This is a genomic window from Spiroplasma endosymbiont of Nebria brevicollis, assembly GCF_964030895.1.
In the GTDB taxonomy this organism is placed as follows: domain Bacteria; phylum Bacillota_I; class Bacilli_A; order Mycoplasmatales; family VBWQ01; genus Spiroplasma_E.
Genome location: NZ_OZ034986.1, coordinates 115,343 through 173,013, shown reverse-complemented (window position 1 = coordinate 173,013; position 57,671 = coordinate 115,343). Strand labels below are relative to the sequence as shown.

Annotated in this window: 49 protein-coding genes, 11 tRNA genes, 3 rRNA genes, 1 other RNA gene and 1 pseudogene (1 of these 65 cut by a window edge); 7 read left to right on the top strand and 58 right to left on the bottom strand. The window is 29.0% G+C overall.

The genetic code is table 4. The annotated features are described in order from the left end of the window. The 3 genes and pseudogenes from AAHM98_RS00975 to AAHM98_RS00965 all read right to left on the bottom strand — a co-directional run. Positions 1-127 (bottom strand): annotated as a pseudogene (locus tag AAHM98_RS00975) (ComEC/Rec2 family competence protein) (it extends 1,336 nt beyond the left edge of the window). Positions 128-567: 440 nt separating this feature from the next. After that, entirely contained in the window at positions 568-825 is a 258-nt protein-coding gene (locus tag AAHM98_RS00970) for a hypothetical protein (protein ID WP_342276647.1), read from the bottom strand. 28 nt (positions 826-853) lie between these two features. Then, positions 854-1,111 (bottom strand): hypothetical protein, encoded by a 258-nt coding sequence (locus tag AAHM98_RS00965; RefSeq protein WP_342276646.1) that lies wholly within the window; start codon positions 1,109-1,111, stop codon positions 854-856. A 232-nt stretch (positions 1,112-1,343) separates the two neighbouring features. On the opposite strand from AAHM98_RS00965, the gene AAHM98_RS00960 reads away from it, so the two are divergent. Both AAHM98_RS00960 and AAHM98_RS00955 read left to right on the top strand, forming a co-directional pair. Then, a complete protein-coding gene (locus tag AAHM98_RS00960) occupies positions 1,344-1,715 on the top strand; it encodes a hypothetical protein (RefSeq protein ID WP_342276645.1) in 372 nt (123 codons plus the stop codon). 38 nt (positions 1,716-1,753) lie between these two features. Further along, the gene (locus AAHM98_RS00955; RefSeq protein ID WP_342276644.1) at positions 1,754-2,251 is read left to right on the top strand and encodes a hypothetical protein; all 498 of its coding nucleotides are present in this window, start codon (positions 1,754-1,756) and stop codon (positions 2,249-2,251) included. A 1-nt stretch (position 2,252) separates the two neighbouring features. Here the strand turns inward: AAHM98_RS00955 and AAHM98_RS00950 are convergent, their stop codons facing one another. After that, positions 2,253-4,871 carry a valine--tRNA ligase gene (locus AAHM98_RS00950; protein WP_342276643.1) on the bottom strand — a complete coding sequence of 873 codons (2,619 nt, stop codon included), beginning with the start codon at positions 4,869-4,871 and terminating at the stop codon, positions 2,253-2,255. A 436-nt stretch (positions 4,872-5,307) separates the two neighbouring features. Here AAHM98_RS00950 and AAHM98_RS00945 point away from each other — a divergent pair, with 436 nt between their 5' ends. The 3 genes from AAHM98_RS00945 to AAHM98_RS00935 all read left to right on the top strand — a co-directional run bounded on the left by AAHM98_RS00945 (position 5,308) and on the right by AAHM98_RS00935 (position 7,383). Further along, positions 5,308-6,231, top strand: a complete 924-nt coding sequence (locus tag AAHM98_RS00945; RefSeq protein ID WP_342276642.1) for an OTU domain-containing protein — start codon at positions 5,308-5,310, stop codon at positions 6,229-6,231. A 325-nt stretch (positions 6,232-6,556) separates the two neighbouring features. Beyond that, positions 6,557-6,832: a hypothetical protein gene (locus AAHM98_RS00940; protein ID WP_342276641.1), complete on the top strand. Its 276-nt coding sequence runs from the start codon at positions 6,557-6,559 to the stop codon at positions 6,830-6,832. Continuing rightward, on the top strand, positions 6,790-7,383 hold the full coding sequence (locus AAHM98_RS00935) for a hypothetical protein (protein WP_342276640.1): 594 nt from the start codon (positions 6,790-6,792) through the stop codon (positions 7,381-7,383). Before AAHM98_RS00940 ends, AAHM98_RS00935 begins: the two co-directional genes overlap by 43 nt. A 52-nt stretch (positions 7,384-7,435) precedes the next feature. On the opposite strand, the gene AAHM98_RS00930 is transcribed toward AAHM98_RS00935, so the two are convergent. The 46 genes from AAHM98_RS00930 to smpB all read right to left on the bottom strand — a co-directional run bounded on the left by AAHM98_RS00930 (position 7,436) and on the right by smpB (position 50,852). Continuing rightward, complete coding sequence (locus tag AAHM98_RS00930) at positions 7,436-7,759, bottom strand: ABC transporter permease (RefSeq protein WP_342276639.1); 324 nt, start codon at positions 7,757-7,759, stop codon at positions 7,436-7,438. 20 nt (positions 7,760-7,779) lie between these two features. After that, entirely contained in the window at positions 7,780-8,205 is a 426-nt protein-coding gene (locus tag AAHM98_RS00925) for a hypothetical protein (protein ID WP_342276638.1), read from the bottom strand. A 136-nt stretch (positions 8,206-8,341) separates the two neighbouring features. Next, a complete protein-coding gene (locus AAHM98_RS00920) occupies positions 8,342-8,782 on the bottom strand; it encodes an ATP-binding cassette domain-containing protein (RefSeq protein ID WP_342276637.1) in 441 nt (146 codons plus the stop codon). 141 nt (positions 8,783-8,923) lie between these two features. Beyond that, positions 8,924-10,348: an MATE family efflux transporter gene (locus tag AAHM98_RS00915; RefSeq protein WP_342276636.1), complete on the bottom strand. Its 1,425-nt coding sequence runs from the start codon at positions 10,346-10,348 to the stop codon at positions 8,924-8,926. Between the two features lie 178 nt (positions 10,349-10,526). Beyond that, positions 10,527-12,935, bottom strand: a complete 2,409-nt coding sequence (gene pheT / locus AAHM98_RS00910; protein ID WP_342276635.1) for a phenylalanine--tRNA ligase subunit beta — start codon at positions 12,933-12,935, stop codon at positions 10,527-10,529. Positions 12,936-12,950: 15 nt separating this feature from the next. Next, entirely contained in the window at positions 12,951-14,015 is a 1,065-nt protein-coding gene (gene pheS / locus AAHM98_RS00905) for a phenylalanine--tRNA ligase subunit alpha (RefSeq protein WP_342276634.1), read from the bottom strand. Between the two features lie 50 nt (positions 14,016-14,065). Then, positions 14,066-14,845, bottom strand: coding sequence for an RNA methyltransferase (locus AAHM98_RS00900; protein ID WP_342276633.1), 780 nt, complete (start codon positions 14,843-14,845; stop codon positions 14,066-14,068). Beyond that, positions 14,845-15,534 carry a SprT family zinc-dependent metalloprotease gene (locus AAHM98_RS00895; protein ID WP_342276632.1) on the bottom strand — a complete coding sequence of 230 codons (690 nt, stop codon included), beginning with the start codon at positions 15,532-15,534 and terminating at the stop codon, positions 14,845-14,847. Before AAHM98_RS00895 ends, AAHM98_RS00900 begins: the two co-directional genes overlap by 1 nt. A 59-nt stretch (positions 15,535-15,593) precedes the next feature. Beyond that, positions 15,594-16,097: a dUTP diphosphatase gene (locus tag AAHM98_RS00890; RefSeq protein ID WP_342276631.1), complete on the bottom strand. Its 504-nt coding sequence runs from the start codon at positions 16,095-16,097 to the stop codon at positions 15,594-15,596. Positions 16,098-16,129: 32 nt separating this feature from the next. Further along, on the bottom strand, positions 16,130-16,993 hold the full coding sequence (locus tag AAHM98_RS00885) for a hypothetical protein (protein ID WP_342276630.1): 864 nt from the start codon (positions 16,991-16,993) through the stop codon (positions 16,130-16,132). A gap of 228 nt (positions 16,994-17,221) precedes the next feature. Next, entirely contained in the window at positions 17,222-17,578 is a 357-nt protein-coding gene (gene rplT / locus AAHM98_RS00880) for a 50S ribosomal protein L20 (protein WP_342276629.1), read from the bottom strand. 15 nt (positions 17,579-17,593) lie between these two features. Beyond that, positions 17,594-17,788 carry a 50S ribosomal protein L35 gene (gene rpmI, locus AAHM98_RS00875; RefSeq protein ID WP_342276628.1) on the bottom strand — a complete coding sequence of 65 codons (195 nt, stop codon included), beginning with the start codon at positions 17,786-17,788 and terminating at the stop codon, positions 17,594-17,596. A gap of 13 nt (positions 17,789-17,801) precedes the next feature. Beyond that, on the bottom strand, positions 17,802-18,341 hold the full coding sequence (gene infC, locus AAHM98_RS00870) for a translation initiation factor IF-3 (protein ID WP_342276627.1): 540 nt from the start codon (positions 18,339-18,341) through the stop codon (positions 17,802-17,804). Positions 18,342-18,953: 612 nt separating this feature from the next. Next, a 5S ribosomal RNA gene (rrf, locus tag AAHM98_RS00865) occupies positions 18,954-19,060 on the bottom strand. A gap of 81 nt (positions 19,061-19,141) precedes the next feature. Continuing rightward, positions 19,142-22,078, bottom strand: a 23S ribosomal RNA gene (locus AAHM98_RS00860). A 192-nt stretch (positions 22,079-22,270) separates the two neighbouring features. Then, positions 22,271-23,792 (bottom strand): 16S ribosomal RNA (locus tag AAHM98_RS00855). The 16S, 23S and 5S rRNA genes sit together here, the layout of an rRNA operon. Positions 23,793-24,255: 463 nt before the next feature. Beyond that, positions 24,256-26,190, bottom strand: coding sequence for a threonine--tRNA ligase (gene thrS, locus AAHM98_RS00850; protein ID WP_342276626.1), 1,935 nt, complete (start codon positions 26,188-26,190; stop codon positions 24,256-24,258). Positions 26,191-26,269: 79 nt separating this feature from the next. Continuing rightward, positions 26,270-27,640: a pyruvate kinase gene (gene pyk / locus AAHM98_RS00845; protein ID WP_342276625.1), complete on the bottom strand. Its 1,371-nt coding sequence runs from the start codon at positions 27,638-27,640 to the stop codon at positions 26,270-26,272. Positions 27,641-27,656: 16 nt separating this feature from the next. After that, positions 27,657-28,721 carry an ATP-dependent 6-phosphofructokinase gene (locus AAHM98_RS00840; protein ID WP_342276624.1) on the bottom strand — a complete coding sequence of 355 codons (1,065 nt, stop codon included), beginning with the start codon at positions 28,719-28,721 and terminating at the stop codon, positions 27,657-27,659. A 143-nt stretch (positions 28,722-28,864) separates the two neighbouring features. Continuing rightward, entirely contained in the window at positions 28,865-30,175 is a 1,311-nt protein-coding gene (gene eno / locus AAHM98_RS00835; RefSeq protein ID WP_342276623.1) for a phosphopyruvate hydratase, read from the bottom strand. A 170-nt stretch (positions 30,176-30,345) separates the two neighbouring features. Continuing rightward, positions 30,346-33,009, bottom strand: a complete 2,664-nt coding sequence (locus AAHM98_RS00830) for a hypothetical protein (RefSeq protein ID WP_342276622.1) — start codon at positions 33,007-33,009, stop codon at positions 30,346-30,348. A 36-nt stretch (positions 33,010-33,045) separates the two neighbouring features. After that, positions 33,046-33,585, bottom strand: coding sequence for a hypothetical protein (locus tag AAHM98_RS00825; protein WP_342276621.1), 540 nt, complete (start codon positions 33,583-33,585; stop codon positions 33,046-33,048). A 156-nt stretch (positions 33,586-33,741) separates the two neighbouring features. Continuing rightward, the gene (gene gpmI / locus AAHM98_RS00820; RefSeq protein ID WP_342276620.1) at positions 33,742-35,277 is read right to left on the bottom strand and encodes a 2,3-bisphosphoglycerate-independent phosphoglycerate mutase; all 1,536 of its coding nucleotides are present in this window, start codon (positions 35,275-35,277) and stop codon (positions 33,742-33,744) included. A gap of 16 nt (positions 35,278-35,293) precedes the next feature. Continuing rightward, positions 35,294-36,667 (bottom strand): hypothetical protein, encoded by a 1,374-nt coding sequence (locus AAHM98_RS00815; protein WP_342276619.1) that lies wholly within the window; start codon positions 36,665-36,667, stop codon positions 35,294-35,296. Between the two features lie 48 nt (positions 36,668-36,715). Beyond that, positions 36,716-37,465: a triose-phosphate isomerase gene (gene tpiA / locus AAHM98_RS00810; protein ID WP_342276618.1), complete on the bottom strand. Its 750-nt coding sequence runs from the start codon at positions 37,463-37,465 to the stop codon at positions 36,716-36,718. 1 nt (position 37,466) lies between these two features. Beyond that, positions 37,467-38,234, bottom strand: a complete 768-nt coding sequence (gene nagB, locus AAHM98_RS00805; RefSeq protein WP_342276617.1) for a glucosamine-6-phosphate deaminase — start codon at positions 38,232-38,234, stop codon at positions 37,467-37,469. 23 nt (positions 38,235-38,257) lie between these two features. After that, complete coding sequence (gene nagA, locus AAHM98_RS00800) at positions 38,258-39,448, bottom strand: N-acetylglucosamine-6-phosphate deacetylase (protein ID WP_342276616.1); 1,191 nt, start codon at positions 39,446-39,448, stop codon at positions 38,258-38,260. A 145-nt stretch (positions 39,449-39,593) separates the two neighbouring features. After that, a tRNA-Phe gene (locus AAHM98_RS00795) sits at positions 39,594-39,668 on the bottom strand. A gap of 660 nt (positions 39,669-40,328) precedes the next feature. After that, positions 40,329-40,958, bottom strand: coding sequence for a hypothetical protein (locus AAHM98_RS00790; RefSeq protein WP_342276615.1), 630 nt, complete (start codon positions 40,956-40,958; stop codon positions 40,329-40,331). A 205-nt stretch (positions 40,959-41,163) separates the two neighbouring features. Beyond that, a complete protein-coding gene (locus AAHM98_RS00785) occupies positions 41,164-42,648 on the bottom strand; it encodes a VWA domain-containing protein (RefSeq protein ID WP_342276614.1) in 1,485 nt (494 codons plus the stop codon). A gap of 14 nt (positions 42,649-42,662) precedes the next feature. Next, the gene (locus AAHM98_RS00780) at positions 42,663-44,201 is read right to left on the bottom strand and encodes an AAA family ATPase (RefSeq protein ID WP_342276613.1); all 1,539 of its coding nucleotides are present in this window, start codon (positions 44,199-44,201) and stop codon (positions 42,663-42,665) included. Positions 44,202-44,219: 18 nt separating this feature from the next. Next, positions 44,220-44,840 carry a hypothetical protein gene (locus tag AAHM98_RS00775; RefSeq protein WP_342276612.1) on the bottom strand — a complete coding sequence of 207 codons (621 nt, stop codon included), beginning with the start codon at positions 44,838-44,840 and terminating at the stop codon, positions 44,220-44,222. A 94-nt stretch (positions 44,841-44,934) separates the two neighbouring features. Further along, the gene (locus AAHM98_RS00770) at positions 44,935-46,602 is read right to left on the bottom strand and encodes a hypothetical protein (protein ID WP_342276611.1); all 1,668 of its coding nucleotides are present in this window, start codon (positions 46,600-46,602) and stop codon (positions 44,935-44,937) included. Positions 46,603-46,618: 16 nt separating this feature from the next. Then, positions 46,619-47,230: a hypothetical protein gene (locus AAHM98_RS00765; protein WP_342276610.1), complete on the bottom strand. Its 612-nt coding sequence runs from the start codon at positions 47,228-47,230 to the stop codon at positions 46,619-46,621. A gap of 386 nt (positions 47,231-47,616) precedes the next feature. Then, positions 47,617-47,692: transfer RNA gene (locus AAHM98_RS00760), tRNA-Asp, on the bottom strand. A 4-nt stretch (positions 47,693-47,696) separates the two neighbouring features. Next, positions 47,697-47,771: transfer RNA gene (locus AAHM98_RS00755), tRNA-Met, on the bottom strand. Positions 47,772-47,797: 26 nt separating this feature from the next. Further along, positions 47,798-47,887, bottom strand: a tRNA-Ser gene (locus AAHM98_RS00750). A gap of 22 nt (positions 47,888-47,909) precedes the next feature. Next, positions 47,910-47,986: transfer RNA gene (locus AAHM98_RS00745), tRNA-Ile, on the bottom strand. A 10-nt stretch (positions 47,987-47,996) separates the two neighbouring features. Then, positions 47,997-48,073: transfer RNA gene (locus AAHM98_RS00740), tRNA-Met, on the bottom strand. A gap of 23 nt (positions 48,074-48,096) precedes the next feature. Next, positions 48,097-48,172 (bottom strand) — tRNA-Ala (locus AAHM98_RS00735). Between the two features lie 23 nt (positions 48,173-48,195). Beyond that, a tRNA-Pro gene (locus AAHM98_RS00730) sits at positions 48,196-48,272 on the bottom strand. Position 48,273: 1 nt separating this feature from the next. Next, positions 48,274-48,350: transfer RNA gene (locus AAHM98_RS00725), tRNA-Arg, on the bottom strand. A gap of 104 nt (positions 48,351-48,454) precedes the next feature. After that, positions 48,455-48,530 (bottom strand) — tRNA-Cys (locus AAHM98_RS00720). A gap of 143 nt (positions 48,531-48,673) precedes the next feature. After that, positions 48,674-49,091, bottom strand: a transfer-messenger RNA (tmRNA) gene (ssrA, locus tag AAHM98_RS00715). 328 nt (positions 49,092-49,419) lie between these two features. Further along, positions 49,420-50,262: a hypothetical protein gene (locus tag AAHM98_RS00710; RefSeq protein ID WP_342276609.1), complete on the bottom strand. Its 843-nt coding sequence runs from the start codon at positions 50,260-50,262 to the stop codon at positions 49,420-49,422. 149 nt (positions 50,263-50,411) lie between these two features. After that, positions 50,412-50,852, bottom strand: coding sequence for an SsrA-binding protein SmpB (smpB, locus tag AAHM98_RS00705; RefSeq protein WP_342276608.1), 441 nt, complete (start codon positions 50,850-50,852; stop codon positions 50,412-50,414). Positions 50,853-51,122: 270 nt separating this feature from the next. Here smpB and AAHM98_RS00700 point away from each other — a divergent pair, with 270 nt between their 5' ends. Further along, on the top strand, positions 51,123-51,524 hold the full coding sequence (locus AAHM98_RS00700; RefSeq protein WP_342276607.1) for a hypothetical protein: 402 nt from the start codon (positions 51,123-51,125) through the stop codon (positions 51,522-51,524). Here AAHM98_RS00700 and AAHM98_RS00695 read toward each other — a convergent pair whose 3' ends face one another. From AAHM98_RS00695 to secG, 3 genes are all read right to left on the bottom strand, one after another. Continuing rightward, positions 51,525-52,148, bottom strand: coding sequence for a phosphoribosyltransferase (locus tag AAHM98_RS00695; RefSeq protein WP_342276606.1), 624 nt, complete (start codon positions 52,146-52,148; stop codon positions 51,525-51,527). Continuing rightward, positions 52,112-54,412 (bottom strand): ribonuclease R, encoded by a 2,301-nt coding sequence (gene rnr / locus AAHM98_RS00690; protein ID WP_342276605.1) that lies wholly within the window; start codon positions 54,410-54,412, stop codon positions 52,112-52,114. The genes AAHM98_RS00695 and rnr overlap by 37 nt, the downstream gene beginning before the upstream one ends. 114 nt (positions 54,413-54,526) lie before the next feature. Beyond that, the gene (gene secG / locus AAHM98_RS00685) at positions 54,527-54,790 is read right to left on the bottom strand and encodes a preprotein translocase subunit SecG (RefSeq protein ID WP_342276604.1); all 264 of its coding nucleotides are present in this window, start codon (positions 54,788-54,790) and stop codon (positions 54,527-54,529) included. 205 nt (positions 54,791-54,995) lie between these two features. Here secG and AAHM98_RS00680 point away from each other — a divergent pair, with 205 nt between their 5' ends. Then, positions 54,996-55,880: a DegV family protein gene (locus AAHM98_RS00680; protein WP_342276603.1), complete on the top strand. Its 885-nt coding sequence runs from the start codon at positions 54,996-54,998 to the stop codon at positions 55,878-55,880. 38 nt (positions 55,881-55,918) lie between these two features. Here the strand turns inward: AAHM98_RS00680 and AAHM98_RS00675 are convergent. The 5 genes from AAHM98_RS00675 to AAHM98_RS00655 all read right to left on the bottom strand — a co-directional run bounded on the left by AAHM98_RS00675 (position 55,919) and on the right by AAHM98_RS00655 (position 57,665). Beyond that, a tRNA-Trp gene (locus AAHM98_RS00675) sits at positions 55,919-55,993 on the bottom strand. 57 nt (positions 55,994-56,050) lie between these two features. After that, positions 56,051-56,515: a Fur family transcriptional regulator gene (locus tag AAHM98_RS00670; RefSeq protein ID WP_342276602.1), complete on the bottom strand. Its 465-nt coding sequence runs from the start codon at positions 56,513-56,515 to the stop codon at positions 56,051-56,053. 18 nt (positions 56,516-56,533) lie between these two features. Further along, positions 56,534-56,785, bottom strand: a complete 252-nt coding sequence (locus tag AAHM98_RS00665; protein WP_342276601.1) for an acyl carrier protein — start codon at positions 56,783-56,785, stop codon at positions 56,534-56,536. A gap of 63 nt (positions 56,786-56,848) precedes the next feature. Next, complete coding sequence (locus AAHM98_RS00660; RefSeq protein ID WP_342276600.1) at positions 56,849-57,316, bottom strand: hypothetical protein; 468 nt, start codon at positions 57,314-57,316, stop codon at positions 56,849-56,851. After that, the gene (locus tag AAHM98_RS00655; protein WP_342276599.1) at positions 57,309-57,665 is read right to left on the bottom strand and encodes a hypothetical protein; all 357 of its coding nucleotides are present in this window, start codon (positions 57,663-57,665) and stop codon (positions 57,309-57,311) included. The genes AAHM98_RS00660 and AAHM98_RS00655 overlap by 8 nt, the downstream gene beginning before the upstream one ends. Between the last annotated feature and the right edge of the window lie 6 nt (positions 57,666-57,671).

Genomic DNA, 57,671 nt, shown 5'->3' with positions numbered 1-57,671 from the left:
TTTGTTGACCAAATAATAATAAATTGGTTCAAGTTTTAATTTCATTAGGAAATGTTTTCACATAATTAAAAATGATACTACGTATTGAATGGCCACTAATAACTTGAACTTTATTTTTAGTAACCATTATTTGTTTGGTGATATTACTAGCATTTAAAAATAATTTAAAATCAAATTCATAAAAATTATTAATTGCTTTTAATGGGATGGTTTTACCATGTACCACTAATGCATCATCTAATTGACTATCAATAGTATATTGTTGATTGTTGAGATAATAATGAGTTGCCAAATAGTAAGTTTCATATCCTGATTTAACAAATAAATAATTAGCATGAACGGCAGTAACTTTTAGGTTAATAGTTTGTTCGCGAACATAATTATGAGTTGGTAAACTAGCATTAACAATGCAAACTTATGTCATATTTGTTTTTTGATAAAAATAAAATATAAAGTTAAGATAAAAAATATTAATACCATAACACCACTGAAAATGGAAAGACTACTAACAAAAAATAATAAAAAAATTAAAAAACCAATTAAAACAATATGATAACTAAACATAAATTAAAATCCAATAAACTTATGCATTAGTTTAATATATTTTTGTTTAGTTGTTACCAATATTTTTTTTAATTTTTCTAATAATTGATCACTATCCAAAGTTTTATCATTAAATAATACCAATATTTTTTTACTATCATCATTACTAATTCCCAAATTTATTAAAACATCTAATGAGACATTATAACGGCTATAATATTTAATACTACTAGGTCATGGAGTTAATAATAAACTATAGTCTTCACTAATGGTTTGATTCAAATCTAATGCTAAAATATCAAAATCATCATTAGAAATAGGGTAAATTATTAATTAAATTAATAAGACTCATTTTAGGTTTCATCAACTTGATATAGTATTTATCTAAAACATTTAATGAGGAACGAATTGGTAAATGGTCTTTAATTTCAATAGTAACAGTAATCACTTTTTCATCTTGATTATTATTGGTATGCTCACTACTTTTAAACCCTTTATATAAACTAATGCCAACAATAGTATTGCTAATAATCATCATACTAGAAATGCTAATAATTAATCATCGCATATGATATCACCTCAAACAATGATTATAATAGAAACTAAGAAAATCCTTTTTTAATTTTTTCTTATTTTTATTCTCATTTTTAAATCATAAAAATTTAATAAATAAGTGTTAAATAATAAATGCAAAAACTAAAAGAATTTATACACAAAACTATACTTATCCTTTTAAAAATCTTATAATTAATTTAATTCCAATTAAAAAAGAAAAAGAAGATATAAATTATGCAAAAATTTTGTTTATACTAATAACATTAACATTAGGAATAAGTGGCACTTGTGGTTTATCAAATAATTTAATCGAAATACAAAATTTTACCATCACAACAGGTAATTATTCAGTAACAGTTCCAAATTTAAAAATAAATCAGCAAACTAAAATAAATGATACGAATAACTTATTTTTAAAGTCAATTAATGATACTATTACTTATATTAACAACAATAAACTGCAAAACTTTACTTGACAAGCTCATAATTTAGTTGCTTTTATAAAAAGTATTATTACAATTACTGGAATTGGACCGGTAACTTATGAAATTGATATAATGTCAGGACATTCTGGTGATGAATTTAAACCAAATACAATTTTTCAAACAACTACTTAATTTAGAATTTTATTAAAAATCAAAGGAATATGAATAATATGGAGAAACTACAGTTTTTACAAAATAAAACGTTTATCAAATGAATTAAATACAATTGTATTACCATAGTTATTGGTGTTTCAGTTATCTTAAACATTATTTATTTACCTAAATATTTTAATGGACAAAATAATAATAACCAAGATGTTACTACTATTACCATTGAAGCTATTGATAGTGCTGATAAAACACTTGGTAAAACAATATTAACTAGAACCACATATGTTACTACATTTAAAACATTAGGGAGTTTATTAAATGCTTGTACTAATCAATTTGAAGTTAAAAAATATGATAGTATGAATCTCCGGTATTTATATGGAGTAACAAGTGATAGTAATTTAAATGTAGAGCAAGATGATAATGACTGATGACAAGTTGAAGAAGCTGTAGATGGTAAACATTTTGTTCCAACACCAATGGGTATTGATGATACATTGTTAACAAATAATGACCATTTTCAGTTTGAACTAACTCCTATTAACTCTACCAAATAATCTACAACTCTTTAATTTTTGTTTCTATTAATAATTTTTGTTTTTCATAATCTGCTAACTTTGCTTTTTCTAAAGCAATTTTTTCTGATGGTGCTTTTTTAATAAATTGTTCATTACTTAAAATATTTTCACTACGTAAAATTTCATTTTTAACAACATCTAATTCTTTATTTAATTTATTTAATTGTTCGTCTTTAGCAAATAAATTTTCCGTTTTAATTTCCAAGAATGCTTCATGAATAACTTTTACAATTTTATTATTAATGGGTAATGAACTACCATTAACACTTACAATTTTACTATTAGTTAATTGTAATAAGTAAGGATTTAAATCATCTTTTGCTTGCTTGAAAAAACTGTTATCACTATTAACATGAATAATTAATGGCGCTTTAAATGGTAAGTTAAGTTCTTTTCTAATTTCACGCATAGCACTAATGATTTCTATTAATATATTAACAAATTCATTAGCTTTTTTAGTAGTACCCAACTTTTGAATTTGTGGGAATTTATCATTTAAAATGGTGTCTTGATGACCCATCTTTTCATAAATGATTTGGGTAATAAACGGGACAAAGGGATGCAGCATAATAATAATTTGTTGTATAACATAATACAATGTTTGTAAAGAATTAATTTTTAATTTATTATTTTGTAAATTAACTTTGTTTAATTCAATGTATCAAGAACAATATTTATTTCAAATAAAATTTGATAATTCTTTGGTAACTAAAACAAATTCATATTGTTCCATATTTTGTTCAACTTTAATAATTAGTTCATTTAGTTGTTCTAAAATTCATTGGTCAATAAAATTATCATGATTAATATTAGATTGTAATTTAAAACTAGCAGGCAAATTCATTAGCACATAGCGCGCTGCATTTCATAATTTATTATTTAAGTTTCAGGCAGCTTCCACTTTAATAGTACTAAAGCGTAAATCTTGACCAGGAGCACAATTGCTAACTAAAAAATAGCGTAAAGCGTCAGCGCCATATTTAGCAATTACTTCCATCGGATTAATTCCATTATTTAATGATTTTGACATTTTTCTGCCTGTTTCATCACGAATTAAACCATGAATTAAAACATGTTGGAACGGTTTTTGATTAGTAAACTCTCACCCCATGAATATCATACGAGCAACTCAGAAAAATAAGATATCATAAGCTGTTACTAAAACTGTTGTTGGATAATATTTTTGGAAATCAAAGGATTTATTAGGTCATCCTAAAGTAACGAATGGCCATAAACCACTAGAAAATCAAGTATCTAAAACATCGGGGTCTTGTGTATAATCATCAATATTTTTTGGTGGTTCTTTATCAACATAAATTTCTTTAGTTGTTTTATGATATCAAACAGGTATCCTATGTCCTCATCATAGTTGACGGGAAATGCATCAATCTTGCATATTATTTAACCATTGTAAAAGTTGTTGTTCAAACGAAATGGGATGAAAATTAACTTTAGTTTTAACGTGTTTTTGTTTCTCTAAAATGTTTTTCACCAATGGTTCCATTTTTACAAATCATTGTTGTGATAAATATGGTTCTACAACAGCATTACTACGCTCCGAATGACCAACTTGATGAATATAATCTTCAATTTTATCAACTAGATTTTCTTTAGTTAATTGGTTAATTAATTGGTTACGACAAGTAAAACGATCTTGATTAACATATGACAAAGCTAATTCATTCATGGTTCCATCAATATTCATACAAATGGGCATTGCTAACTTATGACGGAGTGCAATTTCATAGTCACTAGCATCATGGGCAGGTGTACATTTCATGGCACCAGTACCAAAACTCATTTCTACATAATCATCAGCAATGATTTTAATTTGAGCCTTATTAGCCGGGTTAATAACCATTTTATTAATTAATTTAGTATAACGTTTGTCTTTACTATTAACAACTATGCATTGGTCACCAAACATGGTTTCTGGACGTGTTGTGGCGATAGTAATAAATTGATCACTATTTACAACAAAGTATTTTAAATAATACATTTTTCCTTTGGTTTCTTTGTAATTTACTTCAATATTAGAAATAGCAGTTTGTAATTGCGGGTCCCAGAAAACAATTTTTTTACCTTGATAAATTAAACCATCATTATATAGTTTCACAAATACTTGGTTAACAGCCTGATTAACTTTGGTATCAAGTGTAAAAGTTTCACGAGAATAGTCTAAAGCAAGTCCTAATTTGGCTCATTGAGTTCTAATATTATTAGCATACTCTGTTTTTCATTTTCATGCTTGTTCTAAAAATTTTGATTTTCCTAACTGTTGTAAATTTAAATTTTGTTCAAATTTAATATGTTGAGCAACTTTTACTTGTGTAGCAATCCCTGCATGGTCCATACCTGGTACAAAAAGTGTATTAAAACCTTGTAGGCGTTTATAACGAATTAACAGGTCTTGGATTGTTCCATCTCAAGCATGACCTAAATGCAACAATCCTGTGACATTAGGGGGTGGTAAAATAATAGTAAATGATGGTTTTTCATTTTTAGCACTAGCTGTGAAAATACCTTGTTTTACTCATTGTTCATATTTATTGTTTTCAACTACTGAATGGTCATATTTTTTGTCTAAATATTTTTTCATTGGTTACTCCTTTTTAAAAATAAAAAATTCCTATAAAATAGGAACGTCTGATGAACGCGGTACCATCCTAATTCATTTATATAAAATAAATGCACTTAATTATTTATGAAAAATATAATACAAATATAAACTACCTTCAACAAGAACTTGCTTAGCTTACACCGACCACTAAGTCTCTGGATTTACTATTCATTGTTTACTCTTTCATATTTTTTAAGTTATTATTACTTTTTATTTTACAGGTTTAATTAGAAAAAGCAATGTTTTATCTGACAATCATTTGTTTAATTATTCTTACATTTATAACTTGCTTTTAAATAAAAAAAGTATATACTAAAAGCAAAAGTAAAATTTTACTAAATATTTTGCTTAATTTTTAGCCCATTACTTTATTTCAAAGTAAATGGTTTTTCATTTTTAAAAGGAGTAAACTGATATGATAATTAAAGATGTAGAAGGCGATGGTAATTGCCTGTTATGAGCAGTAATGGTGTCATATTTAGAACAAGTTAAAACTGATGAAAAACAATTTAAAGAAAGGTATAAAACACTTTTTGGCACAGAAAGTGATTGAAACCGTATTTTTAATTTTAATGATTTTGATTTTAATGATAATGAAAATGTGAACCTAGTTAAACTATTTCGTAACCGTATTTATAATTATATTAAGGAAAATTTAGATACAGAACGCCCACTTAACAAATGTGATTTTAGATCAATGTTACTAGAAAGTGAAATTAATAAAGAAAATAAAAAATTAAATCCTAAAGATAATGAAGAAAAACAACTAGAAACAACTTTAGAAAAAATGAAAAAAAATGGTAATTATGCAGGTTCTAATGAAATTGAAGCAATTTGTAATATTTTAAATTGTAATATTATTAGAACTAATGAAACATCTGACGTTAAATATATTGAAAAATTTGAACCAGATTATGTAAATACTAATGATGAAATAAAATTACATTATTATGAAAATAAACATTATAAATATTCTTCAAATGTAATTAATAATAGGAACGAAGAAAACATTTCAGCAGCAACAAAACAAAACTATCATGCTATATTAAATTCCTATAAACAACAATTACTAAGTAAAGATATCGATGAAAAAGATTGTGATGCCATAATAAATATTTTTATTGAAGATTTAAACAAAGCACCTTCAGATAAACAATCAAAAATATTAGAAAAGTCTGTTTTTGAACTAACTAACCAAGATAAATTATTAGAAAATCCTAACCTTTCTTTTGAATCATGTGTTAAACCAATAATTAACAACCCCAAAACAAGTGCTCAGGAATTATCAGCATTTGCTAATGCAAACGCTAATCAACCATTTGCAATTAAAGTTGCTTAATAAATAATGATATTCTAAGCATAATTAAGTTAAATTTACTATTTCCTGAATTATAAAATTAAATGAGACAGTTAAAAATTAACATTGATTTCAATGTTAATTTTATTTTTGTTTACACCAATGTTTGTAAACAAAAATGGTGGAAATCAAATACATTCTATTCTACTCAAAACCACATTTCTAAACTCAAAATGTGTTAACAAGCATATTATCAAAACTTCAAAAAAAAGTTAGTATACTAAGACAGTAAACTTAATATAAGTTTTTAAACCCATTTACTTTTAAGTAAAAGTAAAGGATTTTTTTATGTTTAAATTGGGGAGAAGTGAAAATAAATGCCAGCAGCAAACAAGATATAAAAGAATTAATTATAAGACTTGAAGAAACAAATTCAAAATACAAAAAGGAATATAAAAACCAAATTCCTTACTTTAAAAGAATTATTGAAGAATTAAAAAAAATATCAAAATTGGAAGATATTGATAACGCTATCAGCATACTTAAAAAGTATGAGAAATATTGTGGAGATGATGTAAAAAATATAAGGGTAGCCAAGTTATGCCAATACTGAATTTATTTTCTACGACTATATCATTTTTAAACAAACAACAAAAAGATGGAAAACTAGTTTTAGATTTTAAATTGGTGCATGAGTATGATTTAACTGCTTTAACAACTACTGACGAAGATAAAATATCTCTTTCAGATTCTAATGAAACTGACGTAATAACTCCTTTAACTAGTGCAAAAAATGAACTTTTTGAAATTATAAAACAAAAACAAACTGTTTTAGCAGAAATAAATAAAAAAATTAATAATTTTCAATCAAATTTTCAAAAAGATAAACAAATTCTAAGAAAATGATGACATTGACCACTTAAATTTATTACGTGTGGAATGTGAGAAAGTAAAGAAATTAGACAACTTAATGTAAAATATAGTCCTGACAAATATAATCAATTAAACGAAGAATCTAAAGCATTAAAACTTGAAATTGAATCATTAAAAACTGCTTATTCCTTAACTAATGGTAATAAAGCACAGTCTCCAAATGATTTAAAAAAAGAATTTACATCATCTGAAGTTAATAACTTTGATGAAACAAGTTTATCCCAACAAAATTCATTTTCAATATTACCAAACCCTTTATAAAAAGATAAAAATTCACACCAATATTGGTGTGAATTTTAGTTTTGTTATACATTTATTTACAACGGTATTTGTAAGCCATAATAGCGCCAAATACTAATGCACCAATTCAAACAAAACTAACTAAAATAGGAACTCAATAGTTATTAAATAAAGCAGAATTAGCTAAATCAGAACTTGAACTATAATTGTTTCATCCACGATTCATAATTGAAACAGGATATGAAAAAGGAATAATTTTGGCAATAACAACTAAAGCAGGTTGATTACTAATACCTTGATAAGGAATGTATTGTCCTGATAAAAATGAAGTTGGTAAATACAATAATAAAGAAAAAGCATTAGCAACTTTAAAATCAGGCGCTAAGATTCCTACCATTACCCCTACTGCTGAACACATTACTGATGATAGTAAAAAATTGATAATAAAACATATCCTCAATTAATAGCACCCCAATTAATCTGATTGTGATATAAAGCAGCATCAATTCCTAATGTTCAGAAACTACCAACAAAAATTAAAATAACATGAAAAATCAAAATACTACTAATAAATTCTCATGGTCGTGATGGAGTTGCACCAATTCTTTTAATAATAATGGATTGTTTAAAATCAGAATAAGTCATAACTAGTGTAACAATTCCTAATACTGGAGATGCTGACATAACTAATCCTGGTAAAACAGTATTAGCGGAATTAGTCGTATTAGCGCCAAGCACTGCAACTAAAATCGTTAACATAATAATCGGAAAAACAAAACCAAAAAAGATACTATGAAAAGATTTTTTTAAGTAACCCAATAATAATCGAAACATGGCTAACATTATTTTGCCTCCTTACTAACAGTAGTGTCGTCAATAACCACACCATCTTTTAAAAAATAATACGTTGACATAGCGCTTGAATCTCATCAAGATTGTGACTAACTAAAATTAAAGTAATATTATTTAAACTAATTTGTTATTGCAAAAAGTTAATAACATCAATTCTGGTTTTAACATCTAAACCAGTTGATATTTCATCACCAATATAAATTTTAGGTTGATGAAATAAAGATAAGAAAAGATTAACTCTTTGTCTTTGTCCACCTGATAAACTATTTACTTTCCGTTTAAACAATTCTGCTAATTGGAATTTTTCTAACATTGAAGAAAATACTTCTGGTTTAATTTTATCAACATAAATTTTATGATAAAAGTTTATTAATTCTTTGACAATAATAAAATTAGGGTAAACTTGATCTTGAAAGTTAATCCCTAAAACGTAAGGGATATCCTTTTTATCAAAACTATATTCAATGCTACCGCTAGTAGCGTTTTTGGTATTGCTAATTATTTCGCAAAGCGTAGTTTTTCCTGCACCATTAGCACCGAAAATAGCAACTGAGCTACCTGCAAGCAATCGCTAAACTAATCGGACCAAGTACGACTTTACCATTATATGATTTGGTAATATTATTAACTTTAATTACACTCATAATTAATTCCTTTCTTGAATTTTATACTTTATAAGTATAACATTAAATATTTCCTTTTAATATTTTTATCCATGTGGTTCAAAGGTAGGATGAGGAATACTTTCTAATTTGACAATATTAATAATATTTTTATTTCACGGAATAAATTTATATAGTAAATAACCACAAATAAAATCAACTATTTTATCTAAACAAGAAATCATAATTACCATTTCAATGCTCAAATTTGTTCATTGTAATAAAGCAAAGGTAATAAAAATATCAATAAATCAAATTAAAAATAAATCAGCAATACTGACAATTAACGTATAACCACCAGCATACAGAAAACTAAATAACGGTTGCATCATATTAATAAAGAAATAAGTAACAGCAGAAAAGGCCATATATCAAATAGCTAAATTCATAGCTTTAACTGATAAAGTAGGAAATAAAACCATGGGTATCCAAAAGGCACTGCTTACAATTATAATAGCAACTACTGTCGAAATATCAAAACTTAATTTTAAAATTTTTAAGGCATTTTCTTTAGCTAGCACTAACTCACCAGAACCTAATAAATTTCCGACAGAATTTCCTACTAATGCATTATATCCCCTAAAAGTAGAGTAGAAAATAGCAACAACAGAACCAACAATTTGGACAGCAGCAATTACATCAGTATCGCCATAATGTGAATACAGAGCAGTTAACATAACAACTGAAACACCAAATAAAACTTGACTAGCAAATAATGGTAAAAATGTAATAATATATTTTTTGTGTAAATTTTTAGTAAATTTCAAAATATTTAAATTAGGGGAATAAATGGGTTTTTTATAAATCAAGTAAGTAACAAAGATAATACATTCCACAACTCGTGAAACAATTAAACTAATAGCTAAACCTTCAATTCCTAGGTTAGGACCACCTTTATATGGTAAAGATAAAATACAAACTAAAGCGGTATTTAAAAATAAAGAACAAATTGAAGTTATTAGTGGTGTTTTAACATTACCACAAGTATTCATAGTAATAGACATAATAAAAGCAAATCCTAGCAAAGGATAGTTTCAGGCAATTAAACGACTATACTGTTCAGCTACGCCAATGGCTTTTTCATGTGTTTTACCTTCAGAACCTAAGATAACACCCATAATTTGTTTACTAAATAATTCTAAAACTATTACGAAAATAATAGAAAAGATTAAAGTGTAAAATAACTTAATATTAGTAGTTTCTTGAATTTTATTTTTATCTTTAACCCCTAGATATTGCGCAGTAAAAATATTTCCTGTTGCTACAATAGCAAAAAAAATATATCAAACCATATCATAAATATTACTTGATGATGCAACTCCAGCAATAGAATTAACATCACCAAATTGACCAACTACAAAATTATTCATCAAATTTAATAATGTTTCAATTAATGACTGGGCAATAATTGGAATCATAAATAATAATGCAGTTTTATAAAATTTTAAATTGCTATTTTTAAAACGGTGCATCTAACATCACTTCTAAGTTGGAATGATTACCCTAATTTCTGGCGTTTCAAATGCCTTTTGTGGGGTATTTTTTAATTATCTACTACTATATTATCTCATAAAAAGAGGTCTCCTTACTAAGTTTTGTTCAACTTAGACGTGACCCTTTCTTTAAAATTTTATTACTTTCTTAACTTTATTATCGAATAGTAGCATTAAATTTGTTTTTTAAGAGATTTTGGGCAGCTGTTATTGAATGTTTAATTTTTTCTTCATCTAATTGTTTTTCACTACTATTGAATTTTAAATTAAAAGTTAAAGAATGTTGGAATTGAGATTTTAAATGATCATCAGTGTAAAAATCAATTAATATAATTTGTTCAAGAAACTCAATATTTTCGTCTAACAGCATAAATTTAATATCTGAAAACTGGATACTAATTCCAACAATAGCAGAAATATCGCGACTTAATGGATTAAATTTTGATCATGGTTTAAACTTAGTAACATTTTTTTCAGATGCTACAATAATTTCTGCTAATTTAGTACAATTAATTTCTGCTAAAAATATTTTTTCAAAATTCATTTGTTTTTCAGTTTGTGGATGCAATGCTCCAATAGTAGCAATGTGCTCTTGTTCATAAAAAATATCAGCGCTTAAATATGGATGCATAGCAATGTTTTTATTAGGTTTATAAATAATATTTTGTGAAGCACTAGGAATAACCTTGTTTAAAAAACCATCAATGAAGCCTTTAACGACATGATAAGGATTAATATTAGATTTGTTAATACTAAACTTTGGCAAAAAGTCACCCATAACCACTAATCCTAAATGATGATTATCATCACCATCATCACCAGTATAAATAGTTTCATCAGTAAAAATTTTAAATTGAGTTTCTTTGCGAGCATAATTATATTGGCAAATTTTTAATAGACTATCTGTTAAATTAAAACGCATAACTTCGCGTGTTGAAGTTAATGGTGAGCTTAAACTAACTGGATTTTTATGATTAAAAAAATTAAATTCAGTTAAACTTTCTTTACTTGTTAAACTGTAAGTTTTTACTTGATTAAAACCATAACTAATTAAATAATTTCTTCAATTTCCCATTAATGTTTCTAAGACTGTAGGTGGTTTTTGGGTAGTATAAAATACTGGCATTACTACTGGCAAATTATCATAACCAATAATTCTAGCAATTTCTTCACTTAAATCATTAGTATTATTTAAGTCGTTACGGTGGCCTGGAACAGTTATTTTTAGTAACTCATGATTAATGGCATCCAGTTCAACTTTGCAACCAATAACAGTTAAATAATTAATGATATCTTTAATTTCTAAGCAAGAACCTAAAATTTTATTAATATCATTATAATTTAAAACAAGTGATTTTTCTTGAATATTATAAGGAATATCGTTACTAAATCCAAGAATTTCATATTCAATTTTTAATTGATCTAAAATAAATAAATAACGTTGTAAGGCAATCATATAGTAGTTAGGAGCAACTGGTTTCACTAAACGTTCAATAAAAATATTGTTAATAACAGTATGACGTTTAACTTGTTCAATCATTGTTTGAACATTAGGATTAATGGAAAAAATAAAAATATCTTTGGTACTTGGCTTAACTTCATAATCAATTTTATAACTAACTCCTAAAACACTAAAGGCTAAAAACTTATCATGGATAACTATATCTCCTTTTTCGATTTTTAAACTGCCTTCTGGATATGATTTCGGAGAAACATTAATTGAAGGCTCTTTCAATAACTCAGCATTAAAAGTAATCATCGGTTGACCCAATTCTAACATAACTAAATTAACAACATCTTCAACTAAAGTTTTAGGAGCAATATTAACAAGTTGTAAAGTTCTTTTAATTCACATTGGTGTTAATTTAGTTGAATTTTGTTTTAAACGAATTTTTAAAGTTGCTAAAGCTTGAATTTTAGTATTAACAACGGAAACTTGAGGCTTTTCATCTAAAAGTGATAAATTACTGATTCCCATATTCCTTAATGGGGTTTTAAAATAAGCGCTAAGTTCACGCGCTATACTATAAGTTCCTAAACAATCACTACGGTTAACAGTTAAATCAATAAAAAAAATTGTGTCATCTAATTTTAAATATTGTAAAGGATTATTATTGCCAACAACAGCATCACTAGGTAAATGAATAATACCTGATATTTCATCTTTATTCTGGACATTGCCAAAAATTCCTAGTTCTGTTAATGAGCAAATCATTCCTGATGAAACAACATCTTGAATGGTTCTACTTGTGATAGTAAGACCATTAGCTAGCGTGCTACCTATCTTGGCAACAACAACTTTGTTACCAACAGCAACATTACTAGCGCCACAAACAATATTTGTACTTTTATTGCCCAAACTTACTTCGCATATATTTAACTTACTTGACTTAGGATGTTTTGTAATTCTAAGTATTTCGCCAACTATTAAATTAGTATTGGTAAAAACTAGGTTTCTAACTTGTTCTACTTCAAATCCTAAACTATTTAAAGCAATAATAATTTCTTTATCTTTAATACTACTAATATCTAATCATTGTGAGATTATCTTACGTGAAATGGTCATTATATACTCCTCTCTTTAAAATTGTTTTAAGAAACGTAAATCATTATTATAAAACAATCTAATATCATCAATACCATACTTAATCATAGCAATTCTTTCGATTCCTACACCAAAGGCAAAACCTGTGGTTGCTCCATCTAAACCTGCAGCGGTAAAAACATTAGGATGAATCATTCCTGCGCCAAGAACTTCAATTCAACCTGTATGTTTGCATAATGAACAGCCTTGTAACTTACACATTGGACAATTAACATCTACTTCTACTGAAGGCTCGGTAAAAGGAAAATAACTGGGGCGTAAACGAGTTTTAGTTTCTAAACCAAACATTTGTTGACAAAAATGATTTAAAGTTCATTTTAAATTAGCAAAGGTAATATTTGGAGCAACAACAAATCCATCAATTTGCATAAATTGATGAGAATGAGTAGCATCATCATCATCTTTACGATAAACATTGCCTAAACTAATAACAGCTTCTACTTTTTGTTTATTTTTATTTTGTTTACTTAAAATACGAGCAGTAATGTTAGTAGCATGAGTTCTTAACAATCAACGATTTGCTTCTTTACTATTATTATCTAAATAAAAAGTATCTTGCATCGCGCGTGCTGGATGATTATCAGGTAAATTTAAACGATTAAAATTGTATTCTTCATTTTCAACTTCATTACCACTGACAATTTGATAACCTAAATTTTTAAAAATATTAGCAATATCATCAACTGTTTTTAATAAAGGATTACGATGACCAATACTGAAATCAAAACCTGGTAAAGTTAAATCGATTTCAGAATCTTTTAATTTTTCATCAATTACTCTTTTTTCAATTTCATTAAACTTAATAGTTATTTTATCAGAAATTTCTTTCTTAAGTTTATTAGTTAATTGACCAATTTCGATTCGATATTGATGAGGTAATTGAGTAACCGACTTTAAAATACCATTAATTGCTGAGTTTTTGCCTAAATATTGGGTTTTTGTTACTTGTAATTCATATAAATCATTAATCTTTTCAATATTAATAAAAGCTTGTTGTCTAATAATATCTAATTTCTTTTTTAAGTCACTAACTTCTAACACTATATACCTCCAAATGTTCTTCTCTACTGTTTATATTTTATAAATCACCTTTATTTTAATATATTACTAACAAATAAGCAATATATTACAATGGCAATACTTGTTGCAAGGTTTAGTGATTCTACATTAGACGTAGTTTTAATAATCATGTTAGTATCAATATAACTTTTATACTTGTCATTGATACCTTGCCCTTCATTACCAAATAGTAGAGCGGTTTTACCAGAAAAAGTAATTTTATTTAATTTAGTAGTATTAGGTTCGTGTAAAAATGTTCCATAAATTTTATATTGTTTGTCCTTTAATTTTGTTAACAACTGTTCAAATTCTTCATAATAAACATTACTATAAAAAATTGCTCCTTGACTTGCACTAATTACCTTATGATTATATAGATCAACACTACCTTGTGATAAGTAAATTTCAGAAATATTAAAAGCAACCGCACTTCGCAGAATATTCCCTAAATTACCTGGGTCTTGAATGGTATCAATCATAATAATATTATTATTAGTTAAATAAGTATTAACTTTTTTCATGGTACATAGTCCAATTAAAGGTTGTGGTGATTTATTTTGTGACAATTTTTTAATAATCATCTCATTAATAAGAATAACATCAACACCATCACAAGCTTTCAATAATTCATCAAATTTATTGTAATATTTTTCATCTATCAATATTGTTGTTAATTGCTTTTGACTAAAGGCAACAGTAATTAAATGGTCTCCTTCAATTAAAAACAATTGTTTTGTATCACGATATTTTTTATTGTGCAATAATACTAAGTCTTGAATTAGGGGATTTTTAAGTGACATTATTTGCTTCATTAGCAACCCCTATTTTGTTTTAAAAATTTTTGACAATCTTGATACTTAGGGCAAAATTGCATAACATAGTTTCAAAAAGATTTTTGGTGGTGACCATGAACAATATGAGCTAGTTCATGAATGATAACATAATCAATAATGTCATAACTATAGTGAATTAATTTGTAATTAAGTGTAATTATTTTTGCAATTGGTTGACAAATTCCCCATTTACTAACCATTGAGCGAATTTTAAGCGTATTAAAGTCAATACCCATAATTTGTGACCAATATTGCAAACGACTCATAAAAATTGCCAACGCTTCCTTTCTTAAAAATATTTCAATTTTTATTTGGATTTGTTTTCAATCTTGTAACTTAGTAAATATAACTAATTGCGGATAATCAAAATTAATTGCTGTTTTTTGAGAATGATACTTAATAAAGATAGGGTATTTTTCATTTAAAAAGTAAACGTAATCATCTTGACCATTAATAACCAGATTACGTTCTTTTACTACTTTATTCTTTGTAATTTTTGGTAAACTTTTGATAATAAAATCTTCAACTAATTTTTCTTGCATAAAAAATGGGACGCTAACAAGAATTTTATCATTACGAACTTTTAAATACATATGCTTTTGTTGTTTATACGTAATTATATATTCTCATTGTGTATTGTCATAATTAAAAGTTTTAACAATAGCCATTTTAAAATTCCTTTCTTACTAATACTTACCTTATTCCAAATTAAATTCCTTTTTTATTCTTAATAATTTTGGGATTGTCGTAAATGATTTATTTTATTTTTAGTAAGATAGCTAGTAATAATATCATTATTAGTAAATTCACATCTTTTGGCAATTGAAAAATAAAAATTTAATAATTGATAGAAGTCTTCATTAGTTTTTGATGTGAAAAATGTAGTAACACTAGCAAATAAATTGATAAAAAGTAGAGTAAGTTCTGATTCATTATCTTGCTCTATAAAGTGATATTTTTTAAAATCAATATTTAAACTATTAGCAATACTGATAATAAAATGCAATCCATCAATATATTCTTCTAACATCACATTCTTAGCAGAACTTGGTTTTAAACTTCAATATTTGAAGCATCGTTGTTCATTAGCAAATTCGGCTAATTCAACTAATAAAGCTAAAAAGCGTGCAGTTAAAGTACTACTTTCACTAACACTTCTTGTTGTAATAATTTTGTTATCTAATGCACGCTGTAAGTTAATAATGGTTGTAAATTGCTCTTGGTTTAACATAGTTGGTTCACCTTCTAATTTTTAGTAAATAATTATGATCTTATTGTATTTTTAAGCTTAATTGATTTGATAAAACTATGAATTTTTTGAATTAAGTTTTTTTTATTTTCATGAAGTGGGTTAACTTCTGTTCCCTTGTCTAAATAAAATGGTAATAAGATTTTAATAATAAAGAGATAAGTTAAACATAATAAACTAATACCTACTACAAACATAAATGCAAAGCGGAGCATTGGTATTCAAACTGAAGTATCTAATGTCTGTTTACCAATGCTTGCTGTATAACCTTGACTACCAATAAATAAGTAGTTAGTACCAAATGATGAATTAAAAATAAAGACACCTGCTCCAAACATTGTGATGTATAAAATACTTTTTTTGATATAAGTTTTGTCATACTGAACATGACCATATAGATATAAATATAAATAAGAAAAAATAATAATAGTGTGAATAATATAATAATTTCAATATAAGAAATGTTGTGGTCCAAATACTCACTTACTGCTATCTGGAAATAAGAATGCTAAAAGAACTGGACCAATTAAAGGAAATGTAACATTAAACATTCCTTGAATTGGAATAATTAATAATAAACCACTAGTAATATTTAGCACTGAGCAGAGTTGAAATGGATAATAATTATATCAGTTATAATTATTATCATTAAGGCCATGAACAACATAAAAACCGACATATAAAACTAATTGAAAAATTCCTAAACTACACTTAAAACTATAATGTTTGCTTAAGTTAGCGTAAAATTTTTTTAAAACAAATAAACTTCCAATAAAAGATATTGAAAAAACTAAACCAATTCAATAATACATTCCAAACAAAGGATTAATAATATCTTGTGGGTTACCAACAAAAAACCCAAGTATATTCAAGCTCATACAGCCTCCAAATATTTTTTATAATTTCCACTTATTAATAAATTAAATTTTATTAATAATAATACTATAACACAAAAACACAAACTTTTAGATATAAAGAATAAATACTAATAAGTATATTCCTGCGCCCCGAAATGAGATATTATTTTTTTTCCTAATAATCATTAATTAAAAACTAAGCAAAATGCTTCTCTATAACAGAGAAGCATTTTGCTAATAATTTGTTTATTATGCTAAAGCAGCTTTAGATGCAATAACTAATTTTTCAAATTCTTCTGGTTGATTAATTGCTAATTCTGATAATATTTTACGATTTAAATTAATATTTGCTTTATTCAAACCGTCAATAAAACGTGAGTATGATAAATCATAATTACGAACAGCAGCATTAATTCTAGTAATTCAAAGTTTACGGAATTCGCGTTTACGATTCTTACGGTCACGGTAAGCATACGCAAGGGAATTCATAACTTGTTCATTGGCTGTACGGTATAGAGTATGTTTTGCTCCATAGTATCCTTTAGCTAATTTTAATATTTTTTTACGACGATGATTAGTTGTATAACCACCTTTAACTCGAGCCATTTTATGTCACCTTTCTTAAGATATCTTAATTTTTTTTCAACGTCTATAGTCGGTTGCATCAACTAGACCTCACCCACGAGCTTGACGTTTTTGTTTTGTTGTTTTATTTTGTGCTAAGTGAGAAACACCAGCTGTACCACACATAATTTTGCCAGTTCCGGTAATTTTAATACGCTTTTTAATGGCCTTTTTTGTTTTCATTTTTGGCATATTTTTCTCCTTTTTAATTTTCTTGACTTTTCTTTTTTGGAAATAAATAAATAGTTTGTATGTTTTTTTCTTTTTTATCAAAACTTTTATCATAAATACAAATATCTTCTAATTCTTTGTAAAACTTCATAATAACTTCTTTGCCAATCTCAGGATTAGAGTTTTCACGACCACGATATTTTAAAGTAACTTTTACTTTGCTTCCATCATTTAAAAACTTTCGGGCATTTTTAGCCTTAGTTTGTATATCATGATCACCTATAACAGCACTTAAACGAATTTCTTTTTCTTCAGAAATTGTGGCCTTTTGTGCCTTTTTAGCTTCCTTTTCTTTTTGTTGTTGTTCAAAGCGATACTTATCAAATTTATACATTCTACAAACAGGAGGGCGAGCATTTGGTGAAATACATAATATATCAAATCCTAATTCTTCAGCTTTGCGTAAAGCATCGGGTCTCCTCATTAATCCATAATTAGTACCATTGTTACCAATGATTAAACTTTCATAAGGAATATTGCTATTTCATAAATCGTCATTATTTTTAATAGCCATACATACCTCCTTTAGATAGATACATAAATAAAAGTGTGCCTAAAGAGCACACTCACCATTACAAAGTAACTTATTTTTATATAAATAAGATCTGTAAAGCATTGAACCTATAACAACTTAGTTATCAGGTGAGTGTAAAATACTACTTTCTTTATGTCATATATTATTATAGTAAATTTTCCACAAATTGCAATACTTTTTTGTTTTAAAACTAGAACTTGTAATAAACTAAAAATCACTTATCAATCGTTGAGAAAATAAGTGATTTAAAACAAACTAAATTTAATATCCAACTAATCAGTTACTGCAATAATTTCTTCAGATTATGTTGGATATTCTTCAATAATAATTTCCAATTGTTTACTCTCAATTAAATACTTAATAAAAGGATGTAAAAATCCTTTTTTATTTTGGCTCATCTTAATCTCACCCTTTGTATTTTTAAAGAAAATATAAAAAATTCATAATTATATACTATATATTAACATTTTTTTGTATTTTTTCATTAATAATACAAACTATGAGTATTCATGCATTCTTTATTGATTATAATTTTTTAAAATAAAAAAATCTTAATGTTTAAAATTAAGATTTGTAAAAAAATAATAAAAAATTTGGCATCGTGCTATTTTCCCATTACTGGTATTTTCGCCGCTGGAATGCTTAACTGCTGTGTTCGAGATGGGAACAGGTGTGACCACTCCGCCATTGACACCAAATAGTTTACAGCAATTGCTCCCTAAAAACTAGAAATAGACATCTTTAAATTTGATTACTTTTGATTTGCAATAGAGAATATCTTTAATAAATCCTCGATCTATTAGTATCAGTAAGCTAAACACATCACTATGCTTACACACCTGACCTATCAACCTTGTAGTATTCAAGGGATCTTACTTCTTTCGAATGAGAAATCTCATCTTGGAACTGACTTCGCGCTTAGATGCTTTCAGCGCTTATTCATGCCCTACATAGCTACCCAGCTGTGCCACTGGCGTGACAACTGGTGCACCAGAGGTAGGTCCATTCCGGTCCTCTCGTACTAGGAACAGCTTTCCTCAAATTTCTTGCGCCCACGACAGATAGGGACCAAACTGTCTCACGACGTTCTGAACCCAGCTCGCGTACCGCTTTAATGGGCGAACAGCCCAACCCTTGGAAGCGACTACACCTCCAGGATGCGATGAGCCGACATCGAGGTGCCAAACCTCCCCGTCTATATGAACTATTGGGAGAGATTAGCCTGTTATCCCCGGGGTAACTTTTATCCGTTGAGCGACGGCCTTTCCACACAGCACCGCCGGATCACTAAGCCCAACTTTCGTTCCTGCTCGACTTGTATGTCTCGCAGTCAAGCACCCTTTTACCTTTGCGCTCTACATATGATTTCCATTCATATTGAGGGTACCTTTGGGCGCCTCCGTTACTTTTTAGGAGGCGACCGCCCCAGTCAAACTACCCACCAGACACTGTCCTTAAACCAGATCATGGTTTCAAGTTAGAATTTCAATATAGCAAGGGTGGTATCCCAATGGTGACTCCATGCCTACTTGCGTCTGCATATCAACGTCTCCCACCTATGCTGTACAAACTACACCAAAATTCAATATCAAGTTGTAGTAAAGCTCCACGGGGTCTTTCCGTCTAATCGCGGGTAACCTGCATCTTCACAGGTACTAAGATTTCACCGAGTCTATAGCCGAGACAGCGTCCGGATCGTTACGCCTTTCGTGCGGGTCAGAACTTACCTGACAAGGAATTTCGCTACCTTAGGACCGTTATAGTTACGGCCGCCGTTCACTGGGGCTTCAGTTCAATGCTTCGCTTGCGCTAACAAATCTCTTTAACCTTCCAGCACTGGGCAGGCGTCACCCCGTATACTTCGTCTTACGACTTTGCACAGAGCTGTGTTTTTGCTAAACAGTCGCCCGGACCTCTTCACTGCGACTCATATTGCTATGAGCTCCCCTTCTCGCTAACTTACGGGGTTATTTTGCAGAGTTCCTTAGCTATAGTTATCTCGCTTGCCTTAGGATATTCTCCTTGACCACGTGTGTCCGTTCTCGGTACAGGGCACCATGATGATGTCTTTAGAAGCTTTTCTTGGAAGCTTGGCGTCAAATACTTCGTTACTAGGCGAACCCCGTTCACTCCCCATCATACTTCAAGGTTATTGCTGTGCGGATTTGCCTACACAACCCTCTTTGTATTTAGCCCAGCACAACCAACGGCTGGGATATTTTAGCCTTCTTCGTCACTCCATCAGTCACCATGGTGGTACAGGAATATCAACCTGTTGTCCATCGACTACGCCTTTCGGCCTCGCCTTAGGTCCTGACTAACCCTGGGTGGACGAACCTAGCCCAGGAAACCTTGGTCAATCGGCATGAAGGATTCTCACCTTCAATCGTTACTCACGCCGGCATTCTCACTTCTAAACGCTCCACTAGTCCTTCCGGTCTAGCTTCGTTGCAGATTAGAACGCTCCCCTACCGCCCACAATATATGCGTACATATATATAGACCCATAGCTTCGGTACAATACTTAGCCCCGGTACATTTTCCGCGCAGAATCATTCGACTAGTGAGCTGTTACGCACTCTTTAAAGGATGGCTGCTTCTAAGCCAACCTCCTAGCTGTTTAAACAATTCCACATCGTTTTCCACTTAGTATTGATTGGGGACCTTAGCTGATGATCTGGGCTGTTTCCCTCACGTCCATGGACCTTATCACCCATAGACTGACTGCCAGACATGTAACAACGGCATTCGCAGTTTAATTGCATTCAGTACCCCGAGGTGGGGCCATCATACATTCAGAGCTTTACCTCCGTTGCACTAATTCTGACGCTAGTCCTAAAACTATATCGGGGAGAACCAGCTATCTCCAGGTTCGATTGGAATTTCACCGCTAGCCACAAGTCATCCACGGTCTTTTCAACGAACGTTGGTTCGGTCCTCCATTGACTGTTACATCAACTTCAACCTGCTCATGGCTAGATCACCTGGTTTCGGGTCTACGACCACATACTAAACGCCCTATTCAGGCTCGCTTTCACTTCGGCTCCGTCTTTGCGACTTAACCTTGCATGTAATCGTAACTCGCCGGCTCATTCTACAAAAGGCACGCCGTCACCCATTAACGGGCTCCGACTTGTTGTAAGCATATGGTTTCAGAAACTATTTCACTCCCCTCTCGGGGTACTTTTCACCTTTCCCTCACGGTACTGGTTCACTATCGGTAATTGGTTAGTATTTAGCCTTACGCAGTGGTCTGCGCAAATTCCGACAAGGTTTCACGTGCCTCGCCGTACTCAGGGTTTACCAAGGAGATCTACACATTTCGCATACTGGGCTTTCACCGTCTATGGCGTTGCTTCCCAACAACTTCTGCTATATGTAAACTTTGTAACTCCTTCAAACTTAATTAGTGGCTCCCTATAACCCCAGTCTGACGACTGGTTTAGGCTAGTCCCTTTTCGCTCGCCGCTACTAAGGGAATCGCATTCGCTTTCTTTTCCTCTAGGTACTAAGATGTTTCAATTCTCTAGGTATCACTCTGCATAACTATGTATTCATTATGCAGTACTATCTGATTAAAGATAGTGGGTTTCCCCATTCGGACATCTCCGGATCAAAGCTTATTTCCAGCTCCCCGAAAGCTTATCGCAGGTAATCGCGTCCTTCTTCGTCTTCCAATTCCAAGGCATCCACCATACGCTCTTAATAATTTATTTTTAGAATATCCTATTGCAAGATAAAATTTATCTTATTTTTTTTAAAAGATGTCTATTATCCAGTTTTTAAAGAACAATTACTCAGAGATAACAATCCCTGAAAACTAAACAGAACAATTAAATTAATCCAATAAGTCACACATCTGATTTTTCTTGTTGTCTTGATTTCTCGAAAGAAATTAAACTCCATAGAAAGGAGGTGATCCATCCCCACCTTCCGGTAGGGATACCTTGTTACGACTTAACCCCAATCATCAACCCTGCCTTGGGTGACTCCCTCCTTACGGTTAGGACACCAACTTCTGGCATTGCCAACTCTCATGGTTTGACGGGCGGTGTGTACAAGACCCGAGAACGTATTCACCGCAACATTGCTGATTTGCGATTACTAGCGATTCCGACTTCATGAAGTCGAGTTGCAGACTTCAATCCGGACTGAGACTGACTTTTTGAGATTGGCTTAACCTCGCGGTTTTGCGACTCTTTGTATCAGCCATTGTAGCACGTGTGTAGCCCAGGTCATAAGGGGCATGATGATTTGACGTCGTCCCCACCTTCCTCTAGCTTACACTAGCAGTCTCCTTAGAGTCCCCAACTTAATGCTGGCAACTAAGGACAAGGGTTGCGTTCGTTGCTGGACTTAACCAAACATCTCACGACACGAACTGACGACAACCATGCACCACCTGTATCCTTGTTAACCTCCACTATATCTCATAGCTTTGCAAGGTATGTCAAGACCTGGTAAGGTTCTTCGCGTTGCTTCGAATTAAACCACATGCTCCACCGCTTGTGCGGGTCCCCGTCAATTCCTTTGAGTTTCACTCTTGCGAGCATACTACTCAGGCGGAGTACTTAATGCGTTAGCTACAGCACTGCCTCTTGGCAACACTTAGTACTCATCGTTTACGGCGTGGACTACTAGGGTATCTAATCCTATTTGCTCCCCACGCTTTCGTGCCACAACGTCAGTAATAGGCCAGTTAGCCGCCTTCGCCACTGGTGTTCCTTCATATATCTACGCATTCCACCGCTACACATGAAATTCCACTAACCTCTCCTATACTCTAGTAATGTAGTTTCCAAGGCGGTTAGGGGTTGAGCCCCTAAATTTAACCTCAGACTTGCATAACCGTCTACGCACGCTTTACGCCCAATAAATCCGGATAACGCTTGCCACCTATGTATTACCGCGGCTGCTGGCACATAGTTAGCCGTGGCTTTCTGGTAAGGTACCGTCGATCCTATAATCATTTCCTATTATAGTATTTCTTCCCTTACAACAGACCTTTACAATCCGAAGACCTTCATCAGTCACGCGGCATTGCTCCATCAGGCTTTCGCCCATTGTGAAAAATTCCCTACTGCTGCCTTCCGTAGAAGTTTGGGCCGTGTCTCAGTCCCAATGTGGCCGTTCGTCCTCTCAGACCGGCTACGCATCATTGCCTTGGTAAGCCATTACCTTACCAACTAGCTAATGCGCCGCATCCCCATCAATTAGCGAAGCATTGCTGCTCCTTTCATTATTAGTTTTTCATACTAATAACATATGCGGTATTAGCTGTCGTTTCCAACAGTTGTTCCCCACTAAATGGTAGGTTAGATACGTTTTACTCACCCGTTCGCCACTAAAGTATTGCTACTTCCGTTCGACTTGCATGTATTAGGCATGCCGCCAGCGTTAATCCTGAGCCAGGATCAAACTCTCAATAAAATTGTTTTTTGTTAAAAGAATGATGTCTGACTTATTTAATTTTTTAATAAAAATTGACGGATTAATTCTTGTTCTATTTAGTTTTCAAAGATCGTTTTTTCTGGTTTGCGACCACTTTGTTTTTGGTCACAATAAGAATAATACAGAAAAGCAAAGACAATGTCAATTAAAAATTAATAAAATAATTATTATTTTTATTATATTTTAAAAACTGATAAAAATATCAATAAATAATGTTAATTTTACCAAAAATAACACTTATATATTTTAAAAAAAATAAATTTTTATTTTGATGAATTAAAAAAATATCATTAAAATTAACGAAAGCACAAAAATTTTATTTGTGATTAATGAATATTTATTTTATACTTCGTGTAAGACCCTGTTTAGAATCTTCATAGCAAATAAAGCAATAGTTTCAAAAACTTATATTTAATTTATAAAGTTAATTATAAAATCGTTTTTATTTTTTATCATTAACTTGTTTTACTAATAATTTCAAAAATGATATTAAATCACTAGTGAAACTTTCTTTTTGTCCATATTGGCGATAACTTATTTTATTATCATTCAATTCTTTTTGTCCAACAACAATTTGATAAGGCACTTTTTGGGTTTGTGCTTCAGCAATTCGTTTACTAATAGTGCCACTGCTAATGATTTCGGTACGAATATTATTTTGCTTACATGTTTCATGAATCAGATTAGCATATTCTAACATCGGTTGAGTATCATTAATTGGTAAAATAGCAATTTGGGTTGGAGATAGTCATAGTGGGAATACCCCTTTTGTTTGTTCTAACAGTGTCGCAATAAAACGTTCGTAAGTACCAATTAAACCACGGTGGACAATAACTGGGTTAACTTCGTGATTGTTTTGGTCAATATAAGTTAAATTAAACTTTCTTGGTAACAAAAAGTCAAACTGAATAGTAGAGATAGTAATTTCATGACCTAGTGCTGTTTTAATTTGAACATCAAACTTAGGACCATAAAAGGCAGCTTCACCAATCATCGGTTTATAGTCTAACTTTAATTCATCCAATACTTCACGTAATGCTGTTTCTGCTTCAACTCACATTTTATTATCATTAAAATATTTTTCTTTATCAGCAGGGTCACGTAATGATAATGATAAGTAATCAATTTTAATATTTAAAGTTTTTAAAACTTCAGCAATTAATTGATAACAGCGTTTGAATTCTTCTTTCATTTGGTCACGACGCACAAAGATATGTGAATCAGTTAATTCCATACTACGAACACGTTCTAAGCCAGTTAAAGCACCACTTGCTTCATAACGATATAGTAAAGCATGTTCACTTAAGCGCAATGGTAAATCACGATAACTACGAGGCACACTTTTATAAATCATACAATGATGTGGACAAGTCATTGGTCGTAATACTAACTGTTCGCCTTCTTTTTCAGTCGGACTAAACATATTCTCACGATAGTGGTCTCAGTGACCAGTTTTTTTATAAAGTTCAACTGAACCTAAAACTGGTGTTGCTACTTCTTGATATTCTCATTTGAATTCTTGTTCACGTAAATAACTTTGTAAAATTTTTTTAATCATCATCCCATTAGGTAAAAAGATTGGTAATCCTTTTCCACAATCATCGTTGAAGGTAAAAATATTTAATTCTTTCCCTAATTTACGATGATCACGATTTTTACGGTCTTCAATATCTTTAATTACTGCTTGTAGTTGGTCTTTTGAATAGTGACAAATGCCAGTAATTCTTTGTAATTGTTTGTTTTTATCATTACCTAATCAATAAGCACCAGTAATATTTAATAATTTAAAAGCTTTCATCGACTTTGTTTCATTAATGGCAACTCCCGAAGCAACTACTAAGGTTTTATTGTCTACCAAGTATGAGCATTTTAAACCATTAACATGATTTAATTTAATATATTCTAAAGCAAACGGATTTTCACTATGACTTTTTAATGACTCAACTTGGGTTTGACAAACTCGAGCAACAGTTAAATTATTTTTTAATAATTCATGCATTTGTTTTTCAATTTTAACTAAATCTTCGTTTGTTAAACGAGTACTGTAGTCAAAATCTAAATAGAAACCATCATCATTGGTTTTAGCAACAGTAATTAATGCTTTTGGGTACATAATTTTAATAGCATGTGCTAAAACCATGGCGCAACCATAGTTTAAAACTGTTCAGCCTAAAGTTTCATTTTTAGTAACAAATTTAACTTCAGCATCTTCTTTAATTTTTCAGTGTAAATCTTTTAATTGACCATTCAATGTGAAAGCAATGATCGAAGCTGCTTGCTTAGCATCATCTTTCAATAATAATTCATAACCAGTGACAGGTTGGTCTAAATGATAAGATTTTAATTTACCATCTAGTGTATTTACATTAATTTTCATAAGTTACCTAATTCCTTTTCTGTTAACATGAATAGTACTAGATTATTTAGCAGTGAAAGATGAAAAAGGTTTAGTACTACTAATTAATATCAATTACTAATATCTTGGCTTTAGCAGGAATTGTGTAAGTACTACTAATAGCTTCTTGAATTTGTAAAGTATTATTTAAATCAATTGTAACACCTTTTTGGTCATAATAAGCATAAATTCCAGAATTTAAAACAAACTTATTGTAATCAATAACATTATTGGTAATAGGAATTATGTATACTGGTAAATGAGCGTTAGCAATTGTTGTTAAGAATTTACTATCTTGGCTGTTAGTAATTAAAAATTGTGGTTTCTCATCAATAATAGTTTTAATTGTTTTAGCAATTAACGTATCTTTTGATTTTAATAATTCATTAGCAATCTTACTTACTGGTTGATGACTTTCAGCATCAACAATAATTTTACTCATCGTCGCGATTGCTAATGCTGGGTAATTACCATTCGCTGATTCACCTGAGAGCATGGTACATGTTGAACCTCAATCCACAGCTAGTCATACATCAGTAACTTCGGCTCTTGTGGGATGGGGATTTTCAATCATTGAATCTAACATTTGCGTAGCAACAATAACTGGTTTATTAACACTTCGACATTTTTGAATTCATTCACGTTCTAAGAATGGTACTTTTTCGAATGGAATTTCAACTCCTAAATCACCACGGGCGACCATAATAGAATCGGAAACTTCTAAAATTTCATCAAAATTATTAACTGCTAATTGTGATTCAATTTTGGCATTAATTTTAATATGTTTGCCACCATTGTCATCTAATACTTTCCGAATAGCTAAAATATCTGCTTTTGAACAAACAAATGATGCTGCCACAACATCAACTTGTTGTTGACAACCAAAAATTAAATCAGCTTTATCTTTATCAGAAATAAATGGTAATGATAATTTTACATTAGGAATATTAATGGCACGGCGGTCTTTAATAATATGTGTATTTAAAGCTTGACAAGTAATAACATGTTCTTTGATATTAATAACTTTTAATGTTAATTTCCCATCATCAACTAATAAGTTATCATTAACTTTCATGTCCTTAGAAAGGTTTGAATAGTTAACAGAGAATCTTTCAGCAGTACCAATAATTTCTTCATTATCAATAACAGTAATAACATCGTTTTTTTTAATTTGTGCACTCCCACCTTTGAAAGTATGAGTTCTTACTTCAGGTCCTTTTGTATCTAACATAATAGCAATGGGGACATTTAGTTTTGCTGCAACTTCTCTAATCGTTACAATACGCGCTAAATGTTCTTCATGAGTTCCATGAGAAAAGTTAAGTCGTGCACAAGTTGATCCATTTTCAACTAGTTGTTGAATAATTTCAGCTGAGGTTGATGCAGGTCCTAAGGTTGTTACACACTTAGTTATTTTTATAATTGGAATCAAGTGATTCACCACTTTCTTAAATGTTCTTTTTTGTAATAATTCCTGATAGGCGTAATACTTTAGCAGCTAGTGCTGAATTTTTTTCTGGTGTTTTTGGCGTATTAAGCGCATCTTGAATTTCAATGGCTACTAAACGATTACCTTGTAATCCGACACAGATGCTTGATTTGTTGCTATTAGCAAACCTTTCAGCAGCAAAGACACCCATCATTGTGGCAAGATAACGGTCAAAAGCACTGGCTGTCCCACCACGTTGAATTTGTCCTAAAACTACTGATCGTGTTTCACATTTGGTTTCTGCTTCAATCATTTTAGCAACTTTTTTAACATCGTATAGATTTTCAGTTACAACTACTACCATCGAGCGACGTTGTTTTTTAGTATACATTTGTTTGATTAGTTCAATTAAAGCAGGTTCTAAAATATTCAAATCTTTGGTTGCTACTAAATCACAGTTGGCAGCAGCTGCTGCATGTAGGGCAAGGTCACCACATTCACGACCCATAGTTTCAACAATCATGATTCTACTATGTGAATCTGCAGTTTGACGAATTTTGTCAAGATTTTCAACAATAGTGTTTAAAGCAGTATCAAAACCAACAGTAAATTCACTTGAATTAACATCATTGTCAATCGTCCCTGGGATTCCAATACATTGCATTCCTGATTCAACACTAATCTTTTGCAGACCAGTAGTCGTTCCATCACCACCAATAGCGATTAAACCTTTAATGTTTTCTTTACGTAAAATGTCGATACATTTTTTTCTTGTAGCTTCATTTTCGAATTCTTTAAAGCGAGCTGAACCAATAATAGTCCCCCCCATTTGGGTACCTAAATCAATTAGTTGTATTCATTGGGCATTAATTGTTTGAAATTCACTTTCATATAAACCTTTATAGCCATTTTTAATTAAAACTAATTCAAATTTTCTTTTATCAGTACTACCTGTACCTGCTTTGCTATTTTCAAAACTCATACTACGGAGAGTCTTATAAACACCATTAATTACGTTGTTCATTCCTGGGGCATCGCCGCCAGAAGTTAAAATACCGATTCTTATTTTATCTGTGTCATTCATGTTTAGTCATCCTTTTCTAATTGTGTATATAAATAATTATTATATTTATTAATATAATCAAAAACTAGATATTAATCAAATCATAACCGTATTTTTTTATACGATTATGATTTGAAAGTTGATTAAAAACAAATAATAATTAATTATTTTTTATTGATGTTATAGAAAGCATCATTGCCTAAGAATACTGCTTGATCTTCAAGATCTGCTTCGATTGTTAATAAACGGTTGTACTTAGCAACACGGTCAGTTCTTGACATTGAACCAGTTTTAATTTGTCCAGTGTTGAAGGCAACAGCTAAATCAGCAATTGTTGTATCTTCAGTTTCGCCTGAACGGTGAGAAACAACAGCAGTTCAACCAGCTTTTTGACACATTTGAATTGCTTCAATAGTTTCAGTAAATGTTCCGATTTGGTTTAATTTAATTAATACTGAATTAGCAACATTTTTAGTAATTCCTTCTTTAATAATTTTTGGGTTAGTAACAAATAAGTCATCACCCACAACTTGAAATTTACCTTCTGATTTTTCTAATAGTAGTTTAAATCCATCTCAGTCACCTTCTGCTAAGCCATCTTCGATCGAAACAATTGGGTACTTCTTAGTTAAACCAACTAAGTAATCAACTAGTTGTTGGGAAGTTAATAATTTTTCAGTAGCTTTTGATTTTCCATCTTTGTTACCAAAAACATATTTACCATTTTTGTAAATTTCAGATGAAGCACAGTCCATAGCAATTTTCATATCTTTAGCAGGTGTATATCCAGCTTTTTTTATAGCTTCCATAATTAAGTCTAATGCTTCTTCGGTTGATTTTAAGTTAGGAGCAAATCCACCTTCATCACCAACAGCAGTAACATATCCTTTAGCTTTTAAAATATCTTTTAAAGCATGAAAAGTTTCAGCTGCCATTTGAATCGCTTTTGAGAAAGTTTTGGCACCTACTGGCATAATTAAAAATTCTTGGAAGTCAATATTATTATCGGCATGGGCACCACCATTAATTACGTTTAACATTGGTAATGGTAGTTGACAAGCATTTGGTCCACCTAAGTATGTATATAGTGGTTGACCTAATTCATCAGCAGCAGCTTTAGCGACAGCTAGTGAAACACCTAAGATAGCATTAGCTCCTAGTTTTTCTTTATTAGCAGTACCGTCTAATTTAATCATAGTTTGGTCAATTTGTCTTTGACTAGTTACTTCTAAACCAATGATTTCATCAGCAATGATTTCATTAATGTTTTTAATTGCTTTTAAAACACCTTTTTTCCCGTAGACTTTAGCGTCACCATCGCGTAGTTCTAGTGCTTCGCGCGTTCCAGTTGAAGCACCTGATGGTACTAAGGCAATTCCATAGCCACCGTCTTCGGTTCAACATTCTACTTGAATAGTTGGGTTTCCACGTGAGTCAATTACTTGTAATGCTCTAATATCATTAATACATGACATTATTCATTCCTTCTTTCTTTTTGTATACTTCAATATTTATTATACAGAAAAACGGTGTTTATAATTAAAAAAGCACAAATATTTTTTATTTGTGCTTTGATTTTAATGATATTGCATGTCTATATAATTATGATTCAAGAAATTGTTACCTATCGAAAATAATAAGTCATTTATGATAAGTGTACGCTTCAATCAGTATTAATAAGTTTATTTCTATTTTCATCTGTTATTATACCAGAGTCATTTATTAGGTTTTTCATATTTTTTGGTAAATCTTCTTTTGGATAGTCTATTTCACCTATTCTTTTAGATACAGCTTGATTTAAAGTTGTAACATCATTCAATTTTTCATAAGCATCACTTGGAGTTTGAGCATCTTCTAATTCACTAAAGAACATCTCAACTGCTTCTATTTTTTTATTAGCTCTACCATTTTCTCCATAAATAGTATCTTGTTTTTTTGCTCATTTTTCATAATGCACAGTTATTTTTGCAACTGCTACCTTAAACTCTGCTTTAGCAACAGTAATTTCTCGTTTAGCTGCTTCTAAATATTGTGAATCAGGCTTTCCAACATTAAAAAAACTTCTTTTAGAATCAGGTTTTGCCATTTTTTTTGCATATTTAATTTTTATTTTTTGGCATTTTTCATCTAATTGTTCTTTTAATTCTTTAATTCTCTTAGTATCACGTTCTAAATAAATATTTGGTTTTGATGATTGTCTTATTTGATGATAGGTGCTTTTTATTGCTGCAAATGGTAAAGTAGTAAAAGGGCTAACTATTAATAAGAAAGGCGCTAAAAGTTTTGAACGTTTACTAATACCTGTTATTTTACCAAATCATTTGAAACCTGTTTTTAATGAATTAAAGAATTTTCATAGTCTGCTTTTACTTTGTGAAGTTTCTAATTCATCAATAGTTTTACTAAAACGATATTTTTCAGTCTTAGTAATCAATAATAAATCTCGGAATGCTTGTTTTCGCACTCCATTAACCATTCATTGTTGTGCTCTTCGATTTGATAATGGACTCTTAAAAATTTTTAAATCTTCAACTCGTTCTTTACCAATAGGTTTAAACTTTTCTTCATTAAAAGGAGAAAAATTTTGATTTCTTGCTGTTATAATTTTATAAGTGTTTCAGTTTTTAATTTTAGCTTTGGCTGATTTAATTTGGTTAATATTTTCGAATCATTCATCAATAGAACTATCAAGTTTAGTACGTTCATTGTCAAGTTTTAAATTTTCTTCTAAATAAACTAAAGATTTAATAATTTCTTCATCAATTACGTCTCCATTATCATCATATGCTGTACCATCATTGTCTATTTTTATAGGACTATCATATATATTTTTAAGTATAGTCTTTCTTCTAATAAATTCAACTTCATCAATTGCATCATATATAGGAGTTTCTCGATTTTGAATTGCACTATCTTCCTTTTGGTCAGACTTAATTTTTAACTTAATTTCAGTTAATTTGTTGATAGTTGCAAGAAATTTTTGTCTCTCTTCAGAAGTTATATCTTTATTTAAAAGCATAGCTTGTTTATATACTTCTAATTCATTATTAGGATTTAAAAGAAAATCAATATTTGGTAATGACTTACTAATCTCTTCTTGAAAATTATCAAATGCTTCTTTTCGATTTCTTTTATATTTATCATTAATCTCTTTTAATTTTGTATAATTATCTGGTAGTGATTTTAGTAACTCATATTCTTTTTGAAACTCTGAATCAATTGTATTAGTTAAATAATGATATTTTTTTAAATGTTCATTATATGGTTTAGCAATATAATTTTCTATTTTTTCAAAGTAAGGTCTAATATTTTTGTCTAGAGTATCTTCTTTTTTATTCTCTAATTCTGAACGAAGTTTGTTCATTATTTTGTTTTTTTGCACTGCCGAAATTATTGATTTATTAAGAAAAGATTGTACATTAATTTTACTAATTTCTTTAGGAGATTTATCAGAAATATCATGCATACTATTATTCAAATCTTCTTCATAATCAAATTTTAATTGCTCAGTACCTTTAACAAGATCTTCATAAAATTTTTTTAATGTTTGATAATTTTTTTGGTCTTTTTGCTTTTGAACTGATACATTACTACCATCTACGACAACTTTGTACTTCAGTAAATTTCCATTATCAATAGCAGTTATTTTTTGCTCTAAATCTTCAGTTTTTAGTCAGTCTATAAATACTTCTGTTTTATCCAAAATATATTTTTGTATTTCTGCAACTGTTTTTTCAGAAACATTAATAAAATCATCAACATCTTTTTGTAATGTTTCTTTTCTAGTTTTGACTCCTTCATTTATAGTATTTAAACCATTTAAAAAATTACCGTTTCTTATTCTAGTATTTTTTTTATGTTCTAATGCTACTTGTGAATTAATATCTATAATAGATTTAACATATTCTTCAACTACATTATTATACTTTGCATCAATAGTATCTTTCGTAATGTCTTTTAGTTTTGCAAAATTATCTAGTATTTCGCTTGTTTCTTTAAACAACCTTGTATCTTTTTGTTTTTGTTTATCTACTTCTGTTTTTTCATCAATAATGGTGGTGCTTCAAATACCTTTATGCTCATACTTGATATATCCTAATTGTTTATTATATACCAATGTATTAATATCATTTTCAATACTTTTTGCTTTTTCAATAAATTCTAAGGTTTCCTTTTTAATTTTAGTTTCAACTTCTTCAATTTTTTTTTCATTACTAGTAATGACATTTTGAATTACTGATTTAAAATCTTCGAAATTAGCAAGAAAACTCTGTAGTTCATCTCAATATTCTTCGTTTCTTATTGGCATTTTTATATCTCCTTTTCATATTTATATTAAATTTAACTAACTACTCGGGGTTAATGTTCTTGTGTCTCTACCTGTTGGTTCTGGTATATTTTGACTATTAACATCATTGGCAGAAAAACATTCCTTGTTTGATTTAGTAGTTTGATTTTCATTTTGTTTATTAATAGTCTTTTGTTTTAAAGAACCTAAACATTGTTGTAACTGTTTTCTTGTTCCATCATCTAATTCAAATTTTTCTTTCTTACCATTTTTGTTTATTTCTACTTGACACTCAATAATTTTTTTATCTTTATCCAGAATAATATAAATATCAATTTGGTTAGTTTCTTTGGAGTTAAAATTTTCTTTAATTTTTTTAAAAAAATTATCCATATCCTCTGTTAAGGCAGGATTTGATTTTTTATCAAAACTAAATTTGATATTATCTTTAGTTACTTTATATGAACCATCTATTACTTGGATTAGATATGTAAAATTATTATTTTCTTCTTTTTTAGCAACTGGTGATTGTGAACTACCATTAGCAATATTATTCACTCAATCAGCGCGTCCATTTTCATTTGTTTCTTCAGGCATATTTTATCCTCATTTCAAAAGTTAATTTTATTAAAATAATAATAAACCCCCTCTTATTTATTTAAAAAAATAAAAGGGGAAAACACTATATTTAATTTTATGTATTCATTATAATCCTTTTATTTTTTAATACAATTGATTTACTATTAAAAACACTTATTTTTTTAATAAAGACTGATTAGTCATTACTTCAGGTTTTTCTAATCCTAAAATTTCTAGTAACGTTGGGGCAATATCGGCCAAACATCCTGATGATTTTAATTTAATGCCTGATTCACAAATAATAAAGGGAACAGGTTGTGATGTATGTTTTTTATTAATAGCCCCCTGCACATCAATCATAATTTCAGCATTTCCATGGTCAGCAATAATCATTAAAATACCATTAACATTTTTCATAGCAGTATATAGTTTACCAATACATTCGTCAACAACTTCAATCGCAGTAATCGCTGCTTTTAAATCACCAGTATGCCCGACCATATCAGGATTAGCAAAGTTTAAGACCATAACATCATAAATATTTTTAGCAATTTCACTTTCTAATCTCCTTGTAATTTCACGAGCACTCATTTCTGGCTTTAAATCATAAGTAGCAACTTTGGGTGAAGGTATTAAAATTCTTGTTGATAAAGAATATTCAATATCGACACCACCATCAAAGAAGTAAGTAACATGAGCATATTTTTCCGTTTCCGCAATTCGTAATTGGTGATATTGATGTTTGCTTAATCATTCTCCTAAGACATCAGTCATAGGAGTTGGTGGAAAAATAACTCCTTGCTTTTTAACGCTATCAGCATATTCCATCATCGAAATAAAAAATGTATTTTTTAAAGATGGAATTTTATTAACAACATTTCAATCATATTTGGGATTAGTCAAAGCTGATGCTAATTGAATAGCCCGGTCAGGACGGAAGTTAGCAAAAATAATACTATCATTATCACTAATTTTCCCATGAGCAAACAAAGGATTGTAAGCTGGATTAATGAATTCATCATTTCTGTCAGCAGCATATTCACTATTGATATAAGCAATGGGGTCAGAAAAAGTAATACCTTTATGGTTAACCATAACATCATAGGCAATTTGGGCGCGGTCTCATCTTTTATCACGGTCCATAGCATAGTAACGCCCAGAAATAGAAGCTAAATTTCCGGTTTTTAATTTTGCCATTTTATCTAATAATTGTTGGACATAGATTTTAGCAACATCACTTTTAGTATCGCGACCATCAAGAATAGCATGGACATAAACATTTTTAAAGTTTGCTTTAGCAGCAATTTCTAATAACGCTAATATATGATTAATGTGGGAATGAACACCACCATCGCTTAATAATCCCAAAATATGTAAACTACTATTATTACTTTGGGCATGTTTAATGGCTTTTAAAATTGTTTCATTAGCAAAAAAAGTTTTATCACTAATGGCTTTATTAATTAAAGTTAAAGATTGATAAACTACTCTTCCTGCGCCAATTTGTAAATGACCAACTTCAGAGTTACCCATCTGTCCTTCTGGTAAACCAACAGCTAATCCAGAAGCAAATACTTCAGTATGGGCATAAGTTTTATTTAAATAGTCGAGATTAGGAGTTTTAGCTTGACTAATAGCGTTATTAGGGTTGGTTTTAGCGATTCCGAAACCATCTAAAATACATAGTAAGATTGGTTGTTTTGTCTTCATAATTTCACCTCGGAGTTTATTTTAATTGTCGTATATATTTAAAGTTTTCTGACTTGAAAACAGAAATAATTTCACTAATAACATTAGTGATAGTTTGATAGTTGCTAGTACTGAAAATAATAATATCATGTTTAATTTTTAGTTTAGTTAATGGTAGTTTAGATATTTTACTAATAATTGTTTTTACTCGTGAATTACTACTAATATTATTACTCATTAAAATAATCATACTAGGATTATCGATAATATTATTAGTTAGGAATAAAATAGTATTATTAGCATCTGCTAATAACTTTCGACCTTTAAATTCCATTAAATTATCATCTAGCAAATCATTATTAAAAGAATAGTGAACAACTTTGAAATTATCTATGGCTTCTGAATAATAGCCATAAGCCATATTATCAATTTGCGATTCTAAAAAAGGTTGTGAAACTTTTCTTCAATTACAAAATTGGACTTTTAATCTTTTATAAACTAACTGTAATTGAAATAAATTTTGATAGTTTGTAATATTGTTAGCAATAGTTACAGGCTTAATAATATCAGGTTGATTAATTAGTTTAATTTTTTTATTGAGAACATTAATACCGTTAATAATAGGTTTTTTAGTTTCGTTGAATCATTTTTCAATATCTTCGCTTGTGCCTGACATAACAGTGACTACTAACTGTTTGTGTTTTAACATAATATTAGTAACTGCTAAGTGTTGTAAATTATTTAAGTGCATTAACTCCATTTGTGTTAATGCTTTTAGAAATCGATATTTACCGTTATTAGTAGTTTGTAAAGATAATAACTGTAGAAATGGTAGTTGTTGGTTTAATAAATTATTAATTTCTTCTTCACAACTTAGAATTTGTCGTTTTTTAATCTTAAGAATTTTGCTAGTAATCACAAATTTTTGATTATCAATCGTACTATTAAATTGGCTTTTAGTTCGTAAGTTTTTATTTAATACAGTACCAAATAATTTTGAACCTAAAGTATTGTTAACAATTCCTTTATGGCGGTCTTCATCTAGTAATAATTGTAAAGGAATATCATTAATAACAATCGGCCCACTAATCACTTTTACTAAATGTATGTACACCCCTGGCAATAAAGTATTATTAACATCAATTACTTCACCCACAAAATAATCGTTAGTAATAACACCTTGGTCACTAATAGTACTATCACTTTGAGCTTGAAAAATAGTCTTGGAACAAATGATAAAACCAATATGCTCTAGTTGCATAGTAGCTTCACCATTTTTAGTAAGTAAAAATAAAATTTTGGTTCTAGTGGTAAAGTGGTTAATAAAAATAGTATGAGAAAAACTATAATACTTAATTTCCTTTTCTAATTTTTCCCACATAGCAGCAATTTTTGTAGTTGATAAATTCATGATAAGTTTCTCCTTATTTTAATAAAATTGACAATATTTTAAATAAAGTTAAACTAATAATCCTAAAAATGATTCTGCTTGTAATGAAGCACCACCTACTAAGGCACCATCAATATCAGGTTGCTCAAGGAATGATTTAATATTTTCAGGTTTTACTGAACCACCATATTGAATGCGAACTTTTTGCGCAGTATTTTCATCATATAATTCAGTAATATAATCGCGAATCATTTTGCAAACTGTTTGTGCTTCAACAGCAGATGCTGTCTTACCAGTGCCAATAGCTCAAATTGGTTCATAAGCAATTATTAATTTAGTAACATGTTGAGATTTAATACCAGCTAACGCTAATAATATTTGATTTTTAATAATATCATTAGTTTTTTTTGCTTCATATTCACTATCACTTTCACCACAACATAAAACTGGAATCATATTAGCATTAAATAAGGCATGTAATTTTTTATTAATGGCTTCGTTTGTTTCAGTAAAATACATTCTACGTTCAGAATGACCAATCACAACGTGACTAACATTAATATCTTTTAACATCTTAATTGAAACTTCACCAGTAAAGGCACCTTCAGGTTCATAATGACAATTTTGGGCAGCAATAATTAAATTATGAAACTGATTTAATTTTAATACTGGTAAGTTAGTATAACTAGCAGCAATACCATAATCACATTTAATTACTTTACCTTTAATTAACTTACTAAATTGATTAAGAAAGATTTTTGTATCTTCCATGTTTTTATACATTTTTCAATTTCCAATAATAATATGTTTACGACTCATTTTATTCACTCCTTAGTTTTTTGGTCGGATATCGGATAGTTGATGATTTTAATAATGAAGCTGCAGCACTATCAATAATTATCATGACGTTGTCATGGGCTTGTAAGTAACTGCAAGGATAATCAGGTGTAATTTTACCATGGACTAATTCATAAATGGCTTTCGCTTTCGCTTCTCCATCAGCAATTAAGACAATAGCTTGAGCTTGTAAAATGGTATCAACTCCCATGGTTATTGCTTTAGTTGGAACATCTTTGGCACTAGCAAAAAATCTTTTATTAACTTCAATAGTTGCTTTGGTTAAATTAACGACATGGGTTTTAGTATCTCCAAGTGTCCCTGGTTCATTAAAAGCGATATGTCCATTAGTGCCAATTCCTAAAATTTGTAAATTAATAGGTCCTTTTTCATCTAGTAATTTTTCATATGCTTGTGCACTCTCTGTCACATTACCTAATCCATTAGGAACATACGTATTTTCCTTTTTAATGTTAATTTTGTTAAATAATTGTTCATTCATAAAATAACGATAACTTTTTTTATGCTCTGGTGCTAATCCAACGTATTCATCTAAATTAAAAGTGGTAACTTGTGACCAATCAGTATGATTCTCTTGATAATCTTTAATCAATAAATCATAAGTTTCTATCGGGCTACTGCCTGTTGCTAAACCTAAAACTAATTTATGATTTTCTTTAATTGTTTCAATAATAATCGTACTTACTAACTTAGCAATCTCACTTTTTGTTTCAAACACAACTAATTTCATTGCTCGTACCTCCCCAAATCTTATTAACTTTGATAAACAATATTTCCTTCACAAATCGTTAATAAAATATCATTATTTTTATTAAGCACCACAATATCTGCTAATAATCCAACAACTAAATCACCAGTAATACTATCTATGCCTAACTGCTTTGCGCTATTATACGAAGCCATTTTAACACAATCTTGTCAATTATTGTTAGTTACTCGTAATAAGTTTTTAAATCCAGCAATCATGGTAGCAAGACTACCAGCTAATTTACCAGTACTTTTAACTACTACTTGATTACCTTTTTTAATTACTGGTAATGGACCTAGGAAATAATCACCATCAGCTAAGCCTTTGGCACTCATAGCATCAGTAATCATACAAATCTTATTAGCACCTTTAATCTTATAAGTTAACGCAACAATATCAAGATTCACATGAATGCCATCACAAATTAATTCTGCTACTATTTCATCATAATAAAGTGCTGCTGGAACAACACCAGGATTACGATGGTCATATCTACTCATACCATTGTAAAGATGGGTAACATGAGTTAAACCTTGTTTGACTGCTTGGGTAACTTGTTGAAAATTAGCATTACTATGACCTAATGTCGGAATAATATTATTAGCAATTAATGTACTTGTAAAATTTTTTTTATTATTAAAATTAGGGTCTAGTTCAGGTGCGTATACAACAAATTTAATATTATTATTACTAATTTTATTTCATGTTGCTACTAATTTAGTATCAGGGATATGAATTAAAGATTCAGTATGGGCACCTTTTTGTTCATGTGAAATAAATGGACCTTCAAAGTAAGCACCAACAATTCGCGCCTTATTGGTACTACTATTTTCGGTTTTCATATATTGAGCAAATGCTAATAAAATTTTATCAATCTCTTTGGTACTTGCAGTAACAGTTGCATAACAAAACTTAGTTACTCCTTCTTGGGGAACTAATTGAGCAAAGTTTGCAATTGATTCAATTGTACCATCCATAAAACTGTAACCATAACCACCATGGACATGACAATCAATAAAACCAGGAATTATTGTTTGGTTTTGACAATCAATAACTTTAGTTTCATTGTAGTTTTTTTCATATTTTCCTGGCTTAATTTCTGTAATTAAATTATTTTTAATCACTAGAAACCCATTTTCAATAATGCTGTTAGTACTAACTATTTTGGCATTGGTTAAAACTAAAATTTTAGTCATTAATATCCTTCTCTCTTGAATTAAATAATCAATCATTAAAGCTTTTTTATTTATTAATGTTATTATACCTAAAATTTTAATTTAAACCTAGTTGTGCAAAAAAATATTAAAAAAAGGCATATTGCCTACTTAATTTGTTTTTTAATGGTGGCCCGAAGCGGATTTGAACCACTGACACTTCGCTCTTCAGGCGAATGCTCTACCCCTGAGCTACCGAGCCATTATACCTATACAATAATAGCATATAAAACCAATAAATAACAAGGGGTTAGTGGATAAATTTCAATTATTTTAAAAAAACGTTTCTTAGATATTTACAATTCAGGAGTTTTAAAAAATACTAATGTTGATAATTAAATAGTTATATTAGCAAAAAGATTAGTTGATAAATAATCTTTTTGCTAATTCTTGAATAAAACGATTATTCTTATTAACTTCTGTACCATGTTCAAACAATTGGTCTAAATCAAAAGTTTTAGTTGTTTTTTGTGATAAAGAAATTTGATGATCATTTTTTTATGTTTTGCCATATTTAGTTTCTCCTTTAAACTTGAATTCATTTTGTGCTTAGATAAATTAAATCTTTAAATATTTTTTGTGAATTCATCTTTTCTTTTATTTCATCAATATCTTTGGAAATTTTACCTTCGGCAATTTTGAATAATCAGGAATTATAGAAATGACTCCTGCATCTACAGAACGTTTAATAGCATTATTGTAAACAATGGTATCTTGCAATGGATTAATGCTTGCCAAGGTAAAATATTTAGACATAAAATACTTCCAATCGTTTTATGATTTAATTAATTTATAAAATATACAAGGCTTTTATACTATTATGTACAAATAAAATTTTATCACATAAACAGAGACAAAAATCTTATTTGTTTTTTCATCGCTTAACTTTCCTTACTTCTTTTAATTGAGATTTGAATTGTTTAAGTTGATTTTGTAAATCTTCATAACTAACTTGTTCTTCATTGTTTTCTGAAAAATTTGTTAATGACTGATTATTTACTAATGTCCTTGGATTAACTCATAAATTTCGTAACCCATATCAAAAAATAGTTAAAAAACTTAAACCTAAGCAAGCAAGAGGAATGGTTCATAAATTATTAAATGGAATTGTTTGAAAATATGTTAAATTAAATACATTATAAATAATTAAAAGAAAACCTACTAACACTAATGTCATTAAAAACATATATATTGCGATTAAAGCTTTAATAAACGGTTTTTTAACAAATACTAGAAATACTAAATATGTTAAATTAAATAATATTAACCCACCTGCTAAGTAAGCAGTAATACTATTACTACTTTCCATTAATTGTTTATACAAGTCACTAGTTAATGGATTTTGATTAACTAGTAAAGTAATAATAACGGCAATATTATTTTTCAAAGATAAGCCTCAACTGAATAAAGGAAAAATAGCTAAACTAATAGTTACTACCAATGTCGCAATAATTATTAATACTTTGCTTAAAATTGAACCAAATGTTTTCATAATATAACTTTCAAAAAATTTTTATTTACTAACATTTTACCATTAATAAATAAAAATTACTAATATATTTCTCCTATAATGAAATTTATTATAACTTTCATTTTTTAAAATTAAAGTTATTTTTTCTTCTCATTTTTAGCTCAGGAATCTACCTTTGTTAAGGTACGAACAAGAAAAACTTTTATTTAATCTACCAGATTATTTTTTATCTTGATTTATTTTGCGATAAATTTAAGGCAATTTTTCGCGCAGCAAAAGGGTCTCGGGGATCATAATATCAATAGTTAGTAAAATATTTTTTTCAATTATTATTTAACATTGACGAAGCAATATTAATAGCGTGAAAGCGATTGCCTTTACCTTTTAAACTTTGCATTATATTAAGATTATTATTACTAATATTAGCACTTAAAAAATCAGATATTAATAATAAATCAGCATTATGGTATTCTTTGCTCTGCATAACTGTTAAAGCATGACTAAAAGCAGGATTAATATTAGTATGACCTTTAAAACTATGACCTAAAAAGTGAATTAAATTAGGAATTGATGATGCCACACTTGATAAATCATAAGTTTCAAATATTCCAGAAAAATTAATCATATAACATGGTCTTTTATCTAATAAAGCAATTTTAGTAATAGCTAAAGCAATTGACTTAGCTATAATTTCTGGACTATTGGCCATGGATTTTGATGTATCAATACATAAAATAAATGATCCTTGGCTTTCAGGAAGCGATACTTCTACTATTTCTTCAACAATATGTTCTGTTGCCACTAAATCCATTGATTCAAATTCGGTAATTGACAATTTTTCTTCAGTAAATTTTTTATAAAAAATAGCATTTAATTCCGGAATAGCTAAATTAACTAACTCCAAAGGTAATAAATGTTCTAAATCTTTTCCTTCAGTAATTCCCACTACTTCTTCTGGTCATTTACCTAATGGTTTCATTTCATACTCAATTTTAATTTTTTCATGAACTTGTTTTTCAATTAAACTAGAGGTTCCTTTTCAGCGACCTAGCATACGAGCTATTTCAATAATAGCAGGATTTTGTTTTAGAATTTCGCCATATTGAATTAAAGTATTTAAATTAATTTTTTTAAAATCATTTACATTGCCTTCTCAAAATCGACCAAAAAAGTTTCAAGCAAAACCAATTAGATTACGTGTTTCATTAATAATTTTAATATTATTTCCTCACATCGTTAAATATTTTTGTCGCATTTGCGTGGTTTCAAACAACTTATAATTAATTATACGTTCAATAATTAAACTTTCCCAACGCATAGTAAAATCATTAAAGACTAAATTTCCATTAGTTTTACGGTCTTGAAATTTATCTTGATAATAATGAAAATAATTAATGATACTAGAGTTAACATTTTTAGCTTTAACAAATATTTCTTCTCAATTATTTTTTAATCGTGTTAAAGCATTAACTTTAACTCAAAAAAATAAACGGATTTCTTGTTTAATAACAGGGCTAATAGGAACATTTTTTGTTGCTGATAATACTTCATTTAAATAAAAATTACTAATTTGGTCATCAAATTCTTTGGCTAATCACGAAAAATGTTTTTTAAATCAATTGAAATTACTTAAATTAGTTTCTGATAAAGCTAAACTATTTAATTTGGATACCATTTTTTTAGAAACTTGCGTTTCAATTAATTGTTCCATATAAAATCACCGCCTTATTGATTTTGAAGATTATCAGGTTGGGGAATTATAATAGCATCATCATTGACAATTGTCGATTCAGGAACGGGTGGTAATTGTTCAAAAAATGCAGTTTCTAATAAAACTTTAAATTGTTCATCAAAAAAAATTGATGAAATTGTATTCAAACGTTGCTGTTCATTTTGGAATTGTTGTTTTAAACTGGCAAGTTGAATTTTTAATTCCGTCATTTGACTATTAATATTACCAATTTGTGATTTACCGTCAGCATCATTTAATTCTACTTGAATAGTAGTATGATTTTTAATACTAACTATTTCATTAGGTGCTTTTAATTGCACTTCCATTTTACTATTGCCGTCTAATTTACTTAAACTCTTACCGTAAAATAAAGTAATAGTATGTGGTTTTTTATTACGACGCGCTAGATTTTGATATTCTTTTTGATTAATAAAACAAATTGGAAACTCATCAGTATGTCATAGTAAACGATAGTAATTCCCTTTAATAGCACCTCCAAATGGATTCCTATACAATGAGGGTTGAATTTGACTATCTTTAATATTTTCCGAATTGTTACCTAATGTTTCAAGTTCACTTTCTAACTCCTCTTGTTTTTTACGTAAAGTATAAGTTAGTTCCTGTGTATATGCTTCATTAAATAACTTAGTATAACTTTGTTCTTGCTCTTCGTCATCTCAAATACAATAAGGAATAACTAGTAGGTCAGGTTTATCGGTAGTTTGACGACCATTATAATAAGCTGATGCTTTTATTAATTTGGCAATTTTTTTTCATCTTCGATCAGAAATATAAGCTTTACCATCTGTTGCTTCTGTAAGACGCACACGGAAGCGAGAAATAAAGTTTAAAGTGTCTTTACTCAAAGTAACTGTTGTTTCAAGTTCCTTTAATCATTTAACATATTCAGGAGTTTTAATTTGTAATTTTACAGGAACATCTACTTCTAAACTAGTAACGCTACCTAACATATCATTAAAATTTTCTTCATTAGTTAAGCCATGAACAATCATTCTAATAATAAAGCGGTCAAACAACGCTTCTAATCCTTTACCACTTTCTGGTAATTCATTAGAGGCCGAAATTAATAATTTTAATGGTACTTTAACGTCAACACCACCATTACGAAAAATTTTTTCATTAATAATTGTTAATAATGTATTTTGAATCGACGGACCAGCCTTTCAAATTTCATCTAAAAAAGCAATATCAACAGCAGGTAAATACTGATCAATAATTCGTACATAGTGGCCTTTTAATAAGTCTTTAATGGAAATAGGACCAAAAATTTCTTCAGGAGTTGAGAAACGGTTCATTAAATATTCAAAATTACGACCATTATGGAACGCATATTTAATTCTTCGTGAAATTAATGATTTAGCAATTCCTGGTAGTCCTAATAAAAATATTGATTCACCTGAAAGCAATGCTAATACTGCTAGTTTAAAAACTGTTTCTTTTTCATAAACACCAGCACTAATTACTTTAATTAATTGTTCAATTCGGTTGGAAAGTTCATTATTAGTGCTCATTTAAAATTCCCCTTTCCATTATTCCACACTTAGTTCTCGACGAACATCATCACTTTTGACAATTAAAATACAAGATGCTACTAATCATATAACAGTAATTAATAACACAATAACCATAAAGAGTGGTACTTCTGCTGATACTGATTTTTTAACTAAACCATCAATCACTAACAATAGTGTACACATTAATTCTAAAACAATGAAATAAGCAATTGCTAAAACAATATAAACAATTGATCATGCAAACATAGAATTTGCAGAACGACCAATAGCCAATGGTAAATAAAATAAAAAATTAAATCCTAAAGTAATAACTAAAAAAATATAAATAATATAATCAGGTTTTATGCTACTACCACTAGAGGCTAAAATTTGATTTATAATATTATTGGCTAAAAAGTAGGACAAAACTAAATGGAAACATGAAACTAATAATAGTAAACAACGAGCTATAATTTCTAACGTTGAACTTCAATACATTCTTTTAAATTTAATACTACTGCTTAACAAAGGATTATAAGTTGTAAACCTTTGTTCTTCAATATCTTTAAATGAATTATTATTTTGATTAGAACTTAAAATATTATTATCAACATCTGCCAATGGAGTATTTTTTAAACTATCTTTTTCATTAATCATAATTTTTTCACTCCTTATCCCTTAATAACTATATTATAACTTATTTTGACAATAAGAATTAAGAATATAAACTTTTAGATTAGTACATATTCTACTAAGTTCAGTTAATATTAAAGAAAAAACTAAAACTATGTGGGGCGGGAGCAAAATTAGGATTGCTTACAAGATCTTGGCCAACATCAAAACGGAAATTTGTAATTTCATCAGGGTTTATTAAATTAGTTGGTAATAAAGTAAGAGGATTATGATTACTATCTAAAAAAGTAAAAGTGGTTAATGTCAGATCAGTAACATTTAAAACATCAATAAAATATTGTTTAAATGAATCAACACCACGACCAATAACTGTTTGTCAATTACGTTCACCAAAATCAGCAAGAACAGGATAAACTAAACGAAAATAAGGTTTGTGTCCTATTAATCAATCAAACATACTTTGTCAATACTCAGTTTCTAAAAATGTTGTTAACGCATCAATATTAGCATAATCAGTAGCTCTAATAGTTTCAACATTATTAGTTATTGAATTACTATTAGCAAAATAATGTACTAGTTCGTTATATTCATTGCCACGGGCCCCAATATAATTTGAATATAATGTATGTGAAGGTGTATATGGAATTTCAATATCATTGACATCTTCTCCTTTTTGCACATTACTAAAAGGCATATAATCAATAGGATTATGGGTGAAATAATTAATTAATAACTCGTCTGAAGTTGTTAGTCGTAAATCAATTAAATCATTAATCACATCAGGGTTAGAAACATAGCTAATATAAAAAGGACGTGGATTTTGTTGGTCAATTCGAGGAAGATTTTGTAAGTTAACATATTTATTAAGGGTACCAGGTTTATCAATATCAATGTAACATAAATTCGGAGTATTAATCATTTGGAAATATGGGGGAAATGATGCTGGATCATTTATATCAATATCCCCTAAAGGAATTGTTGATAAAATTGGAAAAAGATGAGTGTTAGGGGCAAATTCTTCTGCATAATCGGCAGTAAACTTAGTTATTGACTCTTCAATACTCTGATAAACTTCAAAATTAGTAACATTATTAGTAAAATACATACTACTAGGTAAATAACCTTGATATCTTTTTTCTTGTAAATTAGGTGGTCAAGGACCACCAGGATTTGGAATAGTACCTGATATGTGTCTACTATAATGTCCTTCATATTGATTAAACATCATAAACTTCTCATAAAACTTAGCAGTATTGGTAATTTGTGAAATAACTGGTAACTCAAATTCAATTGGTAAATTTTTTAATTTTATCTTTAAGTTACAATGCACAAAACCATCAGTTTGCACTAAACTACTATCAATCCCTTCAGTACCATCTTGACGATAAAAAGTAAAATCATACTTATTTTCAGAAGCAGGTAAAAAATTTTTTAATCACGAATCATCAGTTACTAATTTTAAAACTTGCTCAATAGTTTCTTCTTCAAAATAAGGGACACGTAAACTCTTATCACTAGTATGCATATCAAGTTTATTCATATCAACCACAATTGATTCTTCTGGTAATTTAAAATTAAATTCACCCATATTAAAAGCACTTTGCATAGCAAGGCTAATCAAAAAAGTACTCCCTAATACAATTAAAGTACAAATAGTAGCAATAATACCAATAAATCAATGTGTTCTAATTGGCAAATAAGATGCTTTACTACCTGTTACATTTTTAGTTAAATTGTTCATTTCTTCTCAGATATCTTCATCTTGCCTTTTTCTAGAACGTTTCATTAACTATCACCTCACCTTATTTATATCCCAAATCATACATCTTAATAATACTTCGTATTAAACGCTTTTTTCTTTTCTTAGCACTAAATCATCAATTAACAACAACAACTCATCAAAGACCCATTCCACTTATTGTTAGGACCATAATACTAAGTCGATAAGGACTATCACTATCAAAAAACATAAAAAAACTTACAACCATAATCATTAAATTAATAATGGTACCAAATGCTAAATAAACAACACAGGTTAAAGTAATTCCTTTAATCGTTTTTGCTAAGAATATTGGTAAAATCATAAGCAAAATCATGAAAGCAAATAGAACAGTAACAATCATAGTGACAACTTGTAAAACAGCCTTTTGAATTCAAGGAATTGAAGGAACACCTGGTAAATTAGCAACTAATTGTCCCAAGGCAATTCCATTAAAAAATATTAAACCAATTCAAAAAACATGAGCAACTAAAATTAAAAGACGTGAATAACAGTCCCTGCTACTAGTAAAATAAACTCTTGTTAAATTTAAATCTAAATTAGTTGGTAAGGGGCTATGTTTTAATTTAGTCAATTGTTTTTGACCAAGAACATTACTTTTGGTTAATGGTTCCACTATTGGTATTTTGTCCATAATAACTTCACCTACTATCTATATTTACTATTAATTATATTATATTTTTTGAATATAAGTTGATAGTTGATTTAGAAGGTTTGAATAAAGTTTTTGTTGGTCGTAGGGTCTAATCTAAATCAAATAAAACAGTTAAATGAAGATTAATAAGCATATGGTATTACTAGAAATTTTTTTCTTTATTAACCATATTTGTCAAGTTTTTAAATATCTAATTCTAAGCTGACCCCTAAGCGTAAGCACTAATAAATGAAACTGCACTCCAACTCACCAACTGATGCCATTAGTAAACTACAGTTATAAAAACTCTATAAATTGAATTTAAAAAACTAATCAATGATATTATTATTGATTAGTTTTTTAAATTCAATTTATTTTTAAAATAATGGCGGTCTCGACGGGGATCGAACCCGCGATCTCCTCCGTGACAGGGAGGCGTATTAACCACTTTACCACGAGACCAATATGGTTGCGGAGATTGGATTCGAACCAATGGTCTTCGGGTTATGAGCCCGACGGGATGCCACTTCCCCACTCCGCGATGTAAATATTTTGTTTTTAATATAATGGAGGAGGCTGAGGGATTCGAACCCTCGAATGCTTGCGCATTGACAGTTTTCAAGACTGTTCCATTAAACCGAGCTCTGGCAAGCCTCCAGTTATTAGCTTTTTAAACTAATGGTGGACCCTATCGGATTCGAACCAATGGTCACCCGGTTATGAGCCGGGAGCTTTAACCAACTAAGCTAAGGGTCCAAGTGATTAATGGTAGCGGGGATGGGACTCAAACCCATGACCTCTCGGGTATGAACCGAGCACTCTAATCAACTGAGCTACCTCGCCAGTTTAAGTTTAAATTTATAAAATGGTGGATCCTATCGGGATCGAACCGACCACCTCCTGCGTGCAAGGCAGGCGCTCTACCAAATGAGCTAAGGACCCATTAAAATTTTGATAATAAATAATGGTCGGGATGACAGGATTTGAACCTGCGACCTCTCGGTCCCAAACCGAGCGCTCTACCAAGCTGAGCCACATCCCGGTGGTGCGCCTGGCAGGACTTGAACCCACAGCCTTTTGATCCGTAGTCAAACGATCTATCCAATTGATCTACAGGCGCAATTTAATTATCAAAGTTTATAAATAAATCATTTAAACCTAATCAATTATAACTTATTAAAAGTAATATTTACAAGTATATTTGTAAAAATTATTAATAATTTTTGGAGGAGCCGATCGGATTCGAACCGACGATCAAAGTTTTGCAGACTTATGCCTTAAACCACTTGGCCACGGCTCCAGATACAATTAAGTTTAACGACTTTTCAATATTACCAAGACTAATTTATATTTGCAACTTGTTTTGAAATATAATTATAAATAATGTCCTAAAAACTAAATTGTTTCATAAAAAAAAGCACTATCGTGTACATTTTAATATAATGGTGGAGATGGCGGGAATTGAACCCGCGTCCAAAAGTCAACTGACCAACTGTATCTACAGTTTAGTATAATTTAGAGATTCACTATTAATAATAAATTACACGAACTTAAAAATAGTTAGTTAATAAAAATTCAAGAAAACTTATTAACATCATTTTCCCTAGTTTATCATATGATACGTTGGTAATGATGATAAACTTGCCCTTACCAACGGTAGTATTTACTAGTTAAAGTAATTAAGCTGGTAAAACAGCTTGGTTTCCTACTGAGTTAAAGTTAAATGAATTTAACTTAGCTTTAATATCTGCAGGTACTACAGTTTTAGTTTGTTTTCCGGTTATGAAACCTCGTAGTATTATGGTCTACCAGACCACTGCCACAATAGGTTGTTAACTCCTGTCGAAACCAGAACATCCCCATTAATATTGTACTATATTTTGTATACAAATCAAGATTTTTACATAATATAAATTTATATTTTAAGTGTCATTTGACACGTTAATAGTCCTTTAATAATTTTTTAATTTTAATTAATTTATCATATTTTTCAGTTAATCAATAATTATGAGTAAAACCAGTAGTAACAATTAATAATCCTATTACAACTAAACTAAAAATATTACTGAAATGAAATAATTCAGAATTAAATTTAACATAACTAATGAGTAAATCATTACTAAAGGTTGCAATAGTAATAATTACTGAATAAATAGCAGTTAATAGTAAACTTTGACGGTAATTTCAATCTAAAACAGAACTATAACAAAACTAGTACTGCCAAACGCAAGACTAATAATATGAGCATATAAATTAGTGCTAGCATAATTAATAACTATTCCTAACAATCATAAAGAAAAACTAACTATTAATGTGAATTGAGCATTAAAATAATAATACAATCATCAACCTAAAATAAAGGCACCTACTACTTGTGGTAAATAATTTATTAGTAAACTATATGGTTTCAACGTTTCATTATGAGTAATCATATCGTTCTTATAATTAAAATAATTATTATTCATTAAATAATAAACACTATAAATTGATACGCCAATAACAATTAAAATGACAATTTTTTTAACTTGAAATGGTCTTATTTCTTTTAATAAAAAACTTAAAATTAAAGAAATACATAAAAAACCAATACCCAAACCAAGTATTATCCTTTGTTTAAAATTATTATCAACATCGATTACAACTGTTCCAATAATGCCATTAACTAGTAAACTAGATAACAAAGGAGGAATACTTAACATAGTAAAAGTTAAAAAAGCATGTGATTTTGAAAAATATTGTTCATTAAACATTAACTCATGAACACTTAATGAACCAAGCGACATGCCTATTGCTACATTAAGGAAAATTAAAGTTCCAACACTAGGAATAATTAAAAATAAAATACTGCTTAAAAACATTCAAAAATGAGACCATCAAATATAAAGTTTTCGTTTCCTTAAATTACCAGTAATAAAGGTAGCAGGAATTGCTACTATCATAACCGTTAATGAAATAATAACTCCTAAAATAATGGAAACTACTTGGTTGATATCAATATTAACAGTACGGACATATTGAAAAGTATTTATCATTATAAAAAAACAAAAATAATAAACAATAAATAATAGTTGTCTTTTTTTAATTTTATATTTAAAAAGAAAAATTCTATATAAAATACTTAATGTAACGATAATAATAGCATACGGGACTATTGATGTCATAATCTTCATTCCCTAATTAATTATATTTTTTTATATTTAGTTTCCCTTTGTGCTTCACGGTTTTTAATCACATCACGTTTATCATGGAGTTTTTTACCACGCCCTAAAGCAATTTCTAATTTTGCACGCCCTGCACTATTTAAATATACCATAATAGGAATAATAGTTAAATTTTTTAATTTTTGTTCTTGTTGTAATCTTTTAATTTCACGAGCATTTAAAAGTAATTTTCTTTTTCTTAAAGGTTCTACAACAAAAATGCGACTAAACTTATAAGTAGAAACATTCATATTAACAATATATGCTTCGTTATTACTGAATGTAACATAACTATCTTGCAATGATACTTCACCTAATCGAATAGATTTAATTTCAGCACCAGTTAGAACCATTCCTGCTTCTATTTTTTCCAATAATTCATAATTAAAATATGCTTTTTTATTTTTTGAAATAATTTTCAAAAGTATCACCAATATTTCTTTTTTTATTTTTTATAAATAAATTATATAACAACCCTAAAAAAAATACTGCAATACGTTCCTAAATGATATTTTTTTTATTTTTTATAAATAAAATGTTATAATAAAATCGTAATAACAGTTAGATTTGTTAGTTTAACAATTGTTATATAAGAATAAAAAAACAAATTAATATATGTTGTAATCAACCCTAGGAATAAATTTTATATTTGTTTTATGGGTTGCTTTTCTTTAATTAGTTTTTTAAAATCAATGAAAGGAATCAAAAAAATGGCGACTACTCTAAATGCAAAAAGTAGAAAATGTTCAAATGATAACCGATTTTTCAAAGGTGATCTAGGATTTGACAAAAATAATAATAAATTTATTATTTATAAACTTTTAACTGAAAAAAAACTTGAGGTTTGCAAAATAATTATTGATGAAAAAAATAATAAAATTGAAATAGCTACAAAAACTAGCATCATTCATGAATCTGAAATTGAAATTTATAGTTTTGCTTTAGAACATGATACTGCTCAGTATATTTTAAAAGTTATCTATGAAATGAAAATGCAATGAGAAATTGAATTTTTATCAGATCAGATTAACAACGAAGAAAAATATTATGTGGATGAATATGGAGTAACTAAAAAGCGCAATATTGGTTTTTAACTATTCATAAATTTCCTGCCAATTATAAACTGACCCATAACATAAAGCCTTAACATTAAAATTATGATTACTATCCCACAATGTTGTAATGACTTGAGCAATAGACGTTCCTGAGGAAACAACATCATCAATGATAATAATTTGTTTATTAGTAAAGTAATTTTCATACTTTACTAATAAATGAATCTTATTAGCAATTTCTGCTTGACGTTCATTAACTTTTATTTTATTTTGTCAAAACTTACGATAATTTTCAACGTGAAAAATATTATCAAGAAATTCAATATTGATATTTAACTTATCACTTATCATTTTTACTAACTGATTAATAATAATTTCTAAACTACTAACTGATGTTGGTTTTTTTGGCATCATGATAAAATAATCAAGACCATTAAACAAATTATATTTTTGACCAACAGTGAAGAGATTGGTTGCTAAACGTAAACATTCTTCTTCGCTAATTGTTGGTTGTTTAATTAAATTATAATCATCATTAACTCATGATAGTTGGGGATAACTATTTAAACCTGGAGATTTAAAATAGTCATAATAATAGCATTCAATATTAATATTATTTTGTTGGATTAATCTTTTTTGTTGTTCTTGTTTTTGTGATTCCATTTTTTAACTCCATTTTTATTTCGTGGGTCAAATCTACCAGTTTGATTTTGATTACTATTAACAACAGCATTTTTATTATTACCCTTTTTATTTTTAAACTTAGAATCTTGGTAAACTTTTTTACCATTACGAACACTATTACTTTTAGTATTTTCTTGTTCGCTTTCTTCTAATTGGAAATCAATCGTACGTGAAATTTTATTGGCGTCTTTAACAATAATACTCACTCTTTGTCCTAAACCGTATTGTTTACGCCTACGTTCTCCAAATAAGACCATAGCTTTTTCATTGAAAATATAATAATCATCTTTCATATCCGAAATTCTAATTAAACCTTCAATAGTATTAGGTAATTCTACAAATAACCCAAAACCAGTAACACTGGAAATAATACCGGTGAATTTTTGACCAATAAATTTCATCATGTACTCAGCTTTTTTCATTTGATCAACAGCACGTTCACATTCTAAAGCTTTTAATTCCATGTTACTTGACTGTTCTGAGGCTCAGTTAGTAATGCTTTGATATTTTTCGATTACTTTCCCATTAATTTGTTTCTTAACCAAATATTGACGTAATAAACGATGGACAATTAAGTCTGGATAACGTCTAATTGGAGAAGTAAAGTGGGTATAATATTGACTTGCTAATCCAAAGTGACCAATACATTTATTACTGTATTGTGCTTTTTCCATACTTCGTAATAACAAAGTTGATAAAATTTGAAAGGTTGGTAACTGTTTTAAAGAGTTTAATAATAATTGTAAATCTTTAGAGGTAATATTCGCAATTTTAGGATTGATTTTCACACCCATTAATTTTAAAATCGTAGTCATTTGATGCATTTTACGCGCGCGTGGATGTTCATGAACACGATAAATAAATGGTAATTTCATTTCGTATACAGTTTGGGCAACCACTTCATTAGCTCTAATCATAAAACTTTCAATTAACTTTTCAGCGATATCACGAGTTCTTAGAACAATGTCAATTACTTCACCATTTTCACCAATCACTGTTTTTGCTTCATCAATTTCAAAATCAATAACACCGGCAGCTTCTTTGAACTTTCATAAAATTTGATATAAATCTTTGGCATCTTGAAGCATTGCTCATATTTGCGGATGAGTTTTAATAAAATCAGGATTTTTGCCATTATAACCATCATTAACTTCGTCATAGTTCATTCGACGTGCTGATTTCATAAACGCCTGATAAATACGATGACTAACAGGCAATCCATACTTATCAATTTCCATATCAGCTACCATACATAAGCGTTCCACTTGCTCATTTAAAGAACAAATTCCATTTGATAATTGCGTTGGCAACATAGGAATAACACGGTCTGCTAAATAGACCGATGTTCCACGTGTAAAAGCTTCTTCATCGATTGGGCTATTTTCAGTTACGTAATGACTAACATCGGCAATAGCCACCAGTAAGCGATAATTACCGTTACTTAACTTAGTAACACAAATTGCATCATCAAAGTCTTTGGCATCCTTACCATCAATCGTAACTAATAATTCTTTTGTTAAATCTACACGATCAACTTTATCACTAGCTTGGACAGTTTGGGGAATTTTTTCGGTAACAATTAAAGTTTCTACATCAAATTGAACTTTAATTCCAACTTCATAAATAACTGCTAAAATATCAACACCAGGATCATTTAAATTTCCAAGCACACGATCAATCGTAACATTGAAAATATTACGGTCAAAACTTTCAATTTTAGCAACAACAATATTATTTTCTAACGATTGGTCTTTATTTAAGATATTAACTTCATATTGTTGCATTTTAGCATTTTGAATAACTAGTGATTTAACTTTAGTTTGTGGGTCAATAACAATCGTTCCTACTAGTAAATTAGTATCACGTTTAATCACTTTTAAAACTGTCGCTTCATCACGTTGATTATTAATTTTAATTAAACCACACAATACTTCATCACCATTTAAAGCATTGTTAATGTTTTCTACGTTAACATAATATTCTTCTTCGCTATTTAATAATTTAACAAAACCAAAACCTTTTTTGGTAATTTGAATTTTACCAAAAAATAAATTATTACGTTTTGTCATATAAAACTCTTGTTCTTTATTTTCAAAAATAATTTCACTATTCTTTAATTCTTCTAAATCAGCAATCAATTGTTGTTGTTGCTGATGATTGGTAACATTTAATTTCATTGTCAAATCAATAGTTGATAATGGAGCAACACTATTTTGCAGTTCATTAATAATTTGTTGTTTCATATAAAATCATCCCCATCTTTTTTTGTATATCTATTAATCTATAAACTAATTATAATATATCTTTTAAAATTTATAAAAAGGCACATTCTAATGTGCCTTTTTATAAAATACTTCCTAGTTTATAACTCCAATAGTATTAATAAGAATTCTTATAATGATTCCTACTACAAAAAGTGATATTCCCAAACCAAGCGTAGCCATGGAAAATAGTTTCGCTCATCCACGTTCTTTGGTACTAGCAAATAATTCTTGGTTACCACCACTTAAGGCACCTAAACCATTATGGTTTTTTTTACCTTGTAATAATCCTAAGATTACTAATAACATGGCAATAATTAAAGCAATAATTTCAAAAGCAAAAATAATATTTTGACTCATATTTGTCACATCCAGTTTTTTTATTTTACTTATTAATTTTACACTTAATTTAAAAAAATTTAGCAAAAATAATTGTATTTTATCTTTTTTGATAATGTTTTCCATTACTACACGTTATATTTTATCAAAAAATATATGCTATAATTTATTTAAAAAGCATTTACATAAAAAAATAAATAGCTAAAAAATAGTTAGGGTGATAAAATTGAAAAATAGAATTGGGATTATTAGTGATTCTTCAGCTGGTTTTTCATTAAAAGATTTGAAAGAAATGAAAATTGGTTTTTGTCCGCTACTAATTAATTTTAGTGATAACACAACTATTAATGATGACCCTAGCATTTTAACAGATAAAGCATTTTGTGAACGAATTGTTGATAGAGAGCAATCTGCTAAAACTTCACAGACACCGCTTGGTGAAATGGCTAAAATTTGAGAAGAAATGCTTACTAAGTTTGAGAAATTAATTTTTATTCCTTTATCAAAAGGTCTGTCAGGACAATATAATACAGCAACCATGTTAGCTAAAGAACCTAATTTCAAAAATAAAATCTTTATTTTTGATAGTAATGGGGTTTCTATTATCAACTGGCTTTTAGTTAAAAAAGCTTATCAAATGTCACTAGTAGAAAAAAATGATGTTAACACTATTTTAGAAGCGTTAAAATTAATTAGATATAACTACTTGGCATATATTTTACCTTATGATTTAAAATATTTAGAACGTGGTGGTAGAATTAGTAAGACTGCTGCTGCTTTAGCTAAATTTACTAAAATCATACCAATTCTAACTTTTGATGGTACTATTGATAAACATGATAAGACGCGAACATGAAAAAAAGCAGTTAATAATACTATTAAAGACATATTAAAAATTAAAAGCAAAGAAAAAATTACTCTGTTTTATATTGTTCATGCCTTTTCAAAACCAGAAATGATCAAAGAAGTTGAAGAATATGTTCATAGTTATCATATAAAAAATGTTAAAACAGTAACATTATCTCGTGTTATCAGTGCCCATACAGGAATCGGAACTTTTGCTTTTGTTGTCTTTGACTTAGAAAAAAATAAATTACCAAAATTGGATTAAAATAAAAAAAATTCACGAATCGTGATTTTTTTATAATATGGCAGGGGTGGCAGGATTCGAACCCACAACACTCGGATCTGAAGGCCGATGTTCTACCATTGAACTACACCCCTAGGGTTAAATTAAATTAGTACATGTTCAATTTTACGCGAAAGATGTTTTAAGTGCAATTAAAATTTTATATTTTTTGTTTTTAATTGACAATTTTGGCAAATTCCATGTATTTCTAACTTATAATGTGAAAAATAAAAGTTGTTTTCAGTTGCCAACTTTTCTAATTGTGTCACGTGTAACGGCGAATTTTGTTGACTATTACTACTTTCTTTAACATGAATATTGCTATTACAATAATTACAAATAATATGAATACCATTTTCTGATAATTCATAAATAATTTGTTTGCCTTCAAAAATATTAGCATGAATGATGTGTTCTTCCATTAATAGATCAATAGTATTATAAATACTCATAATATTAATAGTTTCATTTCCTTCTTCTTTTAAAAAATTAATAATATCATTAACACTTACATGCTCTTTTATCGTTAAAACTTTAATAACTGCTTTACGAATATCTGTTAAACGATAGTCTTTATCTTTTAATTTTTGGGTAATATTTTCAAAATTTTTGTTCATAATTTGCTCCTAAAGTGATTATTTATTTTTAGCAGCAACTTGTTTTTCAATTACATCAATAAAATCTTGCACACTTTTTTCTTTTAAACTTAATAGAGTAGCATCGTCAATAATAATACCATGTTTACTTTCGATGGCCATTGCTAAATTAACTAAATCCAAAGAGTCGATACCACTATCAGCAAATTTAGTTGCTGGTGTAATGTTTTTTACTCTTACTCGAATATTTTCTGTATCAATTAATGTTTTAAGTTCCTTTAAAATATTCATAATTTCACTCCTATTTTATTTAATTTCGAAACTTTTAAAGTATATATAGTATAACATAGCGGGCTATATTTTGCTGACTATTTTAAAATACCAATCTAAATAATCAACTTGAGCATTAGTATCATACTGTACCCAAGCAGCATTACTTAAAATATTAAATTTAAAAATAAAATTATTAATTTTTCATTGAGGAAAGGTTTTGATAATCATCGATAAAAATGTATATTGGAATGCTTGTTTATTAAATTCTACTTTGTAAATAATAGTAGGTTCTGAAACAGAACTATTATTATCTAAAACAATTTTAATAGTTTTATTCAACTGTTTTATAGAAATAGCATTTTTAATAACTTCAGGATTTAAATTTTCATCTGTATTATTCATATCTTCTACTTTAACATCATAATCTTGTTTTACTTGATTTAAGTTACGATTATTAGCAAAATTTTGAAAAACAAAGAATAACATTATAATTAATGAACAACTAACGGTAGTAATTAAAAAAATAATTTTAAATTTACGACTAAACATAACTACCACTTCCTTGCTTTAAGTGTTCATAGTCAGTATAGGTAAACGAATCAGAACTATAAAAGCGTAATATTTCTTCATAACTTAAAGTTATAATTTGATTTTGCATTCATTGTTCATCATTGTCTTTAGTTAATTTTTGAATAGTTACTTTACTATAATCATTACCAATAATTGGTTGTTCACTATTTTCAACGAATTTAATATTAACATCATATTTAAAAAAGGTTTGAAAAATTAATGGTATATTAACTTCGAAGTGAAATTTATCAAATAATGGTAAATCAAATTGATTTTTAGGAACCTCATCATTGGCAAAAAATAGTACCTGTGATACTATCCAGTACATTACTAG